This window comes from Salinimicrobium profundisediminis (assembly GCF_026241755.1).
Lineage (GTDB): Bacteria > Bacteroidota > Bacteroidia > Flavobacteriales > Flavobacteriaceae > Salinimicrobium > Salinimicrobium profundisediminis.
Genome location: NZ_JAPJDA010000013.1, coordinates 56792 through 114462, shown reverse-complemented (window position 1 = coordinate 114462; position 57671 = coordinate 56792). Strand labels below are relative to the sequence as shown.

The window sequence follows — 57671 nt, the reverse complement described above, 5'->3', positions numbered from 1 at the left end:
GTTACTGTGATATTGGCCATTCTCCTTGCTGTTTTTAGCATAATTACCCTCCCGAGTCAAGTAGCCCTCTTCATCTATGTCACCAACCCGTTTTTGGTACTCTTGTCTCGTTTCTGAGAACTTATCCGGATAGATAAAGGAGTCGTTCCCGGTGTTATAAGGTGGGTCAATGTAAATCATCTTCACCTTTCCGAAATAGCTTTTTTGAAGGATTTTTAGAACCTCCAGGTTTTCCCCTTCTATGAAGATATTCTCAGTTTCAACAAAATTGACAGATTCTTCCTTGGCAGGAATTAAGGTTTTCGTAGTGGGGCTTTGCAACGCCTTAAAAGCATCGCTCTTCCCTGCCCAGTTCAGCACGTAACGTTCATTGCTAAAGTTGATATCTTCCCCCAGGGTAGCTTTTAATTTTTCCCAATCTATTTTTCCTTCACTAAAGGCTTCGGGTAATATCTTTTTTAATTGCTCAAGTTTTTCTTGGTGAGGGGTTTGGCTTGTGCCGTCCATAGAATTCAGGTAATTTATTATAGTAGGACAATTTAGGAAAAAGTTTGAAGGAGATAATCTTTAGGAAGGATGTTATTGTGTAGAAAGAGAAAGGATTTAAATTATGGAAAAACATTTAAAGAAGAATCTGTAGTTTTATTTTTTGTGAAGGTCATAATTTTCCTAGCTTTCCTCCTTTAAATAATATTTTTTAGAAATCATTTAGATTATAATTCCATATCAATAATATTATACTTGTTTAATAAAAATTTATTTATAGCAGATCTCTTATTTAAATTCATAAACTTCCATTTCTCCTCATCCGTGAATACAGGAATGCTGAAATTCTTCACATAGTTCTTAGCTAATGCAAAATATCCACTAGAATATGGTTTACTAGTGTACTTTATGTAATACCAAAAAACATCGGTCTCAAGTAGTTTTTTAATAAACAATAATTCTTCTTCGTTTTCTGAAACCAAAGCGTAGCCATTATAAAATAGCAAATCCTGATTATTGGTATAGACGAAATAAGGAGCATTGGAAATATAAGGGAAAAGTAATTTAAGACCATTAATATTTAGAGCCTGAGTACGTCCATACGCATACCAGATTTCGTATTCTCTTTTTCCCTTGTCTCTTTTTGATAATTCTTCTTTATAATTACTCAGGTACTTGTAAGCTTGAGGGAAATTCTCCTGGAAATAATTTTCCGGAATAAATTTCACCTTACGATTTTGCGAGTTTTGAAATAAATCAACATTCTTCTCGTCAATTATGGTGTAGGGAAAAATAATTTTTTCATTGAAAGTTTCCAAATCTACTTCATTCTTCAAAATGTTAGGTTTAATAGCATCTTTACAAATCTCCTTTTCTACCCTGTATTCTGTAGAATCTTTTTCAAAATAATACCAGTCATCATCTTCCCGAATAGGGGAGAATAAGTAAATTTTATTGCGAAGCGTTGCAAAGCCATTTCTAATACTCAATAAATCACCTAATTTTTTACCAGAATTTTCTAGCCTCTCTAAATTCAGTTTAGTCTTAGCATCATCTAATTTCCATCCAATGAAATCATTCAAATCAGAGTACTCAAACTTTATAAAATCACGTTCTGATAATTCATTAATATTTTCAGGCTTAGAACTCGTATAATTTAAATAACCTCCTCGTTTAGAAATTAGGCAAATACAAGTATAAGTTTGTCTTGATTTAAATACTTGTTCGCTACCAAAATCAATTAAATCAAACTGAAAGCATTTCTCGGAAAAGTAATTGCGCAATGCTCTACCATTTAAACTTCTGTAAAAGTTATTTACAGTGATATATCCTAAAGTACCACTTTCTTTAAGCCATTTAAGTCCAATTTCAAAAAATGGTATATACAAGTCCAATTTACCAGTTGAGGCTACAGACCAATTCTTCATCAGATTTTTAGTCTCCTCTTCTAAATTCGATGACCCGACATAGGGAGGGTTGCTGAAGATAAAGTCAAATCCTTCATTATCTGCGATAATTTGGGAATTTTCAAACCAATTAAATTCCAGAGAATCTCCTTTATATAAATTAAACTGGATTTCTTCCTGATCTTCTCCTTGTGAAAGAGCCAATAATATTAATAAAATTTTAGTCCGCTCAATACTATAGCCGGTAATATCAATTCCGTAAAGGTTTTGTTCAATTATCTGAATAAATTCTTTACCAGTTATTTGGTGAATTTTTAGTGCATATTGAAATAAAAATCCACCACAACCACAAGCAATATCGCACGCGGTTAAATCTTCTAAGTTCTCATAATTTGCAATCGACTCCGATACTATATAATCTCGAATATATTTTGGGGTATAAACTGCGCCATTTACTATTTTATCACTTGGAGATATAACAAACTCAAAAAATTCGATCAACTCTTCTAAAGTGAAAAGTTTATTTCTAAAGAGATCTAAGAATTTGTTTAATTCATCAATTTCTTCATCCTCATTTATGATATAGCCTTTAATTAGTTCATTAGAAATATTCTGAAAATCATTAACCTTCAGATATGAAGAAACTAAAAGTCTATTTATATCTCTAATGTTAGTAGAGTACTGACGTAAATATTTTAATACATGTTGATTCATATTAGCTCAAATACAGAGGGAAAATTTTATTGATTGTAAAATCTTCATGTGTATTGGTTGAATCAAAAGCTTTAAAATATGGGGTCCATAACCTTTTTTGAGCTCTTTTAATAATCTGTTGATAGTCAGAATCCGTTAGTAATGCATTTACAAAGGAAAATTGTTTGTTATTAAAGTAATTGGATATTATAAAATGGAACCCCAAAAATATATCCATTGGAGGATGAGGAATTCTCGGGCATGATAGAACAGACATATTTTCATCTATTAATTCTAATTTTTTACCACCATATTGAAAATGATAAGTGGGATGAGTATACTTCACATTTTCTGTATTAAAATGCCTGTCCAGGTGCCAACTACTAGTATAGGCTTTATTTGAAGAACTTTTATTTTTATAAACTGAAATATTAATATCCATAGAATAGCAATACAAAGGGTCGACATTCTCAGATAATTCATTTTTTACCATTAGCATATTATCCAATAAAACTTGACAAAAATTTAAGTTCTCTGGACGTGTTCCAGATATTCTGCCATTAATATAAAATGAAAGATTTTCGAGATTATATTCCACTAGATTTTTATCCTCAAGGTGATCTAGTAAAGTAGTGAATCCTGAGAAGTCACCAGTTACATTGTTATCTTCAATCAACTGAATGAAGATAGACAAGTCATTTCGGAAGGTTCTTAAACTCCAACTATCCATTGGTCCTTTCTTTTTCAACTATATCACGAATGGCCTTTTTGTCAATTTTGCTTATTAGCAGTTTATAGTCATCCATTTTTTCTAAGGCTGAATCAATAGATATATATTCTTTGTCTTTCCATGGTAGATAGGTCTTTAATAATTCTATACCATCAAATGGATCTAAGGGTTGCCCCGAATGTTTACAAATTGTCCAAAAACTTGAACTCAGGGAATGTTTTGTTTTAGTTAATGGGACTAATTCTTTCAAACCTGTTTTTGATTTCAACAATTCTACTCTTTCTTCAGCATTTAAGCTTCTTAAAGAAACACCAGGACTTATTTCATCATTCCACCATTTAATAATTTTATCCATCCACCAACGCGTAAGATATTCCGAAAAAACACCTTCGTAAATACTGGAGTCAATTATTTCCAATAACTTTTTCCAATCTCCGGATTCTTTAGAAACGCCAAGTCTTGCAGAAAGGACATCTTCGCCAATCATTATGCCTATAGGTCTAACTATATCATAATAAATGAAGCTGCTTAGTGTATATAGGTTTTTGCTAATTGCAGCTGCATCAGATTTAATCCTAGAGTGCAGTATATAATTATCATCAAAGCCAATAATTTTTTTTAGGTCAAACTTATATTTAACTATAGTTTCATATGAATTAATAAAAGCATCTAATTTTTCTCTGAATCTTTGCTTATCTCTTGAAAACTCTTCTTTTGTCAAAACAAAATCAAATAAATCCTGGCTTGTTAGATCCTTATCAAACTCTTGTACTTTGATTGTTTCATTAGACATTAAAATTAATGGAAAATCTTTTAAATCATTTTTATGCTTTGTTCTCAGTGTTTGCGCAATAGTAGGAGCATCAAAACAGGCATTATTTATTCCTTTAGTCAATCTGTAATCTAATACACAAGCTCTTGTATCTGTTTCTAATGCACCAAATAGATCAGTTAAGTCTGAAGTCGGATTGAAAAGGTCAGCCACATACCCCAAGTTACGAATGTCACTTAGGCGACTTTCTGTTTCCAAGTCATCTATATATAAAATTTTATATGCCATAGTCCTCTAATTCTTTATCTGTTGCTTTAGGTATATCTATCCTTATGCAGGTGCTAAAACCTTCTTTTGGGGATACAACTTGTATACTCCCTCTATAACTAGAAACAATATCTTTTACTATTTTTAATCCTAACCCTGTACCAGTAATTTCATTACTTGAATCGATTTCATTCAGAGAATTCGGTGAAGTAGTAGTAAAGAATTCATCAAATATTTTTTCTTCATTTTCTTCTGATATTCCATCTCCGGTATCAGAAAATTCTAAGAAGATATTGTTATTATCTAAACCACATTCAATTTTTATTTCACCTGCTTTTTCAGTTCTTTTAATTGCTTTTTTAGAATTGGTGTAAAAATTAAATAAGATAGAGGACCACTCCGATGGATGCATCGGGATAGTATATAAGTATGATCCATTTCGTTCTGGTATTTCGAACTTAATGTTGCTTTTTAACGCATCATTATGGATTGATTTCCAGAAATATTCAACTCTATTCTGGATTTCAATAGGCTTTAGTTCTCTAATTACATTCTGGGATATTACATTGTCGAAATATGAGGTATAACTCTTAAAAGTTGTAATGTTTCTATCCAAAATTAATAGTCTTTCAGTTAGAACAGTGTCTGAACGGAGTTTTTCCAGAAGAAATTTCACATCAGATTCCATATTAATTACATAGTCCCTAACTTCATGTATGAATTGTCCTATTGTTATACCAACACTACTCAAGACACGGAGCATAGATTTTTCCTTGAGCATTTTACTCGTTTCTTCTTTTTGTAGTTTAGCAACTTCTTTGATGTCTTTCTTGAGTTTCTTTAATCTTTTTTTTCTCCTATTTTTTACCTGAATGTTACCTTCCTCCTTTTCCAACTCCAAGTCTAACGATTCAAGAGTATGTGCTATATCTTTTATTCTTAGTTCAATTTTTTCATAAAGTTTACCATCCTTTTGTTGTCCAGAAACAATTTTAATATTTCTAGCCTCTGCTGTAATAAATACACTCTGCATCAAAGTTCTATAAACAAAATTCTGTAATTGAATAAGTGCCTCATTTTCCATTAGACCCTCTCTACTTGAAGTTTCATTAAATTCTCCTTCTTCATCTGTCAATTCTACAAAACCGAAAAAATTATTATTTCCATGTACCGGAAGAATAGATCTTCTTGTAACTGATTGATCTAATTTAAGCCAATCGTTACCTGGTTCACCATAGGGTAAAACTCTAAAGCCATTCCTATACAACCTTATTCCTCCAGAAGTTCTTGCCGCTTTTTTTATACTCGTTTCATGCATTTGTGGAATCAACCCCGAATTATATACAAAATAATAAGCCTTGAAACGGACCTTTTTAAGATGAGTAAAAGGTATAGTCATATCATCAGGATCACTACCTATTTCACCATATTTATCAATATCAAGTTTTTTACTTACAATAGAATAAATACCTAATCCATTATCATCTATCCAGCCATCAATTTCTGCTAATGCGTGATTATAAATCATTTTAGATTCATCGGCAATCACAATTGCCTTGTCACCTTCTATTTTTTTAAAAATAGTTTTAAATCCAGGGTCTAATATCTCAACTTGGCCATTTTTTTCTTCTATGACTTTTTCTTCCGATAATGGGAAGGGTTGAATAATTGCACTTACATATCTATAAATACGTTTAATTGCAGCTTGTGACCATCTATCTTTTAATCCTTCAATTTTTAAGGTTGTTCCTTCATCTTTTCTTTTAGGGATGGTTGTTATTTTATTGGTAATGTTACCTAGATCTACATCACCCTTATAATGTGACCAATCTATAGTTAATACTAAGGTGTGATCACCATTTAATGTTTGTGTAATTATTGTTAATTTTTTACCTAATCTTTGAACAGCAAATCTTCCGATCCCTTTTTGACCGGCTCTTTTACGATTATACCTTTCAGAAAGTGGGTGCCGTAATTTATCTGTAGAAGATATCCTCATAAATCCATTGATAAGCTGATCTTTAGTCATTCCTAAACCATCATCTTCAATAAATAAAGTTCCCCCAATGGATTCTGAATCTTCAAATTTTAAAACTACTTTTTTAGCATCAGCATCATAAGAGTTCTTTACTAACTCAGATACTGCAGTTTCTTGCCTTGCCACCAATTCGGTTCCTAATCTGTCAATTACTCCAGCATCTACGCTAAATCGTACATTATCTTGATCAAAACTGGCTAGTTTTGAGGACAGCTCTAATATCTTCGTGTAGTTTTTTGGTTCGTCCGCTAATATCTTAGCTAGTTCACTTCGAATTTTTCTTTCATCCATATTTTAGGTAAGTGAAAAAATATTAAAGGTAATTTTAAGTAGTATTGAATTTAGGCATTCGAATATTATTTAAAGTGTATTAAACAGCATAGAATCTGTAAGGTGAATTATAAAGGTAGCTGTTATCACCCTTTCAATTTTTATTGGTCTTCAAAGAAACTAAATATTTTAGAAAGAAAAATTATATATCGAAAGGTATTGATAGGTGCCACCGGAAATAGGATAGAAGGATTTTTGAAATATTTACTGTACAGTAGTGGACAGGTTATTCTTTCCACGATAATTTAATAGAATATCCGAAAAAAATTTCTCTTTAAATTAGCTCTTACCGAAACGGTAAATCAGCGGGATCCCTTCAAAAGGGTTTAAAGGTAATAAAATTTAGGGGGGAACGTATAACTTATGAATTGATGAGTGGGGGAAACTAATCCACATGAAACCTCACGCACAGTTCTTCTCCGGTCTCTGGTGACCGACGGTAGAGATCAATAATTTCTATTTTTTCCTGGTGGGGAATAATGATCGTAATCTTCTCCTCATTCCCGGTAAGGCAAAAGAAAAAAAGACCTTGCTCCAGAGAAGATATTTCCTGAATATCAAAAGATTCGAATTCCATACCTTCTGAGGTAACCGTTGTAATAGTAATGGAATGGCTGTCGAAATAAAGAATTCGATCTATTTCTTCAAATTGGGAAGGAAATACTTCCGGCGACGTTTGAGTAAGAGGGGATTGAAATATTAATTCTTGCGCACCGGCAGGTAGGGTAAATAGCAATAGAAGAAATATTACCTTTTTCATTTACTTAATGTAAAAATTATTCTTATATAAATCTATGTTTTAATATCAACGGATATTTCAGGAAAAATCAGAACAAGTTATGACCCTTTACGAATTTGAACTAAAATTCGATCATGAGCAATATAATCTTGTCTTCACCCAAGGCGACTTCATATTATATCATATTGAGGATTCCAGAAGAATTGGAGCAATAAATAGATTGGAAAAAGAAGCTTTGTTGAAGGAGATCTTCTAGATCGCTATGTGAGGAAAGGATACTAAACTATAGAGGCTCATCGAAAATCTATTGGAGAGCAACAAAGATTCTTTGCAATTCCGTTAAGATTGGATAATATATTTCGCTGTTTTAGAAGAACTCCTTCAATTCAATGTCAAAGAAATTAGCTAACGAAAAAAGGGTTATAATGGTTGGATTGCTTTCACCTCTTTCTATTCGTCCTATTTGATTTGCAGATTTTCCTACTTCTAAACCAAGTTCGAATTGAGACAGGTTTCTCATTTTACGATGTTTTTTAACGGTGGCACCTATTTTTTTCAGCAAAGGAATGCAATGAGAATTGTTCATACGCTAATTTTGCTGTTGCTGATAAATTTTTTCAACACATATATGTGTTATTAATTATTTTTTATATATTGCTCCCAGATTTAATGTATGCGAATCTTCTAAAGCACTAGAAGCATTTCGCTTTGATTCTCTACTTGAAAACTGGTAATTTAAAAGGAACGAGATGATAAGCAAGATGCTCACGACCCGGGCGTGGGCTCTCTTATCGTTCCAAGGTATACCAGTACCTCAAGTAGATAAGTTGAGTATCCACGCCTTTTTGTTTCCCTTCATTGGGGTGGCCCCTCGATACTCTTCTTTTCAAAGCCGCTGCTTCTTCTTTAGAGGTTTCTCAATACATAAGAACTTTTTGTTTTGCTCTATTTCTATTAGCCTATACTTCATATTGAAGAGCAAAGCGTTGTAGGGTGTCTAGTTTAGCCGTTAGTACCCGTGGGTCAACCATTACACAAATCCTACAACTTGTAATGGTGATGGGTGGGTGGGTGACATTTTGCCCTCAACTGAGGGATGAAACTTTTAAAGAACAAAAAGCGCATGCCAATGAAACAGTACTAAAATTTAACCCTGCAAATTTGCCAGCCCCCTGGCAAATGTGCAGCCCTACCCTTGTTCAAGGAACAAGTGAGAAACAAAAAAGCCTTCCAGTCACTTTTGGCGAAGCTCGCTGGAAGGCTAACATCAAATAAAACAATGTTTCATTTAACCATTACAAAATTATGAAAAATAATTACAGCCGGTTAGTAATAATCGCGCTTATCACCATAATCGTCTTCCTGTATGCCTTAACAATTAAAGGATATGCTGCAGGACTTCCTGCTGCTTTGCAGGAAACAGTCACCGGAGTGGTGACAGACGAACAGGGCATGCCCCTGCCGAGAGTAACTGTTACAGTCAAAGGCACAAGTAGGGGTACATCCACAAATTTAGACGGGGAATATGAAATAGCAGTTCCACCACAAGGGGTACTGCTATTTTCTTATATAGGATTTAAAGTTATGGAAATACCTGTTGACGGGCGACGGGAAATAAACGTGCAGTTGGTTGAAGATATTACTGCACTGGCTGAAGTAGAGATCAACGCCGGGTATTATAATACGACAAGAAGAGAGAGCACGGGAAACATCACCCGAGTTACCGCCGAAGAAATAGAACTTCAACCGGTGGTGAGTCCGCTGCAGGCCCTGCAAGGAAGAATGGCAGGGGTGGAGATCATACCTGGGGGGGACCGCCCAGGTGCGGCACCAACCATTAGAATCAGGGGAAGAAATAGTCTGAGAGAAGAGGGGAATTATCCACTGTATATTGTTGATGGGGTACCTGTGAATACTATACCTATAGAGAGTAACAGTCTTTTAGGAACAACTGGGATTGACCCATTAAGCACATTAAATCTTTCCAATATTCAAAGTATAGAGGTTTTAAAGGATGCAGATGCGACTGCAATATACGGTTCCCGTGGGGCTAATGGGGTCGTTCTGATCACCACCAAACAAGGAAATTATGCAGAGAAGGGTTTAAATGTTTCAGCCTACACTGGAGCTTCGTGGATGCCTGGAAGGGTTAATCTGTTAAATACAGAGCAGTATTTAGAGATAAGGCGTAAGGCTTTTGAAAATGATGATCTGGAACCCAGTGTATATGATGCCTACGATCTGGTGCTATGGGATCAAAACCGATTCACAGATTGGCAGGATTTCTTCTTTGGAGGTACATCTCAAGTGCGGGACGTAAATCTTTCTGCCAATGGCGGAGATAAGAATACTTACTTCAGGTTAAGTGGTTCCTTTCATAAACAAGGAACCATTTACCGGGGCGATAATGACTACCGTAAATTTACGGGAGGATTTAATTTAAATCACTACTCTCCCAACGACAAATTGCAGTTGGGGTTTTCAATGAATTACGGATTGGATAACAATTCTCTACAGGGAAACCGTGATTTGTCCACTGTTGTATTTGAATTGCCTCCAAATGCGCCGGAAGTATTTAATGAAGATGGAAGCTTAAACTGGGACGAATGGTCTGAAGCTGGAATAGACAATCCATTAGCCGGATACTTCAACAGCAGTAAAATTACCAGTCACAATCTCATTGCAGATCTAAGTGTAATATATAAAATTGTGTCGGGTCTCAAATTCAAAACTAATCTGGGATACAACTATTTTGAAGGTAAAGAATTGTTAAAAAGACCTAAAAGATCTTATGATCCTGCAACATGGGAATATATCAGTCATTCTTCGAGTCAACTTGAAAACAGTTTTAATTCCTGGATTATAGAACCCCAGTTAATTTACGATTCAAGCTTTGGAAAAGCAAGTTTGAATACAATTATAGGGGCGAGTGTTCAGGAAAAAAAATCCTTTCAATCGGGTGTTACTGGAGAAGGTTATGTTACTGAAACGATTATCGGGGATCTCTCTGCAGCTGACGAGCTCCTGTACGGCACCAGCGCTGAGTCTGAATACCATTATGCTGCACTTTTTGGAAGAATAGGATTAAACTGGGAAAAATTATTTTTAAATCTTACGGGAAGGAGGGACGGTTCTTCACGTTTTGGGCCAGGAAAGAGATTAGCGAATTTCTGGGCCATAGGTGGTGCCTGGATTTTTTCTGAGGAAGGATCTTCAGGTTTCAATGACTTCTTAAGCTTTGGGAAAATCAGAACTAGTTATGGTACAAGTGGTAGTGACCAAATAGGTGACTACATGTACATGGATGCATATAAAGCAACACTTGGTCCGGGAGGTGTGTATCCTACTCAACTATATAATCCCGATTATTCGTAGGAAGTCAATAAGAAATTTGAAGCTGCAATTGACCTAGGCTTCCTTAAGGATCGCATAAACTTAAGTTTTAGCTGGTACAGGAATAGGTCAAGTAACCAGTTGGTTGGTTTTCCACTTCCAGCAATTACAGGATTTAATTCGGTTCAGGCGAATTTGCCGGCTACCGTTGAGAATAAGGGATTTGAAGTAGAAGTTTCATCTACAAATCTCAGAACCAAAACTTTCTCATGGGAAACCTTCTTTAACTTGACAATTCCGAAGAATGAGCTTATAAGCTATCCGGGAATTGAACAATCTTCCTATGCAAATGTCTATAAAGTAGGTCATCCCTTGTCGATTTCACTGCTATACCAATATGAAGGTGTCGATCCTGAAACAGGGCTGTATACAGTGGCAGATGTAAATGATGACACAAGCTTAGATTACAACGACAGAATTGCTATACAGAATATGGGAAGGCAGTTCTATGGAGGGATTAGTAATAACCTTAGTTATAAGAAATTTTCTCTTCAGTTTTTAATGGACTTCACTAAACAAAAAGGTTATTTTGATCTATTCGAATATGGAGACTTAGGTAATCAGGCCTCTGTTGATTTCATAGAATTAGAAGAGAGTGGTGATTATCAACGAATATCTCAGTCGTATGAAGCATCAGAAGCATTTTCAAATGTCCTTTTTTCCAACTTACCCATAGTGGATGCTTCTTACGTAAGACTTAGAAGCCTCTCTTTTGCCTATGATTTTCCTTCTTCATTTATGGTGCCCATAGGTTTAAGTGACGCTAAAATTTTCCTGAACGGGCAAAACCTATACACGATTACCAAATTTAAAGGATTAGATCCTGAAGAGCCTAACGGAGGAAGATATTTTGCTGGGTTGAGAACCATAACCGGAGGAATTCAAATTCAATTTTAAAAATATAACAATGAAAGCCATATTAAAAAAAACAGCAGTTTTTATACTGCTGCTAGGGATAACATCCTGTGAAGATTACTTGGAATTAGATGCTCCCAAAGAAAAAATAGAGAGCTCAACCCTTTTCCAGAATGATGAAACTGCACACAGTGCTTTAGTCGGTTTGTACAATCAATTGGCATCGGTCAATTTTAGCGGGGGAGGTCCTTCCAGTCTAACAGTTTTAAATGCTCTTTCTGGTGATTTGCTTATGCCTATTTATACCAGGAATCAGGAATATATGCAATTCGAGCAACGTGAGTTACTACCCCTCAATTTTAGAAATGAAAATCTTTGGACAAGTGCTTATAATATTATTTACATAACAAATGCACTTCTCGAAGGAATTGAAGGTTCAGATAATCTTTCTGAAAAAGTTCGAGATAAAATTCAGGGTGAAGCAAGTTTTATTCGAGCTTTTACTTATTTCTATCTGGTCAACCTGTATGGAGATGTTCCACTAATTTTGACAACTGATTATCGAGAGAATTCCTTAGCCGAAAGAGTACCACAAGAGGAGGTGTACCAACAAATATTAACTGATCTTGAAACTGCGATAAGCATTTTGTCCCCAGATTATTCTAACGGAGACCGTACTGTAGTCAATCAAAACACTGCAGTTGCTATGATGGCAAGAGTTCAACTCTATCTTGAGAATTGGAATGATGCTGAGCTTTACAGTAGCCAGATCATAGACCAAGCAGTAACCTATGAATTACTCGAAGATCTTAATTCTGTTTTTCTGGCAAATAGCAGAGAAGCCATTTGGCAAATTTCTCCGAAGGCAAGGGGGTTTTCACTAACTAATACCCAGGAAGGGGGGCTTTTCATAATTCATCCTCTCTATTACTTTCTGGCTCAATTCAAGCTTACTCCATCATTTATAGATTCTTTTACTACTGAAGACAGAAGGCTGAGCGACTGGATTGGTTTTCATGAAAATACTTCGTTTTATTTTCCATTCAAGTATAAAATTCAAAATAGTACTGAAGATGCCACAGAATTTTCTATGGTTCTGCGTCTTGCGGAGCAATATTTAATTCGGGCAGAGGCAAGAGCAAGGCAAAATGATTTAGCGGGAGCTATTTCAGATCTTGATAAGATTAGGGAAAGAGCCGGTTTGATGACCATCTCTCAAGCTCATCCTGAAATAGGGCAGGAGGAAGTGCTTCAAATCATTTTTGAGGAGCGAAAGAAGGAGTTATTTACCGAATGGGGCCATCGATGGCTCGATCTTAACCGTACTGACAAAGCAGGGGACATCTTTGTTGAGAATTGGGAGAGTACTGATGTTTTTTATCCCATACCTGAAAACGAGAGATTGAAAAATCCTAACCTCACTCAAAATGAAGGATATTAAAAAAAGAAGAAGATACAAAAGAGGTCATAAGGTTCTAATTCCTTTAATCCTGTACTTTTTCATTTTTGCAGTCTACAACTCAACAGCTCAAAGCGTTCTTCCAGTTCCGTTGGATCCAGATATGAGATACGGCCAGCTTGCAAATGGTTTGACCTACTATATCAAAGCCTTACCGGGATCAAAAGAAGGAGTAAGCATGAGACTAGTTCATAAGGTCGGTTCGAATGATGAAAGAGAGGATGAGGGTGATTTTGCACATGCTATTGAACACCTAGCCTTTCAATCTACAAAGAGTTTTCCCTTAGGAATTGAAAATGATGAAAGATTTAATAGCTCAGGTTTTGGTAATTATAAGGTGAATGCCTCAAGTGGCCGTCGAAACACGACATACAAGTTCAACATAGGTGAACCCTCTCCGGAAGGGCTAAAATTAGGTTTTTTATGGTTCAAAGAAATTATCCAAAATCTTACGCTTACTAAAGAGGACATTGAAAGTACAAGAGGAGAGGTTAGAGAAGAATATTTGGGAAAGGTGGGAACGCAACTCGCTTATTCCATTGCCAGTTCCAAAATGTACAGTAGAATTTTTCCTTGTGAAGAAAGTGAAGAAGGGCTTCTTGATCACTACGATTATTTTTCACCGGAAAAAATCAGGAAGTTTTACGAGGCCTGGTATCATCCAAAATTAATGGCTTTGATAATTGTGGGTAATATACATGATCCGGTTGATGTAGAAAAACAGGTTAGATCAACCTTTTCTATAAAACCTTCTAAAGGACTTTCAGTACGACCCCAGAATTGTGACTCTCTATATTTTGAGAAGGCGCCTCAATTTGTAATAGTGGAGAGAAAAATAGATTCAAATAAACTCATCCAAGACAAGAGTGCAGAAGGACATCTTATTTTTCGTCTTCCTGAGTTTCAACCGCGGTTGGAGAGTATCGACAGAGCAACAAAAACTTTTTACCTAAAAATGATGCTCGATATTTTAAATGAGAGACTAAGGGAGGGGAGCGAAAAATATGAGATGAAAAGGCCATTAATTTATGACCTTTACACGCAGGATTTACCTTCGGCAATGGAGATAGTTTTTTCTTTTAAAAATGGGGCAGGAAAAGAAACAGTTAAAAAAATAGCAAAGGTTTATCATCAACTTCAGAAATATGGCATTTTAGAATCTGAATTCATAAAGGCTAAGGAAAAGCTACTCTTTAAGCTGGATTGGTTAAAGGAGGATCAGCCCGAGTATTGGTTGCAGGAAATCGATAGTCACTTTATTAGAGGTGAAGTTTTACCCGCCCAAAAAAAGCTAAACATCTTAAAGTATGTTGATGATCTCAAGATGAAAAATTTAAACAATTTTATCAAAGAACATCTAGTTAAAAGTCCTGAAGATATAGGATTCATAGCTCCCGCTGGTCATGAAGCGTTGTCGTTTAAAGAGGGAGAAGTTAGGTTCTGGTTCGTTGATGCTTTGGATGAAAATATTAAACCCTATAAAAACACGGAAGTAAAGACGTTGCTCAGCAACGAGGAAGTTAAAAGCTTAGAAGCTGTGAAATTTATAGATAAGGGAATCGAGGATTTTGGTGCTGAAAAAATTATATTAACTAACGGAGTAGAGGTAGTCATTCTTCCTACTTCCTCCAATGATCCGGTGAGTCAGCATCGGATTAACTTACATGGATTCAGGATTGGTGGAGCCAAATTTTTAACCGAAGATGATTATTGGTCGGCCCTAAATGCATCCCAGATAGTTTCAAATTCTGGAGTAAATGGCTTGACCAATTTTGAAGTAAATAGAATTTTACGTCACCAGAATATCTTGGCCGGAGCAGTTGCACCCTACATTGATAATGCAGAACATGGTATCTATGGAAGTGCAAAACCAGAAAATTTGGAAACCATTCTGCAATTGGTCTACCTGTTCTTCACCAGACCCAATATGAACAAGCTAGCTTTTGAAAACTGGAAAAGTGAAAAGATTGATTGGTATTTGAAATCTTCTGCTGATCTGTATGCAGCTGATTTTAATGAGGCTCGCAGACGTGACCTAGGTGACAAGAACCTTCAAAACAGTCATAACAGAAGACATTTGCCTGCAGGGACGTTAGGAATTCTGAGCCTTGAAGAAACAGATTATGAAAAATCTTTTAATATTTTTCGACGGTTTTTTGGCGATGCAGAAGGTTTTACATTTTTAATAACAGGAGATTTTGAGATTGATGAAATTTTGCCACTTGTCCTAAAGTATCTAGGAAATTTACCTGGTCCAAATCTCCATAAAATGCCGACAGAGAATAAGAACAGTACTTTCCCTGAAGGATCCACTTTCCAAGAACTTTCGAACAAAGGAAACCTCAACATGCCAAACATTAGTTACGGGACAAGCTTTATTATAAAACCTGAAGATTTCTATGACTGGAAGGAGCGTATGAAAATTGAAGTGCTGGGGGAGGTTGTGAGACAAAAAATGTGGGACTTAAGGTTTAAAAAGGGCTATGGCTTGTATGACGTAAGTGCAAGAGGACAAATGAATTATAATCTAAGGCGTTATGAAATACATACTTATTTATTTTGCCAACCAAAGGATTTTGAGCGGCTTCAAGAGGAAATCAGGCAGATTTATTCTGATATTATAATGGGTGAAATTTCTGAAGAAGAACTTTCTGGAGCTCGTGAAATGGTGGAATATTTTAATTTTTCCGAAAAAGCTATACGTCTAGGAACAAAAATTAATGGGCTTTATCATCATTATAGATTCAATTATCCATGGACCGATATTGGTAGAATGAGTTCTTTTACTAAAGAATTAAATCGAGAGGACATAGTAGAAGTGGCAAAGAAATATCTTGAAGGAGAAAATTTTCATGAATATGTTATAAAAGGAAATTAATTGTAAAAGCACACCGGTTCTAAAGCCGGTGTGCTATTTAAAGGCAACTATTAAAGCTGACGTTTCCTACCATCTCCTTTTTTTAATGTATTAGGATCTGGAGCATCATATACTTGATGAACCTCCCCATTGGGCAACTCAACTATACATGTCTTGTTTCCATCGCCACAGTCAATTTCTTGTCCCAAGGACATAAACACCCCACTTGAAGGTTGATAATAATCCTGTGTAGGATCTATTTCCACATTTTCAGTCGCAAAGGACATTCCAATGGCAAAAATCATTGCGATCATTGGTAAAAAAAAATTAGTTTTCATGATTTCTAATATTTAAAGATTGCCTACTCTATTTATCAGGTTTTCGGCTTCTCCTGCTTTTGTTGCAACAAAAATCTTTATGGTTTTACTTCAACCACATTGGTTGATGATTTACTTTTATATGTTTTCAGATCGTAGGAAAGAGCAATAGCCAAAAGGGCCAATAAGGAACAACCAGTGTTGAAAATCAAATGATCATTCCAGGAGAATGTACTTATCACGCCACCACAAGAACAGGGGATTGATTCTGCAAATAGAAGAACTGCGATTATATAGAGATTGAAAATGATGAGTAATATCAAGGAAGAATAAAAAGCCTGAAATCTAAAATTTGGCTTAAAGTAGAGGAAGGAAATAATGATTTGGACCGTCGGTAAAATAATGGCTAGAGAGACGGAAAAATCATTAATAAATGGGAACTGTTCCAGTTGAGTCTGAAAATTTTCAAATTCGATTAGTTTGCTTACTGCAGCATAGGTAAAGAGTATAATGAAAAAAAGAGAGATGACATCAACTGTCCACTTTTTCCAATGTGCAATGTTCTTTTCAAACTTTTTCATGATACTTTCGTTACATGATAAAATTCGGAAGATATATCTAACAGGCTAGTATAGATTTTTGCTGGTAGAGTATTTATTCCAGCTTTTGATTTCTGAGGTCACTGGGATTGTAACCGTATTTTGTTTTGAATATTTTGGAGAAATGAGGAAAACTTTTAAACCCGCAAATTTCTGCAATTCGACTGAGGGGAATATCTGTGTTTGATATGAAGCTATGAGCCCTTTGAAGCCTTTGGTCTTTTTGAAAACGAAACACTGAAGTGTTATAGAGTTGCCTGAAACCTATCTTTAGTTTAAATTCATTCGTGCCGTGTTCAAGAGCGAGTTCTTTTAGAGAAGGCAGAGGTTTTTCAAGATTATTGAGGATGTAATCATATATTTTCTGGATCTTTTTCTTATCTGCTTCCCGGTAAAGTGAATACTGCTGCTTTTTTTTGCTCTTTAAACCATTGGATTTAAGGTTTTGTAGTGCGAGTTGAATATTTTCCTCTTTTTCTTTGGATTGGATAATTGTCTGGAGTGCAGTTACCAGAAATAACTTTCGATCATCTTTTTTTAATACAAGAGACGAAATGGAGCAAAGAGCAGGAACCGTTAATGAATTACTAGAGGAGAAAAAGAGTCGAAGCGTTTGGTAATAAGGTGACTCATTAAGCTTTTTAATTTCTTCAATTTCTTTTTTCCATAGTTCGGCAGAGTCTATTGTTAAAAATTTTTCAAAGGGAGCTCCACTCAATTCTGAGAATGGTAGTCCCAGGAGCTGCTGGGCAGAGGAGTTAAAGTTACGAACACAAAACTGATCATCCAGAATGAATGTCATTTGAGCTATCTGCTTGTAAGTTTCGTGAGGATTGATAAGCGCGAAGTGATGAAAACTCTCCCGTATCTCTTCCGCCATCATATTTAGAAGCACTATTATTGTTTCCAGTTGGTCATTATGGCGGGAGCGTTCAATGCGGTAAGAAAAATTTCCACTGGCCACCTCAAGTATCATTTGACAGATCTTGGCAATCTTTTCTTTATCTGTTTTGGTGTACATCTACCAAATCAATTTAGCGAAAGGTTTTTAGGAACATGAGAGCATCGTATTTCTCGGTAAATATTTTAGTGGGAGTTATAGGTTTACTGGTGCGAACGTAGAAATCAATTATGGCCTGAGAGATGGGGGGATTTACAAGGAAAGCAACAGCTGAAGTAAGAATTGAACCTTCCCTTGCTAAATAGTCCCTTGCTGATTTGTCTGTATCTTTGACTCCACGGGTATCACAGAAAACTGGATAATACTTGTCTTCCTGGCATTTTAATCGATCAGTCACCACCTTTTCTGCAGCGAAAAGATCTACAACAACTTCTGGATGGTAGATAAAGTGAAGTATACCATCATCAATCCAAAAGGTCGCATATTCGTTGGAAAGCGATTTATTCATAATTAATCTAGTTTAGCCAACATTGAAGTTAAGGAAAAAATAATGTCATTTGCTTGACATTCAACATTTTTACCTAACCTGATGAATAAATTTAATAGAGTTAATTTGAAAGTAGTTGTAAATGAAGGAGTTTGATTTACTCTAAGAGTATTAAAAATAATTCGGCACCGCAAAGTAAGATTATTTTGCCTGTAAAGTATAAGTACTTGCCTATAAAGGATTCTGTTAATAGCTGAAAACTGAATGAGGTGTTTTGCTCAATTCAAATTACTTAGTTTCATCTAAATAATTTTAAACAGCTCCAAAATGGCAAAAATCAAACAGAATAATTTTCTAGACACGGTTGATGAAGTTTTTACCAGTGCAAAGAAAGCCGGCGTGCTACACCTTCATTCAGATGGTAATGTATTTTCCGGTAGGACCATCCAAATCAACGGCAAACAGCATTATCATTTTGGAACAACTGGATATCTGGGATTAGAACAGGACCCTCGGTTAAAAGAGGCAGCTATTGACGCTATCAGAAGGTATGGGACGCAGTTTCCTCTATCCAAAAGTTATATTTCTCATCCCCTTTACGCGACCCTTGAGGAAAAAGTAGGGCAAATGTATGGACAACCAGTGATTATTACTAAAAATAGTACACTTGGACATTTAGCTGTAATACCAACTGCAGTCCGAGATGAAGATGGGGTGATCCTGGATCATCAGGTACATTGGAGTGTGCAGAATGCTACACAACTTCTAAAGACCAGGGGCGTACCTGTAGAAATGATCAGACATAACAATCTGGATATGCTTGAAGACAAGATAAAGTCACTAATTGGAAAATGCAGTAAGATTTGGTATATGGCTGATGGGGTTTATTCTATGTACGGAGATTTTGCACCGATTGAACAACTGATGCAGTTGGCAAACAAATATCCTCAGTTACACTTTTATTTTGATGATGTGCATGGGATGAGCTGGAATGGAGAAAATGGTACAGGATATGTTTCAAGCATCTTAAATGAGCTGCCCAAAAATGTGTTACTGGTGGGAACGCTTAGTAAAACCTTTGGTGCCAGTGGGGCAGTTGCCGTTTGTTCAGACAAAAGATTACATAATAAGATAAAGACCTTTGGCGGTCCTCTTACATTTTCTGCGCAACTAGAACCTGCATCTGTGGGAGCTGCCATTGCTTCTGCTGATATCCATCTGTCTACTGAAATTTACTCTCTTCAGGCCGAGCTGCAGGCAAGAATTAATTATTTTAATCATCTTCTGGACCAAACGGAATTACCGCTTATAGACAGGAATAATTCGCCTGTTTTTTACATCGGGACAGGAATGCCCATCTCAGGATATAATTTTGTCCAACGCTTACTCAAGGAAGGTTTTTATGTAAACCTGGGAATTTATCCTGCTGTGCCCGTAAAAAATACCGGGGTAAGAATTACCATTTCACGTCACAATAAGGCCAGTGATATAAAAGGCCTGGTTGAAGCGATGGAATATCATTATACTGCAGCATTGGAAGAGACGGGTGCTTCACTTCTTAAAGTAAGAAAGGCTTTTAAAATGGCTACAGAAAAAATAAAGGAAGAAGAAAAGCAGTTAATACCTCATGACTTCAAAATTCTTATTGAAGATTCAATAGAAAAAATTGAAAAGAAGGAGTGGAACAGGATGTTTAAAGGAAAAGGGATTCTCGACTGGGATGGACAACTCTTTTTAGAGAATGTTTTTAGGGGTAACAGTAAAAAAGAACACAACTGGGATTTTAAGTATTTAATAATCAAAGATGAGCATGATGAGCCAATTTTGGCCAGCAGTTTAAGTCATGCACTCTGGAAAGACGATTTGTTGGCACCTGCTTCTACTTCTCTCAAAGTTGAAGAACAGAGAAAAACCATGGGAGCTTATTATCTGACATCTCAGATTCTAAGTACCGGTTCCATTTTTACTGAAGGCGATCATATTTATATTAACGAATCACATCCGAATCTTTTAAAAGTCTGGAAGGTTTTTATTGACATCCTGGAAAGCATAGATCACGAGCACTACAATAGTTCCATGATAATACTTCGGGATTTTTCATCGGATACTCCCTACAATGGAATTTTTCATGATCATGGCTTTGTAAAGGTGAATATGCCCGAATCCAGTGTGTATAAAAATTTTAATTGGGAGACACCTGAAGAGTTCCAGGCCACACTTTCACGACGGTCCAGAAGACACTTTGGGAAAGACATAGCTGCTTTTGAGGATAAGTTTGAATTGACGATATGTCAAAATGTTCAGCAGGATAAACTTCCAAAGTTGCAGGTGCTTTATGAAAACGTGAGGCAGAATAATCCGGGGCTAAACACTTTTTCTTTTCCCGAGAAGCTTTTCCGTAGCATGAATGAGGATCCAAATTGGGAGTTCCTCTTATTATATCTAAAGAAGGAGTGGACTGAAAATAATTCTATGGAACTTGTAGGGGTGATGTTTTGTTATAAAAATTTGGAGATGACTTATGTTCCGGAGTTCATTGGAATGGATTATCAATACGCCAGAGAATTTAATGTTTATAGGCAACTACTTTATCGCACAATTAAAAGAGCGAAAAATTTAGGTTATAAAAAGATCGATTTTGGTTTAACCGCTGCCTTTGAGAAACGTAAATTGGGGGCAGAAATAATACCAAAGGTTTGTTATGTTCAGGCGAAGGACAACTTCTCATTAGAACTTCTAGAAACGATGCAGAATAGTAGATAACCAAATTGGCATGCGTGAGCTCCCCCTTCCAGTTTTTCAATCCATCAAATTGATATGAAGAGATTTCATGGAGTAATGGAATCATTTGAACAGAAAATAACTGTCATTTTAGATTCTCCAGAACAGCAAATCAGGGTGACAAATAAGGGTATCGATCTCTGCAATAGGGTTCTTACCGAATTAAAAGATCTTATTGAAAAGGAGGATTTAGAATCGGTAGAAGAAGAGATCCACTTTTTCAAAGAAGTTAAGCCTTCTATTATGAGTTATTTAATTTATTTCACAGAAGTTCGCTCCTGTGAAATTAGAAAACCAAAAGCAGGGGTTAATTTCCAGGTCCGGTTTTTTGAGAAAGAAATAAAAAAGGTTAATAAATTTTTTTACAGGAATATTGATTTTTCTCACTACATGGAATTGGGTCACAATTATTTGGATCACCAGTTATTCACACGAAACTACCAGAACAATTTCCCTTTTACTCCACTGGTTAACTACTACCAGTTTCCCGAATTCTCAACCTCTCATGATATGTTGTGGTCTAAGATTAAGGCCATGCATCGATTTCTGCATTATATAAGAAAATGTCTGGGAGAACTACGCCCGGGTCGAAGTTTCATTTCTCCGGAAAGAAAGCATCCGGTTTTATTTTGGACTTCTTCAAAAACAGCTTTGACTGAGTTGATTTACGCCTTGTACTCTGATGGCGCATTAAATCATGGTGCTGCAGATCTTAATACGATTACTACCTCCTTTGAGGATTTTTTTAATGTTAAGCTGGATAACGTCTACAAGACTTACTCAGAAATAAAGGCTAGGAAAGGAAGTAAAACAAAATTCTTAGAGGAACTGATGCTTAATCTTCAACAGAAAATGAGTAAAGAAGATAGCCTTTAAAAGGAAATCTAATTGTCAAAAATAGCCTCCGTTGAAGGAAATCAATTTATTGTTGGAAACTGATGAGAACCATAAATCTTTCAATTCAAGCATCCATTTTTTTGTTTTATCATCTTATAATTCCGTCGGCTGCGGATAAAGGACACCAGCATTGGATCTGTGGTATCGTCAGGGGAAGGCGGTCAAGGCAATGCAAGCGAACATATCTCTAGAAAACAAACAGTTAATAGGAACTATTGGTTCACGGTTCAGACATTCCTCTGCCACTGTTAAAAAATGTTCAGCACCCCAAAAAGCACAACCGCCACATAAACGAGCAGAACACCTCCAAGTGTAGCAACCTGCCATCGCTTAAAACCATGTCCGCTTTTCTTGCTGCCCATATGAATGAAAGCAGCATAAAGAATACCTACCAGGCCTACGAAGCTCAAGACCGTCACGAATAAGGGAAAGTTGCTTACCGGAAGGCCAACTAAGGCCAGAGGAAAAAATGCTACGGTAAGTGTAACAGCATGATCTCCTATGACGCTGGTGACACCAGAAGTTATCTGGCCACTTTTAGCTACGCTCCAAGTGGCGAAAACTTCGGGCAAAGCAGCCATTGGAGCTGTAATAAATAATCCCCCAACTATTTTAGAAATTCCCAAGGCAGTAACAAGATTTTCTGTGGCGCGAACCGTAAAGTATGCACCTACACCCAAAGCGGCTAACCCTGCCAAGGCCAACCATATTTCTTTCTTTTTCCATTCTACTTTTTCATTTTCTTTTTTTCCTCTTAGGAGGGCCTGAGTGAGAAAAGCAACATACATTCCTAACATGATCCAACCATCTACAGGTTGTAGTCCTCTCCATGCAGAAGGAATAGTAAGCACAGCTACAACCGCTACAATGACCAGATAGGGGAGAGCCTGTACAGTTACCGCTGTAGGATCTACTTTCAGCAAGTGTTCAGTTTTGTGCTGCTGGTGACCTTTATCTTTATTCTTATCTTTTAAATGCCTGGTCGCAATGTAGGCTGTTATGACCATTAAAGGAATTGCGATCACATTAGAGCCAAACATGGTCCCCAGACCAATATCTCCCACGCCGGTTACTGCACTGGTGATATTTATTCCTATTTCAGGACTGGCAGCTGCCAAACCAATCAAGGCGCCACCGGCAGCTACCGAAAAACCCCACTGCCGTCGAAGCTTTTTTATGGCTGTGACAGGTGTTCAGCCCCCCAATGGGCTGCCCACACAGCTGCAATCAGAACCAAAGCCCATAACCATACACTCATAAAATGTTCTCTTTAGCTTTCTCACTAAAATAATAAAATAAAAAAATTCGCGAATTTGCACTAACAATGTCGGAGCTATTCTAAATGGTCAATTTACATTTAGCTCGATCCCAAGAATTGTGTATATAATCTCCTTCAGGAGACATAAACCGAACTTTAGAATTTTATTCTCTGCAGTCTCACTGCGTTCAAAATGGCTAAGAATGCCACTCCCACGTCAGCAAATACTGCTTCCCACAAACTTGCTACACCAAATGCCCCAAAAGTTAGAACAAGGGCTTTTACTCCAAAGGCGAGGCCTGTGTTCTGCCATACAATCTGTCGCGTCTTTTTGCCGATCTTAATGGCCGTGGCGATTTTCGCAGGCTGATCTGTTTGTATTACTACATCTGCGGTTTCTATTGCTGCGTCAGAGCCTAAGGCTCCTATTGCCATGCCTACATCGGCTAAAGTGATCACCGGAGCATCATTTATACCGTCTCCTACGAAGGCTACTTTTTTCCCCTGTTTCTTTAGTTCCTCGACCTTATCCACCTTGTCCTGAGGTAGTAGTCCCCCATAAGCTTTATCTATCTTTAACTGTTCCGCAACTTTTTGAACAATAGAATCTTTATCGCCTGAGAGCATAACAATATTATCAATACCATAATCCCGAAGTTGCTTTATAGCTAACGCCGCATCTTCCTTAATTTTATCGGCAATGGTTATGTAACCTTCATATTTGCCATCTACTGCTACCACAACAATCGTTTCCACTATTTCCTCTATCTCTGGGGCATAGGAGATGTTGAACTTCTGCAACAATTTCGCATTACCAATTAAAAGTTCCTGGCCATCTACCGTTCCTTTTAATCCGTGTCCGGCAATTTCTTCTACATCCTGCACTTTCAGCTGTTTATAAGCCTTGCCGGAGTGTTCTACAACTGCCGAAGCTATAGGATGAGTGGATTTATTCTCAAGTGCCGCTGTTAGCGCCAAAAACCGGTCCTTTTCCAGACTTCTGACCTTTACCTCCTGCACTTTAAAAACTCCCTCTGTGAGGGTTCCGGTTTTGTCCATTACTACTGTATCTACCTTTGTAATGAGGTCGAGAAAATTGGAACCTTTAAAAAGAAGACCGTTTCTTGAAGCGGCACCTATACCACCAAAATATCCAAGCGGAATAGAGATTACCAGCGCACAGGGACAGGAGATCACCAAAAAGACCAAGGCCCGGTACAGCCATTCATCAAAGACATAGGTGTCGACAAAGAAATAGGGGAGGAGCGCCAGACCTATGGCAAGGAAGACCACTATAGGAGTATAAATTTTCGCGAAGCGGGTGATGAATTTTTGGGTTTTTGCTTTCCTCCCACTTGCTTCTTCAACGAGTTTGAGAATTTTTGATAAAGCACTGTCTTCATACCCGGAAGTTACTTTTAGCTCAACCAGCCTATCCAGGTTTATCATCCCTGCAAGGACTGTCTCTCCTTTTTTCTTGGTATCAGGTTTTGATTCCCCTGTAAGGGCGGCAGTATTAAAGGAGGAGCTTTCGCTAAGCATTTCTCCATCAAGCGCAACTTTCTCACCCGGTTTTATCTGAATGATTTGCCCAATGTTCACCTTCTTCGGATTAACAATTGAAACCTGACCATTATTAAGAACACTTACCTCTTCAGGACGATTATCAATGAGGGCTTTTATTGAGCGACGGGAACGGGCAACGGCTGCCTCCTGAAAATGTTCTCCAATTACATAGAACAACATTACCGCCACCCCTTCTGCATATTCTCCAATGTAAAACGCACCCACGGTAGCAATGGTCATAAGGAAAAATTCATTGAAAATATTTCCTTTTCCTATGTTGGTCACAGCATGTTGTACAACTTTCCCACCAACCAAAACATAAGCAACACCAAAAACAATTAAGCGCAGATATCCTTTAAACCATTCCACATCAAAAAAGTCCAGCCCAATACCAAAAAGTAAAAGTATCAAGCTTACTATAGTCGGAATAAAGGAAGATCTTTCTTCCTCATCTTTATCTGCTCCCTTTTGCTGAGGGGTACAACAGGAATCTTCCCCTTTTTCAGGTTTTGGTCCGGGTTCTTCAGCCGTTCTGGGAGAAGTAATTTTTGGATCTTGTAATTCTGTGTCTTTATAATCCTTGTCTTTCGCCATAACTTCTTATTAAAGGTCTTTAAATAGAAAAAGCCAATACAATAAAACCGGTATTTCCCTAGCTAATTATGTCATTTTTAATTACAGGAACGAAATTAATCTATATAAACCTGCAATGGAAGTGCATTGTTTGGTGTAGACCTTTACTTTAGAAGAACAAGCTCGGAAAATTCTATTTTTTATTGCATTTGTCGCAGGTTCCCTTAACCACCAAACTGGCGTCAGTTGCTGTAAAACCCGGTGGAAGATTAATATGCGGAATCTTAGTTTCAGTTAAGCACTGGGTTTCTTTACAGGTTTCACAGTGAAAGTGGAGATGAAGATCGCTATCGAGCTCACAATTACAGCCCGCCTCACAAAGAGCATACTTGGCTACTCCACTCCCGTCTTCAATCAAGTGGACGATTCCACTTTCCTCAAAAGTTTTAATGGTACGATAAATAGTTGTTCTTTCACTTTTTTCAAAAGCCGTCTCGATGTCAGCCAAAGTTACAGCCATTTGCTTTTGAGCTAAAAACTTAAAAATGAGCATCCGCATTGCTGTAGGCCTCACCTGCTTTTCCTCTAAAATTTTTCTATTGCTTTCATAATTAATGCGCATGACCGCCTTCTCCTTTTTGCATTTCAGCCATAAGATAGTAGGCGTTGTTATAAGCAAATCTCGTCTCTTCCGGCAGGTCTTTTAATAGCTTTACTTCAACCCATTCACCTCCATTTGTACCGGTAATAACCTCTACAGGTCTAAAGCTCCATGCATCTCCTTCCTCTTCTGCCGTAAAAGCATAAAATTTACCCCCTTCTCTAACTATGGCAGATTCGGGTAGTGCTGTTGTTCGTTGATTGTCAACCGCAATTCGTCCTCGTACATACATTCCCGGAACCAGGTTTTCTGGCCGGTCGATGATTTCCGCATGTACATGAACAGCTTTAGGATCCTGCTCAAAGTTCTTGCTTACAGAAATGATTTCCGCAGTTAATTCAGTTCCGGGTAACGATTCGATTGTGAAAAATACTTTCTGTCCTTTCTCCACTTTTGCCACATCTTTTTCAAAGACCATAAGGTCCACATGAACATGTTTGATATTAATGATCTGGAACATTTCAGACTGCGCCTGTACAAATTGGCCTGTTTTGATATTGACCGATTGAACAGCACCATCTATAGGGCTTCTAACGGGAATCCTTTGCTGAATATTTCCATTTCGAATAGTTTCAGGATTAATATTTAGTTGTTGCAGTTGAGCCTTAAGTCCGGCAACCTGTCCTTGGAGGCTTTCCAATTCTGCCTCGGCACGTTGAAAGATTTGCCCTGAACCCACTCCGGCTTCGTACAATTTCTTTTGTCTTTGAAATTCTTTTTCCTGATAATTAAGACTATTCAAAGCATTCATATACTGCGTTTGTACTTCAATGATCTCCGGGTGTTCAATGTATGCCAATACATCTCCACGCTCAACTTCATCTCCTTCGATCACTGTTATTGACGATACGTTACCTCCAATTACAGGAGTAACTGTGGCTTCACTTTGAGGAGGGACTTCCAGCTCTCCATTTGCCTGTACATAGCCGCTAATTAACCTCGTTGTAAGGCTGTCAATTTTCATGTCAAGTACATCGAACTGCTGCTGTGAAAGCATAGCTTCCTTGACGGTTTCTGTTTTAGCAGGTTCACCGGCTTCTTCTTTCTGATTCTCCTCTTTTTCAGTATTTTCCCCGCAAGACAATAGAAGGAGAAACGGGAGCATATATATTGTTTGAAATTTCATTTTTTTAGTTTTTTCCTGTTAGGTAAAATTGTAATTCTGCAAGGGCTATCTGGTAACTTTCAAAAGCCTCGAGCGCTTTAATTTCTGACTCCATTGCATTGTCTAAATTCTGAATAAAAGCCACATATTCAATGGCACCTTCATTAAAGGCGAGTAACGATCCCTCCCGTTGTTCCTTCAGCAAGGGAAGGACTTCATCCCTGTAAAACAGCCAGGAGGATTTCCATCGCTTATAGTTTCTCAAGGCAATTTCATAATCAGATTTTATTTGGTCTGTCTTAAAACCGGCAGCTCTTTGTGCAATTTCCTTTTCTATTTTTGCCGCTTTAGCTTCGCCGTGGGCCGCCCCGGAGAGGATTGGAATAGATATACCCGCTTGATAATTATAAAAACCGGTTGCTCCATTTGCTTTTTGAAGTCCGTACTGAACACTGAAATCGGGTAGGAAATTTGCCTTTTCTGCAGCATAAGCAGCTTCTGCCACCGCAACCTTCTTTTCAGAAACTTCTAAAAGAGGGTGATCCTTAGGTAATTCTCCGGCAAGGAAAATTTCATCCTCCTGAATACCTTGAAAATCATCCGGGACATCATAGACTTCCTCATCTCCCAGCCACAGATTCAGCTTTTGCAGGGCTGTTAGGTAGTCCATCTCGGCCTGTTGCAAATCAATCGTAATCTGGCTGACCTTATTTTTGGCTGTCAACATTTCTAATCTGGAAATGGCCTCTACATGGTACCGTAGACTAACTGCCTGCTCTAATTTTTGGTACAGGGAATCCACTTCCTGAAATAACAGATACTGTTGCTTTGCGGAAAAGGCACGACTCCATGCAATTTTCACCTCCTGTGCCACCTGAAGTTGAGACAGCTCATATGCTTCTTCTGCAAGCCCAATCCTTTTATTGTAAAGCTTATTTTTAGAAGGTATTCCAAATAAATCGATCCCTTTCTGTTGAACTCCTATGGTGGTGTATATTCCACCTGCTTCTCCAAGCTCTTCTCCACCCGTAAATACTTCGGTTTCCCCGATATCCCAGGCAGACCTTTTCATTGCCTGCTCCTGTTTAATTCGGGACTTCTCATTCTTCAGAAGTGGGTAATTGTCCAGAGCTAAGGCTACTGCTTGTTCCTGCGTTACCTGCGGAGATAATTCAGTTGTCTGAGCTTTCAAACCGGCAGGTAAAAGGAACAGGACAAGAATTACTGCAAAAGAACCACCTGTTGCGGGTTTAAATTTCATTCTGCCCGACCTTGATTCCACCCATTTATACAGAATAGGCAGAATGAATAATGTGAGCAGGGTAGAAGTGATTAAGCCCCCTATAACTACAGTTGCCAGCGGCCGTTGCACTTCTGCTCCGGCAGAGCTGGAAATAGCCATAGGCAGGAATCCGAGTACGTCGGTAAGAGCCGTTAATAAAATGGGACGGATTCTGCTTCTTGTTCCAAGGGTGATCCTTTCATTTAGATTTTTCACACCTTCTTCTTTTAATTCATTGAAACTGCTTATGAGAACAAGACCATTTAAAACTGCCACTCCAAATAATACAATGAAGCCAACCCCGGCAGAAATGCTAAAGGGCATGTCCCGTAGCCATAAAGAAAATATTCCGCCAATAGCTGCAAGTGGAATAGCTATGTAGATCATGGTGGTTTGCTTGAAAGATTTAAGAGCAAAATAGATCAGGATGAAAATGAGGAGCAGGGCAATGGGAACTACAATTTGCAGTCTCTTGCTTGCTCTTTCAAAATTTTCGAAAGCTCCACCGTAGCGAATGTAATAACCCGGCGGAAGTTCAAACTCAGCGTCCAGTTTGGTCTGTATGTCCTCCACCACAGACTTTACATCACGATTCCTGATGTTTACTCCCACGTAAGTACGGCGGTTCGTGTTATCTCTACTGATCTGCATCGGGCCGGGCTGATAACTTATATCAGCCACTTCTTTCAGCGGGATCTGGCTACCTGAAGGCAGAGTTACGTATAGATTCCTAATATTCTCAATACTTTTTCTTTCTTCTTCCTGTAATCGCACTACCAGGTCGAACCGTCTTTCTCCTTCAAAAATAACTCCTGCGTCCCCGCCTGCAAAAGCCGACTGGATAAGGGAATTCAACTCCTTGATCTGTAAACCATATTGAGCAGTTTTATTCCTGTTATAGTTGACCGTGATTTGCGGTAATCCGGCTGTGGCCTCTACTTTTATATCGGCAACGCCTTCTACCGTAGCAATAATATTACCCATCTCCTGCGCCTTACTTGCCAGAACCTCCAGATCTTCCCCATAAAGTTTGACTGCAACATCTTCTCGAACACCTGTAAGAAGTTCGTTGAACCGCATTTCTACTGGCTGAGTAAATTCATAGCTAACGCCGGGAATAATCTCTATGGTTTCTTTGATCTTTGCAATAAGTTCATCCTTAGAATCGGCAGAAGTCCACTCATCTTTATCCTTCAGAATTATAAAACTGTCTCCAATGTCCATAGGCATAGGATCTGTGGGGACATCAGAAACTCCAAACCGGGTGACTACCTGTTCTATTTCGGGGTACTCGTCCAGAAGAAGCTGTTCTATTCTTGTGGAGGTTGCAATTCCCTCGTCAAGCGAACTTCCCGGTTTCAGGATAATGTGAAAAGCTATGTCCCCTTCGTCAAGCTGCGGAATAAATTCCCCTCCCATTTTGGTGAACATAAAAGCAGCCAAAGCGAAAAGGGCTATGGCGGTGCCAAGCATGATTTTTCCTCTTTTTAAGGATTTGTTTAATAGAGGCTCATATTTATTCTGAACCCAGCCGACAAATTTATCGCCATAGGATCTCTTTCGTTTCTTACTCTCCTTCAGAAAAAGAGCAGAGATCATCGGCACGTAGGTCAAACACAGGATCATTGCACCCAGCATAGCGAAGATAAAGGTGAGTGCCATGGGCTTGAACATCTTGCCTTCAACCCCTTCCAGGGCCAGGATTGGAAGAAAAACAATGAGGATTATAAGCTGCCCAAAAAAGGCAGAATTCATCATATTTTTAGCCGAAGAAGCGGCTATGGAATTTCTTTCAGATTTGTTCAATTCGCCTCTTTTCTTCATGCGCTGATGAATCGTAAAAACGGTACTTTCTACAATGATCACGGCTCCGTCGACTATGATCCCGAAGTCTATTGCTCCCAGGCTCATCAGGTTTGCCCAGACGTCAAAAAGGTTCATCAGAATGAAAGCAAACAGGAGGGAAAGCGGAATGGTGGAGGCGACTATTAATCCTCCCCGCCAGTTCCCCAGGAGCAGCACCAGGACAAAGATCACGATCAATCCTCCTTCGAGCAGGTTTTTCGTAACTGTGGAAGTAGTGTCACTAATAAGTTCACTTCTATCCAAAAATGGCTTTATGGACACTCCTTCAGGAAGGGATTTCCGGATCTGCTCGATCCGGTCTTTAACATTGTCTATTACCTCATTGGAATTGGCTCCTTTCAGCATCATGACCATTCCGCCAACGGCTTCTCCCTGTCCATTTTTTGTTAGTGCTCCATAACGTACGGCACTTCCAATTCGAACATCAGCCACATCTGAAACTGTTATAGGAACTCCGCCGGAAGTGGTGACGACAATCTTTGCCAGGTCCTCCACACTTCGGGCAAGGCCCTCGCCACGAATGAAGTTTGCCTGATGGTTCTTCTCAATATAAGCCCCACCGGTATTCTGATTGTTATTTTCAAGGGCGGTAAAAACATCAGAAATAGAAAGTCCAATAGCTTTTAATTCGTCCGGATCTACAGCAACTTCATATTGCTTTATCATTCCGCCAACACCGTTCACTTCAACAACACCCGGCACCATTGCCATTTGTCGTCGTACAATCCAGTCCTGAATTGTTCTCAGCTCAGTAGGGGAGTAGTCATCTTTGAATTCCTCTTCTATTTCGAGGGTGTACTGGTAAATTTCACCAAGTCCTGTAGAAATAGGCCCCATGGAAGGTTGACCAAATCCTTCGGGGATTTCATCTTTTACGGCATTTAGTTTTTCACCCACTAACTGCCTGGGGAGATAAGTACCCATGTCGTCTTCGAAAACAATAGTTACTACGGAAAGTCCGAACCTGGATACCGAGCGAATCTCTGTCACCCCGGGCAAATTACTCATGGCGATTTCCACGGGGTAGGTGACGAACTGCTCGATGTCTTCAGTTCCTAAATTGGGTGCCTGGGTGATCACCTGCACCTGATTATTTGTGATGTCTGGTTGGGCATCTACAGGCACCTGGAAAACGCTCCAGATCCCTGCACCAATTAGCACCACTGTTAAGAGACCAATAATAAATTTATTATTGATCGAAAAATCAATGATCTTATTAATCATATATGATAATTTAATTCAGTTTGTAATAAAATTCTCTGGCCGAAGCCATTGACAACAGGATATAGCTATCCTAAAACTGAATTAAACACGGGGAGGCTGAAAATGAGAAAAGACAATTTCCTTGCCTGCACTCTCGCCAAACAGAGGTGTCAAAAAAGGTATTTTTGGCTCAAATACTTCAAATGCACTTGTGTCAAATTTCACCACATGCACATGGCAGCAGTGACATTGGCAAAAAGGAGGACAGTCATCAGAAGTTCCATGCTGAGCTCCTTGCGGATCCTGCTCGACCTCCAAACTTACGGATACAGCATCCTGATTTTCAGATACCGCTATGTCATCACAGGGAATAAAGTTTAGCCCCAGGAAATAAATAGATAATATGACTGCGAAAAATTTCACAATGCAAAGGTATTAAAATATGGATGCACAGGAAGTGCAATTAATAGATAGATGAGCTAATGAAAGGTTACTTAACCTAAGTTTAAAAACGGTGGCAGGCTTGTACATATTAATGTTGTGCTTAAAATGGCAATTACGGGAGGGAGAAGGCTAATTTTGAAATTCCTTCAGTAATAAAGATTGCCCCATCTACGTTTTCCATCTAACCACTTTAGCGATGGTTTTCGGAAATTTCATTATTGAGTACTTTCTTGTACATCACAGTAACGGCATTGAGAATGGAATACAAAGGGATTTATATACCAGCCATTCAGAAAGATATTTTCTATCTCAATGGGAATTTATTCTACAGCCTATCCTATTTTTTATCATTAATTATCAGCGACAAAAATGATTCAGCGATTTTCTTTATTTTCTTTCCACCAGATAATTGATTAGTTGATTTAAAAATGATGCCATTTGTAAAGTAAAAAATAGTCCTACACCCTCGGATTTAGTAAATAGTTAGCCGGACAAAATATTTTATGTGTTTAAGTACTTGCTTAAATAATTTTTTACCTTTGGTTTATGGAAAACAATAGCTGCATACGGAAAGAGGCCGATTTGAATCAAATCAAACGGTGTAAAGAACAACTATCAGAAGTTGAAGAGGCAGTAGGTGCCTTAACTGATAAGCTCTCATTGGTAAGTAACAGCGTAAGATTAAAGATTCTTTATGTCCTTCAGGCAGAGGAAAGGTTATGTGTTTGTGATTTAAGTGATATTCTGAACATGACCATACCAGCAGTTTCGCAACACTTGCGAAAGTTGAAGGACAGGGATTTTGTAAAATCGGAAAAGGAAGGTCAAACAATCTTTTACTCGCTACGGGATGACCATCGGGAACTTCTTGCTCCTTTTTTTAATTTGTTGAATCGGCAACCTGAAGCCATATGAATGCTAAAAACAGTTTACTTGGAGTGGGAATTTTAACTGGTATCTCCAGTTCCCTTTGTTGCATAACTCCCTTACTTACTATAGTAGCAGGAACGGGAACCATGGCAGGTGCATTTGAATGGTTGGAGCCTTTTAGATGGCCTCTTGTCGTGATTTCCCTTTTTGCTTTGGCTGTTGCCTGGTATCTTAAGATTAAACCTGTCAAGGTTGAGGATTGCGGTTGCGACACAGAATCTCGAACATCATTCTTCCAATCCAGAACATTTTTGGGTGGAGTGACTGTTTTTGTTGCCTTGAGTTTAGCATTTCCTTACTACGCAGAAGCTTTTTATCCTTCCAATGAAAGAGAAGTTGTGTTCGTGCAGGAGAAAAACATTCAAACCATGGAATTCTTAGTGAGCGGTATGACCTGCGCAGGATGTGAGGGTCATGTAAAATCCGAAGTTAACAAGCTGAATGGTATTGTTTCCTGCAAAGTATCTTACGAAGATGGTAACACGGTTGTCGAATTCGATAATACACGTACTAATGTTCAAGAGGTAAAAACGGCTATTGCACGAACAGGATATAAAGTAACAGAAATTAGAAAACAATGAAACAATATGATGTTATAGTAATAGGTTCAGGTATGTCGGGTATGACCGTTGCGAACAAGTGTGCTTCCAAAGGATTAAAAGTAGCTGTGACAGATGAGCTACCCTATGGTGGAACTTGTGCTCTTCGTGGTTGTGACCCAAAAAAGATAATTATTGGTGCTACCGAAGTGAGAGACTTCGCTCAACGTCTGGTAGGAAAGGGTATTAATACGGTTCCTCAAGTAGAATGGAAGGACATTATGGCCTTTAAACAGGAATTTGTAGATGCAATGCCTGAAAAAATTGAAAAAGGATATAAACACAATGATATCGACACCTATCATGGTGCCGCTCGCTTCATCGGCAGTGATGCAGTCGAAATTGCATCGGAAGTTTTAAAGGGAAGCAAGATTGTTATTGCAACTGGAGCACGTCCACGCCAGTTGAAATTTGACGGTGGTCACCTTGCATTGACAAGTACAGATTTTTTAAATCTTCAGGAACTTCCTAACTCATTAATCTTTATAGGTGGTGGATACATTGCCTTTGAGTTTGCACATATAGCTAAGCGATGTGGAGCAGAAGTTACCATCATACATCGGGGACCTCAGCCTTTGGAGAATTTTGATAAGGATATAGTTCACCATTTGTCGGAGGCCACCAGAAAACTTGGAGTAAGATTGATGCTCGAAACAAACGTCACGGGAATCAAGCAAGATGCAAAAGGTTATACGGTAATTGGTGAAACAAATGGTTCCGAAACAGAGTTTACAGCTGAAGCTGTTTTCAACAGTGCGGGAAGAGTACCCCATATTGATGACTTGAACTTGAAGAAGGCTTCTGTAAATTATAACAAGAAAGGAATTGAGGTCAATAAGTACTTACAAAGTACCTCCAATCCATCCATATATGCTGCTGGTGACGCTGCCGATACTGATGGGCTTCCATTAACCCCGGTAGCTGTTTATGAAGGTAATATCATTGCTTCCAACATATTAAAGGGTAAAAATAAGAAACCGGAATATCCACCTATGCCGTCAGTTGTCTTTACCCTACCACCTATGGCTTCGGTAGGTCTGACTGAAGTGGAAGCGGAGAAAGCTGGGTTAAATATCAAAGTGAACACCAAGGCAGTTCCAGGGTGGTTCAATGCTAAACGTCTTAACGTTCAGGAATATGCTTATAAAACCATAATAGACACTGATAAAAGTACTTTGGTGGGAGCTCATCTCATTGGTCCGGGGGTAGAAGAAACGATTAACTTTTTCTCACTTGCGATGTACAAAGAGGTGCCAGTACGAGACTTAAAGAAAATGATTTATGCCTATCCGACAATGGGCTCGGATATCACATCAATGTTATAAACATACCTATGGAAACTATTTTAAAATCTGTTTTGACGTGTTCTAATTGCGGCCACTCCAAGCAAGAAGAAATGCCAACAGATGCCTGCCAGTTTTTTTATCAATGTGAGCAATGTAAAGAGGTTTTAAGGCCCAAAGAGGGTGATTGTTGTGTGTTCTGTTCATTTGGAAGTATTCCCTGTCCTCCTATTCAGGAGAATAAAAGTTGCTGTTAAATTCCCTTTTATAATTTGATTTCCACCCGGGGATATGTTTTTAAAATTAATAGTCTCCGGTAAAAAATCAAGATCGTTCCGCCAAAGGCAAAACGGCAAGAGAGAGGAAGTAAGACTAGGTTTTAATTATCTGATAAACAGATGGTTATAGCGTAAATATTTTTTACAACAGGCTAATTATCAGCAGAATTTATAATGCTTTAAAAGCAAGCTGTATAATTGAAAATACTCTTCAATGCCTCATTCATCAGGGATTTTAGCTGTTACCCAAAAAAACCCGGCTACAGAGCATTAATATAGTTCTTAAGAGGGAGAAGAATTGTCGTAGTCTTGACGGTATATTGAGGTTCGCCGAGATGCCGCTCAAAAGAGTTTTATATAATGAAATTAAGAAAGCTTATTTCGCTTAGCCAATTAGTACAACATTTTTCCATAATAGTATAACACTAGCTGCTATTTTATATTTAATTTCGCTTTTTAAGCGAAAAAATTAGGAGATCATTCTATTATGGGAATGTTTTCTCCATTGACGATGAAAAGTACATTGCGTAATATTGTCTCTATTTTGATGGCACTTGTGGTGTTGTTGTCTACTTTATCTTTTACTGTAGAAAAACATTTCTGTGGAGGTCTTTTAATGGATCTGGCTGTCTTTTCTGAAGCTAAAAGTTGCGTAATGGGAATTCATGATCATTACAATATGGCCACTTCCATGAAGAAGGATCATTGTTGTAGTAATGAAAAAATTTTAGTTGAAGGTCAGGACGAGTTGAAAAATTCGTTTTTATCGCTGGATTTTAAACAACAGGTGTTTTTAGGTGCTTTTGCGAATTCCTATGTGTCTCTATTTAATTATATACCTCGGCAGGTGCCGGCTTACACATTTTATTCTCCTCCTTTGCTGATCCATAGTATTTATCTTCGGGATCAGGTGTTTCTTATTTGATTTAATATTTTTGTCAATACCAGTTACTTACTACTGGTAAGGTATATCTGTTTTAGGAGTGAATTAAAATATTCATTGAGATTATACTTTATTTGAAATAGCCACTACAAATGACTTCATGTTCAAATATTAATTAAATTAATAGGAAATGGAAAAACATCTTTTTGCAGTATTATTAATAGTTGTATCAATAAATCTTACTAATGCCCAACAAACCCCCTCATTAGAAGGGAATGTGGATAATTTACCTGTACGGGAGTACCATTTAACCCTAGATGAAGAAATGGTCCATATTGCAGGAGAGGAAAGCATGGGCATGACGATTAACGGCAGCATTCCCGGTCCAACTTTAAACTTTAAAGAGGGGGAATATGCCGTTATATACGTTAAGAATGAAATGGAAGAGGAAACTTCAATTCATTGGCACGGCCTCCTGCTACCCAATTTTTACGACGGAGTGCCTTACCTCACTACACCACCCATAGAGCCCGGTAAGATACAGAAGTATGAATTTCCCCTCATTCAGGCTGGGACTTACTGGTATCACTCTCACACCATGCTGCAGGAACAAAGTGGCGTATACGGTTCAATTGTCATAGAACCACAAATACCATCGGCCGCTTATAATTATGATCACGACGAAGTACTGGTTCTATCGGATTGGACTTTTGAGAAACCGCGGAATGTCCTGCGGAACCTAAAGCGCGGCAACGAATGGTACAGCATTAAAAAAGGAACTGCGACTCCCTTGAACCGTGTAATTGCCAGGGGCGCTTTGGGTGCCCAGCTGGATTTCTGGCGTCAGCGCATGGAAGGTGCAGATATCGCGGACATATATTATCCTGCTTTTTTGACTAACGGGGATACAGTACAACATTACACCAAATATGAAGCCGGGGATAAGGTAAGGCTACGCATTATAAATGCAGCCGCATCAACGCAATTTTGGCTTACCTTCGGAGGCACTCCGCCTCTTTTAGTTTCGGCCGATGGCCTGGATGTGGTCCCGGTGAACAAAGAAAAACTTTTTATTTCCATCGCAGAAACCTATGACCTAATCATTACCATTCCTGAAAACGGACAGATTGAAATGCGGGCCGTAGCCCAGGATGGTTCAGGGGCTACACATGCCTATTTCGGAAGTGGAGACATACTACCGGCAGAGGTGCTGCCAAGGCCGGATAAAATAGGTATGATGATGCAGATGGCAGAAATGGACATGCGTATGGGAGCTCCCGCCATGAAATTCAATCCGGGCAAAGTCGAGCCCTACGAGTTTATGAAAGAATGGGGAATGGACATGGAACATGGTGAAAAAATGGAGGGGGATATGGGTATGGACCACGATAAAAAAATGGGGAATATGGACAGGCAGAGAATGCCCGAGATGGATCATGACGCACATGAACCGATGACTGACAGCCTTCGGGCAGAGCGTTCCTCTTCAGAGAAGACCCAAACTTCAGAAAAAGGACAGCAGAGGGGGGGATCCAATATGTCAAAAATGGGAATGTTTGCAGATTATAATTATGATTTTCTACAGGCTCCTGTCCCTACTACTATTGATGAGACGAAATCCGAAAGAGAGATTTTGCTGAACCTTACCGGCAATATGTGGCGCTACATCTGGAGTATGAATGGAGTACCCCTGGCCGAAGCCGATATGATTAAAATTGAAAAAGGTGAAAAAGTGCGAATAATATTCAACAACCTCACCATGATGCACCACCCCATGCATTTTCACGGCCATTTCTTTCGTGTTCTTAATAAGCATGGAGCCTATTCTCCGCTCAAGCACACAGTGAATGTAGCACCTATGCAAAAGACCATCATTGAATTTGAGGCCAATGAGGACAGTGATTGGTTTTTACACTGCCATGTGCTGTATCACATGGTTGGGGGCATGGCCAGGGCAGTAACCTACCAGACCGAGCGCAATCCACTAATGAAAGAACATCCCAGAGAAATTCTCTTTCAGGAAGGGAATCACTTTTTTACCTGGGGCTTAGCAGATGTAGCCTCTCACATGACCGAAGTGAATGTGGTTTCCAGCAATATCAGGAACCAGTTCAATTTAATTGCAGAATACGGCTGGAACGAAAATTTAGAAGCTGAGTTTTCTTACGAATATTACCTGAACGACTGGTTTCGGGTATTTGGTGGGGTGAACGTGGAAAATGAAATGAAAGATAACCTGGATGAACTAAGTACTACTGCCGTTGCCGGGGTACGCTATTTTACGCCATATATGTTCAACCTGGATGTACGGTTGGACCATAAGCTAAGACCGCAAATAAGTTTAAGCCGGGAAATTATGTTATTTCCAAGATTCGTCATATTCGGGGAATATGAGTTCCAGGCCGATTTTGGCTGGGTAAATGAATTGCCCCAAGGCACTGACTTTGAAAAAGAACAAGTGTACAATGTGGGTGCCGAATACTTCCTTTCCAGGAATTTTTCTGTAATGGGAAGTTATGACAACCGGTTTGGTGCGGGGGGTGGACTTAGCATAAGATTTTAGTGAAGTATCAATATCAATTAATATCAGTTTAAACAATTCAAAAATGAAAAATCTAAAAGTTAACTTAGGAATTGCAATGCTAGTAATTGTGAGCTTAACAGCAGTATCCTGTAAAAACAACAATGAAGAAGGAAACGTTGACCGTTCAGGAATGGACCATGAAAATATGAGCGAAGGTTCAGAAATGATGGAAGGTGGGGAACAAACTTCCGAAAATATGTCTGGCAGTGAAAACCAGGATTCACAGACGGGAATTATCGTTAATGATTATATGGAACTAAAAAATGCCCTGGTAGCCGATAATTCCGAAGGGGCTGCGCAAGCCGGTGAAAGCCTCGTAGCAGCTTTTGAAAACTTTAATATGAGCGGTTATGAAGCTGCCGAACGGCAGGAACTGACCGAAATTATTGAAAGTGCCAAGGAACACGCCGATCATATTTCCTATAGCGATATGGCACACCAAAGGGAACATTTTGAACTAATGAGCATTGATATGGTTGATATGCTGGCTATTACCGGTTCCCCCGAAAGGCTTTATCAGCAGTTTTGCCCTATGTACAACAACAAGAAAGGCGCGATTTGGCTAAGCACCAGTGAGGAAATAAGGAACCCTTACTTTGGACAAAATATGCTTAGCTGTGGAGAAGTCCAGAAGGAAATTTAAGGAATGAAGTTCCTAAAGATCATCGGTCTGATTTTATTGGTTGCCTTTGTGGGGATACAGTTTATCCCCACAAACCGCAATCATAGTGATTATATTCCTAAATCAGATTTTACGGAGATTTACGAGGTGCCCGAAAACATCAATACCATCCTGCAAACCTCTTGTTATGACTGCCATAGCAATAATACCAATTATCCATGGTATAATAAGATCCAGCCGTTTACCTGGTATTTGAACGACCATATTGAAAAAGGCAAGGCAGATTTGAATTTTAGTGAATTTGGGGAATATTCCTCCCGGCGGCAAAGAAGTAAGTTGCGCTCTATAAGCAGCCAGGTGAAAGATGGGGAAATGCCTTTGCAATCATATACCCTGGTGCATTGGGATGCGAAACTTTCTGACAAGGAGAAGGAAGAATTCACAGTTTGGATGGATTCTTTGGCCATGGAAGTAAGGTAAAAGAAAATAATCCCCCGGCCCTGTGCCTGGAAATTGTCTGTTTAATTAGTTAACACTTCAGGTGCAGGGTCTTTATAAAAAGTTTTCAGCAACAAATAAAAATTATAATTATTGGTCAAAAGAAAAACAGGGGTAAAATTGAGGAAAGCCCATCGTTATCTGGGACTTTTCATAGGGATCGAATTTAAGTACTTTAAAATGGGAGAAATCAAAATGAACACCTTTCACAAAAATACAGTTCTAACTGCTATACTGGTTTCAGTATTATCGCTGTCTTGTGGCACTTCCGAAAAAAAATCAGAAGGTGAGAAAATTATAGAGAAAAGTATTGAGGCCTCCGGTGGAGAAAACTATGTAAATGCTGAAATCGATTTCACTTTTAGGAACAGGAGATATAAGAGTAAACGCAATGGGGACATCTTCCGGTTGGAGCGTATTGTAAAGGATTCCGCCGGTAACACCACACATGATGTTCTAAGCAATGAGGGTCTGAAACGTTTTGTAAACAGCAAAGCTGCTACTGTTCCAGATTCGATGGTCACCCGGATAAGTGATGGGGTAAATTCTGTTCATTATTTTGTCCAGGTGCCTTTTGTGCTCAATTCGCCTGCGGCCAACAAAGAACTGTTGGGGGAAGATGAGGTGGAAGGGGAGACCTATTACGAAGTTAAAGTTACCTTTCGTGAGGAAGGTGGAGGGACAGATTTTGAGGATGAGTTCTTATACTGGATCCACAAGGAAAATTTCACGGTAGATTATTTAGCTTATAGGTTTTTTACCAATGACGGGGGAATAAGGTTCAGGAAAGCGTTGAATCCCAGGGTGGTAGAAGGAATCAGGTTCGTAGATTACCAAAACTATAAAGCCAAAGAGTTTTCCACACCGTTACGTGATTTGGACTCCCTATATGAAGCAGGAAAACTGGAATTTTTCTCTGATATCCAAACTGAAAATATTAGCGTAAGCATTAATAAAAACAATTAATTAAACACAACATTTTCCATGAAAACCACAAAATATATTATTTACGTGCTGCTTGTATTATTTTCCACAAGTGGGATGCAGGCGCAACACGAAAACCACCAGGCCGAAAAGGTGACAACACAAAACAAAGAGGTGTTAAGTCCGCATACCAGTACCATGGCCATAATTGATGGGGCTCATATTCATATAGATTATTCTTCACCACGCGTGCGTGACAGGATAATTTTTGGCGGACTGGTAGGCTACAACACAGTTTGGCAGGCCGGAGCTCATAAAGCGACCTGGATAGAAACCAATAAGGATTTGGTAATTGGTGATGAAATATTGCCTGCCGGGAAGTATGCTTTTTTTACAGTTCCCGGTAAAGAAAATTGGAAAGTCATGTTCAATTCCCGTTGGGATCAGCATGGAAAGGATGAATATGATGAAAAAGAAAATGTAGTTGTTTTGGAAGTTCATTCTGAGACGCTGGAGAATGTCCAGGAGGCACTGACTTATGAAGTTCAAAAAATAGAAAATGATGAAGGAGTAATTTCTCTCACTTGGGAAAGAAAGAAAATTAGTATTCCTTTTCAAGTCAGTGCAGATGAACAAAGGATGAATGACTAAGTATAAAACCTAAAGAACTAACCAACCATCAACCATGAAAAAGGAAATTTTAATTGACAGGAATTCTATGAATATTGAAAATCATAGAGTTATTCAGATTAAAAATGTAGTTTGCCAGCGATGCAAAAGGAGCGTAAGAGAAATACTGACTACATTAAAAATTCCTTTCAAAAGAGTGTCTTTGGGAGAGGCAGAGTTGGAAAGGAGTCTCTCAGATTTTGAGTTCACATTGTTTCAGGAAGAGTTACGTAAAGTGGGATTTGAGCTCATTTTCGAAAAAAATGAACGCCTGGTGAACCAGATAAAATCAATAATCATTGCGCGGGTTTACAAGGAGGAAGATTTTGGGAAACAGAAGATTTCAGATCTGTTGACCAGCCGTCTACACTACGACTATAGCCATCTTACCCATATTTTTACAAAACTTGAAGGGAAAAATATTCAGAAGTTTTATAGTGAAGTAAAGATAGAAAGAATAAAGGAGTTATTGGAGTATAACGAGCTAACTGTTTTAGAGATTGCTCATGAAACGGGGTACAGCAGTGCTACCTACCTATCAACCCACTTTAAAAAAGCTACTGGTGTAACTCCTTCGGATTATAAAAATAAAGAAGAAAAACGTAAAACAGATCTCAATAGGTTCTGAGATAGTAAGGAATTGATCTTTTGTGAAAAGAAACATTACAATAAGTTTTTTGTTGAAAGCCATGGGAAAATAGAAGGTTTGGCCGCCTATATTGTCTCAATTTTTAGATACTGGTAATTTAGGTAAAGTAAATATTCTCTTTTCTAAACGTCATATGATTCTTCTATATTTTATAATCTTTTCATGACCATTTTTCGTAGTCTTTACTGTTAAATAATTACAAACCCTTAATAGTGAATGTTTTTTCTGTTATATTAAAAGTGCTTTTGAACCTTTTGAGCTATCTTTATTCTGGATAAGGAAAATGCGTCCTATGTTTAGAATTCTGAGAGAAAAGGGAAAATATGACTTTGATCATATTTGAAAAAAGAGCAATTAATTATTTTTGTTATTGAATTATTAAAATGCTCCAAATATAATTTCAACCTTATTTCAGTGATAATTAGCTAATGAATAGAGGAAATTAGAAGAGTGTTATGAAAGCCTTCCTATTAAAAATATCATCTTTGGTCCTGGCATTTTTAATGTTCCTATCGACAATGTCCTTTACTGTGAATAAACACTTTTGCGGTGATTTTCTTGTGGACCAATCAGTCTTTTTTGAAGCTGATACCTGCGGAATGGAACATGATTCCGGAGTAGCTGATGAGAAAGGTTGTTCTGACGATTCTATAGCTATTGATGGTCAGAAAGATTTGAAGATATCCTTTTATGATCTCAACTTTGATCAGCAAGTATTTCTTGTAAGTTTTGCTTATTCATTTAACGGGCTTTTTGAAGAACTGCCTGCGAAAGATATTCCTTTTATCAAGTATATACCTCCCTTAATCGTTCAGGAAATCCACATATTGAACGAGACCTTCTTAATTTGATTCTGAATTAATATTTAGGCTCTGGTGCTTTACCGCCGGAGCAGAGTTTTTTTGATGTTGCAAACGTGCAGCTTCAAAAGAGTATTAATTCAGAATTAAAACCAAATGCTTAATAAAACTATAAAGTTCTTTTTAGAGAACAAATTGGTGACCGCTTTACTTACGGTTGCCTTAATGGCCTGGGGAGTAGCTACAGCACCGTTTAACTGGGACTTAGACTGGATGCCAAGGGATCCCGTGCCAGTGGATGCCATACCAGACATTGGTGAAAACCAACAAATCGTCTATACCGAATGGATGGGGAAATCTCCTCAGGACATCGAGGACCAAATAACCTATCCCCTTACTACTTCACTCTTGGGAGTGCCAGGCGTAAAAACTATTCGAAGTAGTTCCCTTTTTGGTCTTTCAAGCATCTATATAATTTTTGAAGAGGATGTGGAATTTTACTGGAGCCGCTCGAGAATTCTTGAGAAGTTAAATTCTCTGCCCGCCGGAACACTCCCAGCAGACGTCCAGCCCGCCCTGGGTCCTGATGCTACAGCATTGGGACAGGTGTTTTGGTACACTCTGGAGGGAAGAGACCCAAAAACCGGTGAGCCAACCGGGGGGTGGGATCCTCAGGAGCTTCGTACTATTCAGGATTTTTATATCAAGTACTCTTTATCTGCTGCCGAAGGTGTATCTGAAGTAGCTTCAATAGGAGGATTTGTCAAGGAGTATCAGGTGGAAATTGATCCTACCGCGATGAAAAGCTACGGCGTAAATGTCAAACAAATAATGGAGGCTGTGCGGGAGAGCAATCTGGATGTAGGAGCACGCACCATTGAGTTTAACCGGGCAGAATATCTGGTTCGTGGATTGGGCTATATAGAAAGCCTGGAGGATCTCGAAGAAGCTGTTGTTGCTGTCAATGAGAATACTCCTATTCGCCTCAAAGATGTGGCCAGGATACAGATGGGGCCAGCTACCAGGCGCGGTGGGCTGGACAAAGGGGGCGCAGAGGCAACAGGAGCGGTGGTTGTCGCAAGATATGGCTCGAACCCTCTCGCAGTTATTGATAATGTAAAAAAGGAAATAGAGAATATTGCTCCCGGATTGCCAAGTAAGACACTGGCAGACGGAACTGTCTCCAAAGTTACAATCGTGCCTTTCTACGATCGCTCCGGATTAATTTATGAGACTTTAGGAACCCTGGAGGAAGCACTTATTCTGGAGATCTTGATTAGCATTATAGTGGTCATAGTACTCGTTCTAAATTTAAGGGCAGCTATTATGATTTCAGGTCTACTTCCTATTGGGGTACTCATGACGTTTATAGTCATGCAGTACGCAGGAGTAGATGCCAATATCGTAGCTCTTTCCGGGATTGCCATTGCTATTGGAGTCATGCTTGACGTTGGGGTGATCTTCACAGAGAACATACTGCGACATCTTGAATTACCTGATAATAAAGGTCGTCCTATATTGCCCGTCATCTACGAAGGAACGGTTGAAATTGCCTCAGCCGTATTAACTGCACTGGCAACAACGGTCATTAGTTTTATTCCCGTTTTTGCTATGACAGGACAGGAAGGAAAGTTATTTGGACCACTTGCCTTCACAAAAACCTTTGCCCTTATTGCTGCGATGTTTGTGGGACTCGTTGTGATCCCCGCCTTGGCGCATGGACTCTTTTCCATGAACTTTGGGAAAAAGAAAACCCGGAGAATTTGGAATTTTGCCCTTATTGCATTAGGAATTTTACTATTGTTTAAGGTAGCCTGGGTAGGATTAATGTTTATAGCACTGGGAGTTAACAATCTTCTGGAGCCGCGATGGCCTGAAGAAAAGCGTAAATATCCAACCTATCTAAACATTGGAATTGTATTAGTTGGGGTCCTGTTTTTCTTAAACAGAGAATGGTTGCCACTTGGTGCAGATCAATCTGAATTTACCAATCTCATTTTTGTAGGAGGGATTATAGTCATAGTGCTGGGATTATTAATGGCGATGGTAAAATATTACCAACCCATCCTTAGGTGGGCTTTAGAAAATAAATGGAAATTTTTGTCGCTTCCCATTTTGATAATTCTCTTCGGGCTTTTTACCTGGCAGGGTTTTGATAAGATCTTTAGTCCTGTTGCTACAGGCTTTGATAAACTTGGATATAACGTAAGGCAAACTGAGGTTTGGCTGGGTATAAGTGAAACCTTTCCTGGTGCAGGTGAAGAGTTCATGCCTCCGTTAGAAGAAGGATCATTCTTATTAATGCCCACCACAATGCCCCACTCCGGTGTAGAGGAAAATATTGAAACAATTCGAATCCTGGACAAGAGAGTAACTGCAATTCCAGAGGTTGACATGACGGTAGGTAAATGGGGACGGGCAGCGACAGCTTTGGATCCAGCCCCAATATCGATGTACGAGAATGTTATAAACTACAGGTCGGAATATGTTCTTGACCAGAACGGCCGTCGCATGCGATTTGAAGTGAACGATGAAGAGCAGTATGTTTTGCAGAACGGGGAAGTTTTTGATCCTGAGACGATGCAGCGACAAGATCTTGATGTGTCTCTATTGGTTCCCGACGCAGGCGGTGAATATTTCCGTCAATGGAGGGATCACATCAAATCACCAGACGATATTTGGGATGAGATAGTTAGCACTACCAGCTTACCGGGAGTCACCTCTGCACCAAAGCTGCAGCCCATAGCCACGAGATTAATAATGCTCTCCACAGGAATGCGAGCCCCCATGGGTATGAAAATATTTGGCCCCGATCTGGAAACGATTGAAGAGGTTGGGCTACAAATGGAAGCAATCCTACAAGAAGTGCCGGGTATAAAAGCACCGTCTGTTTTTGCCGACCGGGTAGTAGGTAAACCTTATCTGGAACTTGATATAAACCGACAGGCGATCGCGCGATACGGTTTATCTATTGGTGATGTGCAACGTATAATAAGTGCTGCCGTGGGAGGTATGTCTATGACTACCACCGTAGAAGGTCGGGAAAGGTATGGGGTTAGGCTGAGGTATGCCCGTGAGTTCAGGGATAATCCTGAAGATGTCAAAAGCATACTGGTACCTACCCCTACCGGAGTCCAAATTCCTTTGGGAGATTTGGCGGAGGTCCAGTATGTACAAGGACCTCAGGTCATAAAGAGTGAGGATACTTTCTTGCTCTCCTATGTAATTTTTGATAAGGAAGCTGATGTTGCAGAGGTAGATGTAGTAGAAAATGCACAAGCTCTGATCAATGAGAAAATTGAATCAGGAGAATTTGTAGTACCTCCCGGAGTGAGCTACAAGTTTGCAGGGAACTACGAAAATCAATTAAGGGCTGCAAAAACTTTGTCTATTGTTATTCCTATCAGCTTGTTAGCTATTTTTCTGCTGCTTTACTTCCAGTTTGGCAATTTTCAGACCACATTAATGGCCTTTTCAGGTGTCTTCGTGGCATTGTCGGGAGGGTTTATCCTGCTCTGGTTGTATAACCAGACGTGGTTCCTGGATTTCAATCTTCTTGGAGAAAATATGCGGGAGGTCTTTCAAATAGGGCCTATAAACTTAAGTGTTGCGGTCTGGGTAGGTTTTATTGCCCTTTTTGGGGTGGCAACAGACGACGGCGTACTTATGGGAACCTATCTCAAGCAGGTTTTTGCTGAAGAAAGAACGACAGACAAAGCTTCCATTAGAAGAGCTGTAGTAATGGCAGGAAGTAAAAGGGTAAGGCCCGCTGTCATGACCACTGCAACTACGTTAATTGCGCTAATGCCTATCCTCACTTCTACAGGTAAAGGTTCAGATATTATGATCCCAATGGCGATACCTACCTTTGGAGGAATGCTGTTCCAAACCATAACGATGTTTGTGGTTCCTGTACTGTATAGCATGTGGCAGGAGAGAAAATGGTCAAACCCCAAGTTACAGGAGCAACATAAAAAAGAATTAAATCAGTAATGAGAAAGAAAATCATAAATACAGGCGTTTTGATAATGCTATTTGTAGGAATATCTACAACGGCATCCTACGCCCAGGAAGAAGAATTCGAAAGCAGGTATTTGAATAAATATCTTGTATTGGCAGCCGAAGAAAATCCTGAATTAAGATCCCTTTTCAATGAATATCTCGCTGTTTTGGAGGAGGTAACCCAAGAAGGAACATTGCCCGATCCCCAGGCTAGTTTTGGTTACTTCATCCAACCAGTAGAAACCCGGGTAGGGGCGCAACAGGCTATGGCTTCCTTTAGCCAGATGTTTCCCTGGTTTGGGACTCTTGGAGCTCAGGAGCGGGTTGCGGCTGAAAGGGCTCAGGCCAGGTTACAGGTTTTTGAAGATGCTAAACTTGAGCTTTACAGGGATATAAAAATAACCTACACCGAGTTGTATTACCTTGAAACAGCTATCGAGGTTATGGAAGAAAACCTGGAACTGCTTAGCTCTTTTAAGGCCATTGCTGAGGTGCAGTTCGAGAGCGGGAGTACAGGTTTTTCCTCTGTACTGCAGGTTGAACTGGAAGAGGAAGAATTGGAAAGCAGGCTCGCATACCTGCGGGACAGCAGGCTTCCCCTGGTGACGGAGTTTGAAGAGTTGTTAAATTCAGAACTCCAGGAACCCCTTGAGTTTCCCGACAATCTTTGGGAGGAAGAACTTATAATTGAGAAGAGGGCTCTGCTGGAGATGATCTTAGCCAGAAATCCGCGCCTTGAACAGCTCGACCATGAGGCGAGGAGTTTCGGGGAGCAGCTTACGGTGGCTAAAAAAATGGGTTTACCTTCATTTACGTTAGGTGCAAGCTATACGAATATTGCCCCAAGAACCGATTTAGAACCCGGAATGGCACTTCCCGACAATGGACAGGATGTTTTCATTTTTCCACAGGTGGGGATTCGGATACCTCTTTACAGAAAAAAATACAAGTCCATGCGGCAGGAAGCCATCCTGCAGCAAGAGGCAGTGGAATTGAGAAGGGAAAACCTGGAGAATGAACTGGAAACCGAGTTGGAACGCTTATATCGCGACTACATTGACGCACGACGGAATGTTGAGCTTTATGGCCGTTTAACAACAATTGCCCGACAATCCCTGGAGCTGTTCCAGACTGAACTTTCCACAGGCCGAAATAATGTCCTGGAGATCATTCGTATGGAACGACAGCTTTTAAACTACGGCCTTGAACTGGCAAGGGCAAGAACAGAACAAAATAACAACGTATACAGGATCAATTATTTAATTGGAGAAAATTATGAATAAGATAGATAAGAAATCAATTTATATCGGCCTCGGCTTTTTATTTGGAGGGCTCCTATTGGGGTGGCTTTTTTTTGGTGGAACATCAGAAAGTTCAGCCACCAACGAAAATCAGCTGGAGGAAGCCCATGCTCATGAGGAAGGAGAATCAGAAATATGGACTTGTGCAATGCATCCACAGATCAGACAGGAGGAACCGGGAAATTGTCCCATATGCGGCATGGAATTAATACCCGTAAAAGCGTCTGCAGCTGTCAATGACTCTGAGATACAAATGAGTGAAGCCGCAGCCAGAATTGCCGATATTCAAACCGTGACTGTAAAGGCAGGGTCACCTACTAAAGAGATATATCTTACGGGGAGGGTAACCGCAGATGAGCGCAATGTTTCGGCTGTGACTGCACGTTTTCCGGGACGTATTGAGAAATTATTTGTGAACTTCACGGGACAGGAAGTGAGGAGAGGAGAAAGATTGGCTTCTATTTATTCCCCAGAACTGGTACAGGCGCAAAAGGAGCTATTGGAAGCTGTCAGGTTTAAAGAGACAAACCCTTCCTTTTATGAAGCCGCGGTAAGGAAACTGAAGCAGTGGGATTTGACAGATGTTCAAATTCAGAATATTCAGGAGAACGGGCAAGTGCAATACAATTTTGATATCTATTCAACACAGTCGGGAACCGTTACCAGTAGAAATATAAGTGAAGGGGATTATGTGGGTGAAGGTCAGCCGCTTTTTGATATTGCTAATTTGAACAAGGTGTGGGTTCTTTATGACGCCTATGAAAGCGATCTTGCCTGGATTAAAGAAGGAGATAAAGTTACTTTTTCTGTACCCTCGATGCCGGGTCAAACCTTTTCAAGTACTGTTACTTTTATTGATCCGGTTATTAACCCCCAAACCCGGGTCGCTTTGGTGCGAACAGAAGTAGATAATCCTAAAGGCCAGCTAAAGCCAGACATGTTCGCCCAGGGGGTCATTAATAGCAAACTGGAAAATATGGAAAATGCACTGGTAATACCCAAGTCTTCTGTCCTGTGGACCGGGAAAAGAGCTGTGGTCTATGTAAAGAGCCCGGAGTTTGAAGAGCCTACCTTTGAGTTCAGGGAAGTGGTCTTAGGGCCCGAGGCAGGGGACTTGTATGTGGTTACAGAAGGTCTGGAAGCGGGAGATGAGGTGGTAGCCAATGGAGTATTCAAGGTGGATGCTGCAGCACAATTACAAGGCAAACGAAGTATGATGAGCCCGGAAGGTGGTCCTGCCATGACAGGACACAATCACGGTGGAATGGAAATGGAAGAGGGGAACGACATGCCGGAGCAAACAAAAACTTCAAAATTTGTTCAGGAAGATGTGATGGATATGAGCAAAGATGTCCCTAAAGCTTTCAAAAACCAACTTAATAAAGTAATCGAAGCCTATCTGGAACTTAAAGAAGGACTGGTTAGGGCTAATATAGAGGAGACACAGGAATCGAGTACAGAACTGTTGTCTGCTCTTGATAAACTTGATGGAAATTCCCTGTCTGGTCATGCTAAGGATTTCTGGGAAGAAAAAAAGGCCTTCTTGTTCAAACACACAAAGTTGTGTAAGGAGGCTAATACAATAGAAGGGAAACGCGAAAACTTTATTTTCCTTTCACAGCCTTTAATAAAAATCGTAGAGGCTTTTGGAGCTAACCAGAAGTTGTATGTGAACTTTTGCCCCATGGCCAATAATAACAAAGGTGCCTACTGGCTAAGTAACAGCAAAGAAATCAGGAACCCGTTTTTTGGAGAAGCCATGCTTACCTGCGGTGAAGTGAGATCGACAATAAACTAAAAACTGAAAGATAAATTAAATACTAATATCTAAAATCAAAACTATGAAGATTTTAAAAGTAAAAATTGCAGCAGTATTACTTATGACGGTAAGCCTGGGTTACAGCCAGGAGAAAAAAATGATGCACCAGGACCATCATAAAATGGAGAAAGGTGAGATGAAAATGATGGACAGTAAAATCCCAAAATTTAATAACGAAAAAATAACTACAGCTTATGAAGACTATTTAACCCTTAAAGCCGCAATACTCAAGTCTGATCAAGAACTGGCGAAGGAGGAAGCAGAGCAACTTCTAGGCGCTCTCGGAGAGTTTGAAGGGACTGGTCAATTAAAGAAAATTGTAACAAAGGTGACTACCAGTCCCAATCTGGAAGCACAAAAAGGAGCATTTTCTGAGTTCAGCAATGCATTTGCAAGTTTTCTTGAGGGAAAAATTGCTGACAACCAATTATATCTTGCCCGCTGTCCAATGGCTAATAATAACTCAGGAGGTTTTTGGCTAAGCCACGAAGAGGCAATTCAAAATCCATTTTTCGGAGGAAAAATGCTGAAGTGTGGTAGTATACAAGAAACTATAAAATAAAAAAGACCTGCGTAAGTGGACCGGTGGTTTCCCCTACTATCCCCTCAAGACTTATCCGGTCCATAAAGCAGGCGCAAGAAATATGAAAGCTAAAATAAAAATTTTCGCATTAGCGATAATAGGTACAATGTTTTTGTCCGGTTGTAATTCGCAAGAGAAAGAAAAAGTGCAAACAACGCAAACGGAGGTTAATCAAGTAGCAGAAAGTACTGTGAAAGCAGAGCACAATTATAAAATTGGAGATCAGATCCCAAATAATTTAGTATGTATGGTCAACGATGCATATATGGCCAAAATTCAGATTCCAATAGGTGTAAATGGTAAGATCTACTATGGCTGTTGTAACATGTGCGTTGACACCCTTAACGAAAAAGAAACGGCCCGCGTGGCTGTTGATCCTGTAACCGGCGAGGCCGTGGACAAATCTGAAGCTTTTATTGTCCTGCTAAACAAAAAGGGCGAAGTAGCCTACTACAAATCGGAAGCTACATACAAAAAAGCTTTGAAAACAGGAAAAATTGGAAGTTAGATAATATTAAGGCCTGCATAAATGGGCCGGAGGTTTTTCCCATTCCCCCACATCGGTTACCGGCCCATTGGCAGGCACAATGTATGAACAACAGCACTTTTTGAATAAAGTTTTCGAAAAAGGATCAGGAAGATTTTGAACTAATTAGAGATAATAAGTACCATAAAATTCTATCATGAGATCTTACAGGGAACAAAGGAGAAAATCAAGAAAGAAAAAGAAAAAGAAAGAGCGGTATCGTTCCAAGGCCAAAAAGAGTGATAAATTTCTGGCAATATGTGCTTTCGTAATACTCTTTCTTCTAGCTCTATCCATGGCATTTTTGAGAGACTGGTACTTATAGTGGTGGAATAAAAAAATAGTAAAAATAAAAAGATGAAATCGATTTTTGCGAGCACCCTCAGAAAAAGAAATTTTCTAATCATACTCTTGATTTGGATTACCGCCCTGCTCACCTTCACCTCTTGTAGCAGCAGCCGTATAGATTTAGCTCAAGGTCAACACGTGGATCCTGTATGTGGGGTAGTCGTTAGCGAGAAAAGTGCTATAAACTTTAAATACATGGAAAACACGCACTATTTTGATTCTGAACAATGTCTGACAGTTTTTAGAAAGAATCCAGAAAAGTTTCATAAATCCCAACAAAAAAGAAGGTCTACAAACTGGATGCACATGGGCCTGGCTCCAGTCGGCGGCATCGTAATGGTTTTAGGAATGACGGCAGCTATGATTATTGGAGTAAGTCATTAAGAGAAAAAGATTACCTATTAAATATTGGAAACAATTGGAATATGAACTTTAGAGGTATTAACTGTAAGGAGAATTAATGGTATTATAAACATGATCAGAATGTTATGTAGGTGATGGCGGCCTCTAGAAACTTAGATCGTCAGAAAGTTAAAAAAAATAGAAGCTATGCAAAACTGGAAGCTGAAATATGACGGTTTAAGAAAAGAACAAGAGGGTCTCCGGGAAGCTCTATGTACCCTTGGCAATGGCTATTTCGCCACCAGGGGAGCAGCAGAAGAATCAAAAGCTGATGGCACTCATTACCCGGGCATTTACCTGGCAGGTGGTTACAACAGGCTTAAATCACAAATAGCAGGAAAGACCATTGAAAATGAAGATCTGGTTAATTGGCCTAACTGGCTGCACTTAAGCTTCAGGCTGGAAGGAGATAAGAATTGGTTTCAGTTAGAAAAAAAACAGGTCTTAAATTATGTTCAGGAACTTGATATCTCTGCAGGTATCCTGAGAAGGGAGATGCACTTCATCGATGAACAACAGCGGGAAACAAGGATTATCAGTACAAGACTGGTAAGTATGGATAATCCTCACCTTGCCGCCATAAAATGGGATTTTGTGCTGGTAAACTGGTCCGGAATGGTAGAAGTACGCTCTACCCTTGACGGATCAACAAAAAATGAGGGCGTAAAACGATATAAACCTTTAAAGAATCAGCATCTAAAAATAATTAAAAAAGGAGAAGCAGAAAATGCCATTTACATTCTGGTTCAAACGAATCAATCCCTCCTCTATATGGCTCAGGCAGCCAAATGCGTTATTTTTTCTAAAACTCAAAAGCTGGATGTAATACGAAAGTTTTTTCGGGAAAAAGAGGTAATTGGTGAAATATTCACTTTTCACGTGACTCTGGGAGAACAAGTTTCTATAGAAAAAACGGTGTCCCTTTTTACCTCCAAAGACGATGCAATAAGTGAACCGCTCAACGATGCTTTGAAGCAAGTAAATGGTCAGGCAGATTTTTCTGTTGTAAAAAGAAGACATTCTGAAGCCTGGAAAAGATTGTGGAACAAGTTTGATATTTTCGTCAATGCATCGGGAAACTCTCAGCTCCTCCTCAGATTACATATTTTTCATTTGCTTCAAACGGCTTCTAAACTTACCATTGGTCGGGATGTTGGATTACCGGCGCGAGGTTGGCATGGAGAGGCTTATCGTGGCCATATTTTCTGGGATGAGTTATTCATATTCCCAATTCTTAATTACCGCCTACCTGACCTTACCCGTTCCCTGCTCCTCTATCGATATAAACGCTTAGAAGAAGCTAAAAAACTCGCTAAAAGGGAAGGTTATGATGGAGCTATGTTCCCCTGGCAAAGCGGAAGCAATGGACGGGAAGAAAGCCAGGTGGTTCATTTAAATCCGAAATCTGGACAATGGGTTCCAGACAATACATACCTCCAGCGTCATGTTAATCTCTCTATAGCTTATAATATCTGGCAATATTATGAAGTGACGGCAGATAAAAACTTCATGAAATTCTACGGTGCTGAGATGCTCATTGAAATCGCTCGTCTCTTTACCGGACTGGCCAGCTGGAGCGATTCAAAACAGCGTTACGAAATAAGAAAAGTAGTAGGCCCCGACGAATTCCATACCGCCTATCCTGGAAGTGACAGACCGGGAATAAATAACAATGCATACACCAATGTCATGGCTTCCTGGCTTTTCTCCCATTCTTTAAAAGCATTTGATTTAATTGGAATTACCCGTCGGGATGTTTTAAAACAAGAGCTGCAGTTGGATGACAGGGAGTTGGAAAAATGGAAAGAAATAGGAAGCAAATTATATATTCCGTTTATTGAAGAAGGAATTATCGCCCAGTTTGAGGGTTATGAACAGTTGGAGGATTTCGAATGGGAAGCCTATCGAAAGAAGTACAACGATATTCACCGGCTTGACAGAATATTAGATGCCGAGGGTGACTCTGTTAATCGCTACAAGGCTTCCAAGCAGGCAGATGTGCTTATGCTCTTTTACCTTTTTTCTTCTGAACAATTAGTACTGCTATTCAAAGGTTTAGGGTATGATTTCACTCCATCCAACATTCCTGATAACATTAAATACTACGGTACCCGCACCTCAGATGGTTCTACTCTTAGCCGTATAGTCCGGTCCTGGGTTGTGGCCAGATCCGATCGTAAATGTGCTTGGCATTGTTTCAGAGAGGCACTTGTTAGTGATTTTGAAGATGTGCAGGGCGGCACCACACCCGAGGGTATACATCTGGGCGCTATGGCAGGTACCATAGATATTGTACAAAGGTGTTTTACAGGTTTGGAGATCCGAAATGATGTGCTTTGGCTAAATCCCCAATTACCCAAAGAGATAAATTCCCTCAGTATGAAGATCAATTATAGAGGTGTATGGTTACAGTTAAACTTTTCGGCCAATAGTTGTCGAATAGAGCCTCTGGATGAAGTTGAATCCGACATAAAAATTCAATTTAAGAAACAATCTTTTACAATTTCCAATAAATCAACTAAAGTGATTCAATATCAACAAAACTAAAGATAAATAGATGAGAAAATAACCTATACAGTCAACAAAGAGTATTGAATGTTGGGCAGAATTGAGCAATATCATGTTTTTAAAACATCTTTTTTGTTAACTTATAATATACTCTATGAAGTAATTGTTTAATCATTAAAATAAATTAAAATGAAAAATCACTGGTTATGGATGATCATCGGATGTGTTTTACCTCTTTTGCTCATCTTTTTGGCCCCATCAATTGGATTGGGTGGTGATGTCTGGCTTTTCACATTTATCATCATAATGTTTGCCATACATCTAATGATGCCTATGCGGCATGGAGATCATACTCACGGGTTAACCGATGAGAATTTAAAGAAAAAAAGCAAAGATCAAGTAACAAACCAACATCAAAAAAAATAAAGACATGCACAATTATGATGGATTTTTTGGAATGCACCTCATCTGGTGGTTCATCTGGATAGTTTTTCTTATCTGGGTTTTCATGATACCAACACAATGGGGAAAAAAAACAAGAAGAGAAGAACCACTGGACATCCTAAGAAAGCGATTTGCACGTGGCGAAATTTCGAAGGAACAGTTCGAAGAACAAAAGAAGCTATTAGAATCGGATAAATAATTTTAAAATCTGAAAATATGTATCGATTAAACATAAAAAAATTTGGTTTGGCACTCGGTCTTACCGGAGCTCTCCTTTATGTGGGGTGTGTACTGGTGATGGCCACAGTGGGGCGGGAAGGAACAGTAAAGTTCTTTAACAGTCTTTTACACGGACTGGACACAAGTAGTATAATAAGAATGGATGTGCCTGTACTGGAGGTGTTCTTTGGAATTATCCAGGTTTTCATCTTAAGCTGGCTAATCGGTGCTTGTGTAGCGGCATTTTATAATGCTCAAGTAAAAGGTTAAAGGATACTGCTGCATTTAATGCTTTTGTAATTAAGGATCTACTTGAAATACACTTTTAATCGAGATAAGCCACTCGCCTGGTACATCCAAAGCATAATCAGGTTACTTTAAACACGAAAGTAATGTGAAACAAAGGAACAAGATCAAATTAAAAAATTGGAAGTCATGAAAAAAATAGCAGTAGTAGGTTATGGAGTCATCGGCAAAAGAGTTGCCGATGCCATTGACAAACAACATGATATGGAGTTAACCGGCATTTGTGATATCATAAGTGACTGGCGCATAGAAAATGCGGTAAGAAAAAACTACAATATTTACAGCGCGACACAAGAAGCAGAAAAGGAAATGAAAAACGCCGGATTCTCCGTTAAAGGCGGAATGACAGAGCTTTTAGATCAGGTGGACCTGGTTGTGGATTGCACCCCTAAAAAAGTTGCCGCAAAAAACGTAGAACGATACAAAAGTCAAGGTAAAAAATTTATTGTACAAGGAGGTGAAAAGCATGAAACTGCGGGCCATTCCTTCAGTGCCGAAAACAATTACCAAACCGCTCTAAACATAGATGCTACGCGGGTGGTTTCGTGCAACACCACCTCCATTTTAAGAACTCTTACGGCTCTAAAAAGGGCAAATCTGTTACAAAGTGCCCGCGGTACTCTTTTACGAAGAGCAACAGATCCCTGGGAAAGCCATATGGGGGGAATCATGAATACAATGGTTCCTGAAAAAGATATTCCCAGTCATCAGGGTCCCGATGCTCAAAGTGTAGATCCCGAACTGGATGTTATTACTGCTGCAGTAAAAGTACCTGAAACCCTGAGCCATATGCACTACTGGAATGTGCGACTGACAAAAAAGGCCTCAAAAGATGAAGTTTTAAATGCTTTTAAAACGTCGACAAGAATTAAGATGATTCGGTACGAGCAGGGTTTGGTTTCAAACAATACTATAAAAGAAATGTTCCTGGATATGGGAAGACCCTGGGGGGACATGTACGAAGTTGCACTTTGGGAGGATATGTTGAAAGTACAGGGAGACGAACTCTTCTATGCCTATGTGGTAGACAACCAGGCTATTGTAATCCCCGAAACTATTGATGCGATAAGAGCACTCACAGGTATCATAGAAGATGAACACGTATCCATACTTAAAACCAACCGCACGTTAGGAATATGATTTATCAATAACAATAAATAAGAGGTTATGAAAGAAATAAAAGCATTCATACGGCCAAATAAAATTAAGGAGGTGATTTCTTCCTTGAGGAGAGAGGGCCATTGCTGTTTAACAGTCTTTGAGGGAGAAGGAACCGGCGATTACACAGATCCTGGAGAAGATTGGCCTTCCCTCAAACTACCATTCCTCCACAGCAAGATCTATAAACTGGAAATCGTCTGTGAGGACAGTAAAGTGGCGGCTATTTGTGACATCGTTCGTCAAAATGGCAGAACAGGAAAAAGTGGTGATGGTCTCATATATGTTTCTGATGTCCAGGATATATTTAAGATAAAAAATACCAAAAACGATAATGTGAAATAACTAATAATTTTAAATTATGAACAATATACTTGTACCTACCAATTTTTCTGAAAATTGTCAAAAAGCAGAGGAGCTGGGGCTCAAAATGGCTAAATTTTACAATTCGGAAATCCATTTCTTCCATTACGTAAAAACCCCGGTTGACTGGGTTCGACTGGACAAACAGAAGGAAGATCTATACCCCGAAACAAAATTAAAGATTGGCAGCGCGAAGGCAGATTTGAGAGAATTAGAAAAAAAAGCAGAGGGCCTTGGACTTAAATGCAGAACCTTTTTGGAATATAATGGTGAAATAAGCAACATCCTAAGCCACTGCGGTCATTTTGAACATGATTTTATAGTTACCGGTAGTAGTGGCACAAAAGGAGGAATTCGTGAATTACGGGGAAGCAATGTAGAAGAAATAGTGAGAAAAGCCGAGGTGCCTGTCATCGTAGTTAAAGATAAGGATGTTTCTTTTCCTTTTAAAGACATTTTGTTTGTCTCAGATTTTAAAGAAGATGTGACAGAAGAATTTCAACACGTAAAATCACTTGCTGAAAAATGTGATGCACGTATCCATTTATTAAAGGTGAATACTACAACAGATTATAATAGTATTGAAAAGAGTCTGCAACCTATAAAAGATTTCCTTGAAAATTTCCCAGGGCTCACAACTTACTCAATGAATGTCTATAACGAATCGGGTGTAGAGGAAGGAATAAATGATTTTTTGATCTACAAAAATGTGGATCTTATTGCCATGTGTACGCACGGGCGCACGGGATTTTTAAGTCTCTTCTCCAGTAGCACCGTTGAAAAGGTAACCAACCATTCTGAATTGCCCGTTATGACAATTAAAATGTGACTATGAAAAGATCAGTCCTGGTTAAAAAGTCTTCGGGTGAGTATGAGGATTTCCAAATTGAAAAACTCATCAATTCCCTTAGGCGGGCGGGAGCAAATGAGGTTATTGTTAAGGATATAGCTCATAAGGTGTATGAACAGCTTGAAGAAGGGATGACCACTAAAAGGATCTATGAGGCA

The 57671-nt window shown here is 39.1% G+C and carries 49 protein-coding genes and 1 pseudogene (2 of these 50 running past the window's edge); 33 read left to right on the top strand and 17 right to left on the bottom strand.

Annotated features, from left to right (window positions below):
* The 6 genes from OQ279_RS09480 to OQ279_RS09455 all read right to left on the bottom strand — a co-directional run.
* Positions 1-507, bottom strand: the 5' end (the start) of a protein-coding gene (locus OQ279_RS09480; RefSeq protein ID WP_266069639.1) for a site-specific DNA-methyltransferase. Its footprint begins 1386 nt before the window's first position; 507 of the gene's 1893 nt are visible here — the first part of the coding sequence; its start codon is at positions 505-507; its stop codon lies beyond the left edge, outside the window.
* A 206-nt stretch (positions 508-713) separates the two neighbouring features.
* Positions 714-2606, bottom strand: coding sequence for an HsdM family class I SAM-dependent methyltransferase (locus OQ279_RS09475; protein WP_266069637.1), 1893 nt, complete (start codon positions 2604-2606; stop codon positions 714-716).
* Position 2607: 1 nt separating this feature from the next.
* A complete protein-coding gene (locus OQ279_RS09470; RefSeq protein WP_266069636.1) occupies positions 2608-3315 on the bottom strand; it encodes a hypothetical protein in 708 nt (235 codons plus the stop codon).
* Positions 3308-4375, bottom strand: coding sequence for a hypothetical protein (locus OQ279_RS09465; protein ID WP_266069634.1), 1068 nt, complete (start codon positions 4373-4375; stop codon positions 3308-3310). Before OQ279_RS09465 ends, OQ279_RS09470 begins: the two co-directional genes overlap by 8 nt.
* Positions 4365-6683, bottom strand: a complete 2319-nt coding sequence (locus OQ279_RS09460; protein ID WP_266069633.1) for a sensor histidine kinase — start codon at positions 6681-6683, stop codon at positions 4365-4367. The genes OQ279_RS09465 and OQ279_RS09460 overlap by 11 nt, the downstream gene beginning before the upstream one ends.
* A 424-nt stretch (positions 6684-7107) precedes the next feature.
* Positions 7108-7482 carry a hypothetical protein gene (locus tag OQ279_RS09455; RefSeq protein ID WP_266069632.1) on the bottom strand — a complete coding sequence of 125 codons (375 nt, stop codon included), beginning with the start codon at positions 7480-7482 and terminating at the stop codon, positions 7108-7110.
* A 79-nt stretch (positions 7483-7561) separates the two neighbouring features.
* Here OQ279_RS09455 and OQ279_RS09450 point away from each other — a divergent pair, with 79 nt between their 5' ends.
* A complete protein-coding gene (locus tag OQ279_RS09450; RefSeq protein WP_266069631.1) occupies positions 7562-7717 on the top strand; it encodes a hypothetical protein in 156 nt (51 codons plus the stop codon).
* Positions 7718-7828: 111 nt separating this feature from the next.
* On the opposite strand, the gene OQ279_RS09445 is transcribed toward OQ279_RS09450, so the two are convergent.
* Positions 7829-8047 (bottom strand): helix-turn-helix domain-containing protein, encoded by a 219-nt coding sequence (locus tag OQ279_RS09445; RefSeq protein ID WP_266069630.1) that lies wholly within the window; start codon positions 8045-8047, stop codon positions 7829-7831.
* 719 nt (positions 8048-8766) lie between these two features.
* On the opposite strand from OQ279_RS09445, the gene OQ279_RS09440 reads away from it, so the two are divergent.
* The 4 genes and pseudogenes from OQ279_RS09440 (at position 8767) to OQ279_RS09425 (ending at position 16046) form a co-directional block, all read left to right on the top strand.
* Positions 8767-10836 carry a SusC/RagA family TonB-linked outer membrane protein gene (locus tag OQ279_RS09440; protein ID WP_266069629.1) on the top strand — a complete coding sequence of 690 codons (2070 nt, stop codon included), beginning with the start codon at positions 8767-8769 and terminating at the stop codon, positions 10834-10836.
* A gap of 12 nt (positions 10837-10848) precedes the next feature.
* Positions 10849-11751: pseudogene (locus tag OQ279_RS09435) on the top strand (SusC/RagA family TonB-linked outer membrane protein); the annotation flags it as partial.
* A 10-nt stretch (positions 11752-11761) separates the two neighbouring features.
* On the top strand, positions 11762-13150 hold the full coding sequence (locus OQ279_RS09430) for a RagB/SusD family nutrient uptake outer membrane protein (protein ID WP_266069627.1): 1389 nt from the start codon (positions 11762-11764) through the stop codon (positions 13148-13150).
* Positions 13137-16046 (top strand): M16 family metallopeptidase, encoded by a 2910-nt coding sequence (locus tag OQ279_RS09425; protein ID WP_266069626.1) that lies wholly within the window; start codon positions 13137-13139, stop codon positions 16044-16046. Before OQ279_RS09430 ends, OQ279_RS09425 begins: the two co-directional genes overlap by 14 nt.
* A gap of 50 nt (positions 16047-16096) precedes the next feature.
* On the opposite strand, the gene OQ279_RS09420 is transcribed toward OQ279_RS09425, so the two are convergent.
* From OQ279_RS09420 to OQ279_RS09405, 4 genes are all read right to left on the bottom strand, one after another.
* Positions 16097-16363, bottom strand: coding sequence for a DUF6520 family protein (locus tag OQ279_RS09420; protein WP_266069625.1), 267 nt, complete (start codon positions 16361-16363; stop codon positions 16097-16099).
* A 77-nt stretch (positions 16364-16440) separates the two neighbouring features.
* Entirely contained in the window at positions 16441-16923 is a 483-nt protein-coding gene (locus tag OQ279_RS09415; protein WP_266069624.1) for a MauE/DoxX family redox-associated membrane protein, read from the bottom strand.
* A 73-nt stretch (positions 16924-16996) separates the two neighbouring features.
* Positions 16997-17962 carry a helix-turn-helix domain-containing protein gene (locus tag OQ279_RS09410; protein WP_266069623.1) on the bottom strand — a complete coding sequence of 322 codons (966 nt, stop codon included), beginning with the start codon at positions 17960-17962 and terminating at the stop codon, positions 16997-16999.
* A gap of 13 nt (positions 17963-17975) precedes the next feature.
* A complete protein-coding gene (locus OQ279_RS09405) occupies positions 17976-18350 on the bottom strand; it encodes a DUF7793 family protein (protein WP_266069622.1) in 375 nt (124 codons plus the stop codon).
* 306 nt (positions 18351-18656) lie between these two features.
* Between OQ279_RS09405 and OQ279_RS09400 the strand changes: the two genes are divergently transcribed.
* Positions 18657-21092 carry an aminotransferase class I/II-fold pyridoxal phosphate-dependent enzyme gene (locus OQ279_RS09400; protein ID WP_266069621.1) on the top strand — a complete coding sequence of 812 codons (2436 nt, stop codon included), beginning with the start codon at positions 18657-18659 and terminating at the stop codon, positions 21090-21092.
* 54 nt (positions 21093-21146) lie between these two features.
* Positions 21147-21986 carry an RteC domain-containing protein gene (locus tag OQ279_RS09395; protein WP_266069620.1) on the top strand — a complete coding sequence of 280 codons (840 nt, stop codon included), beginning with the start codon at positions 21147-21149 and terminating at the stop codon, positions 21984-21986.
* Positions 21987-22255: 269 nt separating this feature from the next.
* Here OQ279_RS09395 and OQ279_RS09390 read toward each other — a convergent pair whose 3' ends face one another.
* From OQ279_RS09390 to OQ279_RS09365, 6 genes are all read right to left on the bottom strand, one after another.
* Positions 22256-23134, bottom strand: coding sequence for a sodium:calcium antiporter (locus OQ279_RS09390; RefSeq protein WP_266069619.1), 879 nt, complete (start codon positions 23132-23134; stop codon positions 22256-22258).
* Between the two features lie 287 nt (positions 23135-23421).
* Complete coding sequence (locus tag OQ279_RS09385; protein WP_266069618.1) at positions 23422-25425, bottom strand: heavy metal translocating P-type ATPase; 2004 nt, start codon at positions 25423-25425, stop codon at positions 23422-23424.
* Positions 25426-25597: 172 nt separating this feature from the next.
* Positions 25598-26026, bottom strand: a complete 429-nt coding sequence (locus OQ279_RS09380) for a Fur family transcriptional regulator (protein ID WP_266069617.1) — start codon at positions 26024-26026, stop codon at positions 25598-25600.
* Positions 26016-27191 carry an efflux RND transporter periplasmic adaptor subunit gene (locus OQ279_RS09375; protein ID WP_266069616.1) on the bottom strand — a complete coding sequence of 392 codons (1176 nt, stop codon included), beginning with the start codon at positions 27189-27191 and terminating at the stop codon, positions 26016-26018. The genes OQ279_RS09380 and OQ279_RS09375 overlap by 11 nt, the downstream gene beginning before the upstream one ends.
* A 4-nt stretch (positions 27192-27195) precedes the next feature.
* Positions 27196-31542, bottom strand: a complete 4347-nt coding sequence (locus OQ279_RS09370; RefSeq protein WP_266069615.1) for a CusA/CzcA family heavy metal efflux RND transporter — start codon at positions 31540-31542, stop codon at positions 27196-27198.
* Between the two features lie 81 nt (positions 31543-31623).
* The gene (locus tag OQ279_RS09365) at positions 31624-31944 is read right to left on the bottom strand and encodes a DUF6660 family protein (protein ID WP_266069614.1); all 321 of its coding nucleotides are present in this window, start codon (positions 31942-31944) and stop codon (positions 31624-31626) included.
* A 567-nt stretch (positions 31945-32511) separates the two neighbouring features.
* Here OQ279_RS09365 and OQ279_RS09360 point away from each other — a divergent pair.
* From OQ279_RS09360 to OQ279_RS09235, 26 genes are all read left to right on the top strand, one after another.
* Positions 32512-32880, top strand: coding sequence for an ArsR/SmtB family transcription factor (locus OQ279_RS09360; protein ID WP_266069613.1), 369 nt, complete (start codon positions 32512-32514; stop codon positions 32878-32880).
* Complete coding sequence (gene merTP / locus OQ279_RS09355) at positions 32877-33476, top strand: mercuric transport protein MerTP (protein WP_189602856.1); 600 nt, start codon at positions 32877-32879, stop codon at positions 33474-33476. The genes OQ279_RS09360 and merTP overlap by 4 nt, the downstream gene beginning before the upstream one ends.
* Positions 33473-34819, top strand: coding sequence for a dihydrolipoyl dehydrogenase family protein (locus OQ279_RS09350; RefSeq protein ID WP_266069612.1), 1347 nt, complete (start codon positions 33473-33475; stop codon positions 34817-34819). Before merTP ends, OQ279_RS09350 begins: the two co-directional genes overlap by 4 nt.
* A gap of 8 nt (positions 34820-34827) precedes the next feature.
* On the top strand, positions 34828-35034 hold the full coding sequence (locus tag OQ279_RS09345; RefSeq protein WP_229793613.1) for a GDCCVxC domain-containing (seleno)protein: 207 nt from the start codon (positions 34828-34830) through the stop codon (positions 35032-35034).
* Between the two features lie 532 nt (positions 35035-35566).
* Complete coding sequence (locus OQ279_RS09340) at positions 35567-35980, top strand: HYC_CC_PP family protein (protein ID WP_189602858.1); 414 nt, start codon at positions 35567-35569, stop codon at positions 35978-35980.
* Positions 35981-36128: 148 nt separating this feature from the next.
* Complete coding sequence (locus OQ279_RS09335) at positions 36129-38501, top strand: multicopper oxidase domain-containing protein (protein WP_266069611.1); 2373 nt, start codon at positions 36129-36131, stop codon at positions 38499-38501.
* Between the two features lie 43 nt (positions 38502-38544).
* A complete protein-coding gene (locus tag OQ279_RS09330) occupies positions 38545-39165 on the top strand; it encodes a DUF3347 domain-containing protein (RefSeq protein ID WP_265164202.1) in 621 nt (206 codons plus the stop codon).
* Between the two features lie 3 nt (positions 39166-39168).
* Positions 39169-39624, top strand: coding sequence for a heme-binding domain-containing protein (locus OQ279_RS09325; protein WP_189602861.1), 456 nt, complete (start codon positions 39169-39171; stop codon positions 39622-39624).
* A gap of 198 nt (positions 39625-39822) precedes the next feature.
* Positions 39823-40608 (top strand): DUF6503 family protein, encoded by a 786-nt coding sequence (locus OQ279_RS09320; protein WP_266069610.1) that lies wholly within the window; start codon positions 39823-39825, stop codon positions 40606-40608.
* 18 nt (positions 40609-40626) lie between these two features.
* Positions 40627-41217 (top strand): DUF2911 domain-containing protein, encoded by a 591-nt coding sequence (locus OQ279_RS09315; protein ID WP_189602862.1) that lies wholly within the window; start codon positions 40627-40629, stop codon positions 41215-41217.
* 34 nt (positions 41218-41251) lie between these two features.
* Complete coding sequence (locus tag OQ279_RS09310) at positions 41252-41863, top strand: helix-turn-helix domain-containing protein (RefSeq protein WP_265164200.1); 612 nt, start codon at positions 41252-41254, stop codon at positions 41861-41863.
* A 476-nt stretch (positions 41864-42339) separates the two neighbouring features.
* The gene (locus OQ279_RS09305; protein ID WP_266069609.1) at positions 42340-42735 is read left to right on the top strand and encodes an HYC_CC_PP family protein; all 396 of its coding nucleotides are present in this window, start codon (positions 42340-42342) and stop codon (positions 42733-42735) included.
* 105 nt (positions 42736-42840) lie between these two features.
* Positions 42841-46677, top strand: coding sequence for an efflux RND transporter permease subunit (locus OQ279_RS09300; protein ID WP_266069608.1), 3837 nt, complete (start codon positions 42841-42843; stop codon positions 46675-46677).
* The gene (locus OQ279_RS09295; RefSeq protein WP_266069607.1) at positions 46677-47969 is read left to right on the top strand and encodes a TolC family protein; all 1293 of its coding nucleotides are present in this window, start codon (positions 46677-46679) and stop codon (positions 47967-47969) included. The genes OQ279_RS09300 and OQ279_RS09295 overlap by 1 nt, the downstream gene beginning before the upstream one ends.
* Positions 47962-49785 carry an efflux RND transporter periplasmic adaptor subunit gene (locus OQ279_RS09290; protein WP_266069606.1) on the top strand — a complete coding sequence of 608 codons (1824 nt, stop codon included), beginning with the start codon at positions 47962-47964 and terminating at the stop codon, positions 49783-49785. The genes OQ279_RS09295 and OQ279_RS09290 overlap by 8 nt, the downstream gene beginning before the upstream one ends.
* Before the next feature lie 43 nt (positions 49786-49828).
* Positions 49829-50368: a DUF3347 domain-containing protein gene (locus tag OQ279_RS09285; RefSeq protein WP_266069605.1), complete on the top strand. Its 540-nt coding sequence runs from the start codon at positions 49829-49831 to the stop codon at positions 50366-50368.
* Between the two features lie 82 nt (positions 50369-50450).
* Positions 50451-50897, top strand: a complete 447-nt coding sequence (locus OQ279_RS09280; protein ID WP_266069604.1) for a hypothetical protein — start codon at positions 50451-50453, stop codon at positions 50895-50897.
* A 375-nt stretch (positions 50898-51272) separates the two neighbouring features.
* Positions 51273-51647, top strand: coding sequence for a YHS domain-containing protein (locus OQ279_RS09275; protein WP_266069603.1), 375 nt, complete (start codon positions 51273-51275; stop codon positions 51645-51647).
* A gap of 165 nt (positions 51648-51812) precedes the next feature.
* On the top strand, positions 51813-54212 hold the full coding sequence (locus tag OQ279_RS09270; protein ID WP_266069601.1) for a glycoside hydrolase family 65 protein: 2400 nt from the start codon (positions 51813-51815) through the stop codon (positions 54210-54212).
* Positions 54213-54362: 150 nt separating this feature from the next.
* Complete coding sequence (locus OQ279_RS09265) at positions 54363-54599, top strand: hypothetical protein (RefSeq protein ID WP_189602871.1); 237 nt, start codon at positions 54363-54365, stop codon at positions 54597-54599.
* Positions 54600-54603: 4 nt separating this feature from the next.
* A complete protein-coding gene (locus OQ279_RS09260; protein WP_189602872.1) occupies positions 54604-54816 on the top strand; it encodes an SHOCT domain-containing protein in 213 nt (70 codons plus the stop codon).
* Positions 54817-54833: 17 nt separating this feature from the next.
* Positions 54834-55106: a DUF5676 family membrane protein gene (locus OQ279_RS09255; RefSeq protein WP_189602873.1), complete on the top strand. Its 273-nt coding sequence runs from the start codon at positions 54834-54836 to the stop codon at positions 55104-55106.
* A gap of 165 nt (positions 55107-55271) precedes the next feature.
* On the top strand, positions 55272-56282 hold the full coding sequence (locus OQ279_RS09250; protein ID WP_266069600.1) for a type II glyceraldehyde-3-phosphate dehydrogenase: 1011 nt from the start codon (positions 55272-55274) through the stop codon (positions 56280-56282).
* A gap of 27 nt (positions 56283-56309) precedes the next feature.
* The gene (locus OQ279_RS09245) at positions 56310-56645 is read left to right on the top strand and encodes a P-II family nitrogen regulator (protein WP_266069599.1); all 336 of its coding nucleotides are present in this window, start codon (positions 56310-56312) and stop codon (positions 56643-56645) included.
* A gap of 16 nt (positions 56646-56661) precedes the next feature.
* Complete coding sequence (locus OQ279_RS09240; RefSeq protein WP_266069598.1) at positions 56662-57492, top strand: universal stress protein; 831 nt, start codon at positions 56662-56664, stop codon at positions 57490-57492.
* 2 nt (positions 57493-57494) lie between these two features.
* Positions 57495-57671, top strand: the 5' end (the start) of a protein-coding gene (locus OQ279_RS09235; RefSeq protein ID WP_189602877.1) for an ATP cone domain-containing protein. 663 nt of this gene lie beyond the right edge of the window; only the first 177 of its 840 coding nucleotides appear in the window; it begins with the start codon at positions 57495-57497; its stop codon lies beyond the right edge, outside the window.

Coding starts and splice junctions, on each gene's coding strand:
- OQ279_RS09475 (WP_266069637.1), bottom strand. CDS start 2,606: ATGAATCAACATGTATTAAAATATTTACGTCAGTACTCTACTAACATT.
- OQ279_RS09470 (WP_266069636.1), bottom strand. CDS start 3,315: ATGGATAGTTGGAGTTTAAGAACCTTCCGAAATGACTTGTCTATCTTC.
- OQ279_RS09465 (WP_266069634.1), bottom strand. CDS start 4,375: ATGGCATATAAAATTTTATATATAGATGACTTGGAAACAGAAAGTCGC.
- OQ279_RS09460 (WP_266069633.1), bottom strand. CDS start 6,683: ATGGATGAAAGAAAAATTCGAAGTGAACTAGCTAAGATATTAGCGGAC.
- OQ279_RS09455 (WP_266069632.1), bottom strand. CDS start 7,482: ATGAAAAAGGTAATATTTCTTCTATTGCTATTTACCCTACCTGCCGGT.
- OQ279_RS09450 (WP_266069631.1), top strand. CDS start 7,562: ATGACCCTTTACGAATTTGAACTAAAATTCGATCATGAGCAATATAAT.
- OQ279_RS09445 (WP_266069630.1), bottom strand. CDS start 8,047: ATGAACAATTCTCATTGCATTCCTTTGCTGAAAAAAATAGGTGCCACC.
- OQ279_RS09440 (WP_266069629.1), top strand. CDS start 8,767: ATGAAAAATAATTACAGCCGGTTAGTAATAATCGCGCTTATCACCATA.
- OQ279_RS09430 (WP_266069627.1), top strand. CDS start 11,762: ATGAAAGCCATATTAAAAAAAACAGCAGTTTTTATACTGCTGCTAGGG.
- OQ279_RS09425 (WP_266069626.1), top strand. CDS start 13,137: ATGAAGGATATTAAAAAAAGAAGAAGATACAAAAGAGGTCATAAGGTT.
- OQ279_RS09420 (WP_266069625.1), bottom strand. CDS start 16,363: ATGAAAACTAATTTTTTTTTACCAATGATCGCAATGATTTTTGCCATT.
- OQ279_RS09415 (WP_266069624.1), bottom strand. CDS start 16,923: ATGAAAAAGTTTGAAAAGAACATTGCACATTGGAAAAAGTGGACAGTT.
- OQ279_RS09410 (WP_266069623.1), bottom strand. CDS start 17,962: ATGTACACCAAAACAGATAAAGAAAAGATTGCCAAGATCTGTCAAATG.
- OQ279_RS09405 (WP_266069622.1), bottom strand. CDS start 18,350: ATGAATAAATCGCTTTCCAACGAATATGCGACCTTTTGGATTGATGAT.
- OQ279_RS09400 (WP_266069621.1), top strand. CDS start 18,657: ATGGCAAAAATCAAACAGAATAATTTTCTAGACACGGTTGATGAAGTT.
- OQ279_RS09395 (WP_266069620.1), top strand. CDS start 21,147: ATGAAGAGATTTCATGGAGTAATGGAATCATTTGAACAGAAAATAACT.
- OQ279_RS09385 (WP_266069618.1), bottom strand. CDS start 25,425: ATGGCGAAAGACAAGGATTATAAAGACACAGAATTACAAGATCCAAAA.
- OQ279_RS09380 (WP_266069617.1), bottom strand. CDS start 26,026: ATGCGCATTAATTATGAAAGCAATAGAAAAATTTTAGAGGAAAAGCAG.
- OQ279_RS09375 (WP_266069616.1), bottom strand. CDS start 27,191: ATGAAATTTCAAACAATATATATGCTCCCGTTTCTCCTTCTATTGTCT.
- OQ279_RS09370 (WP_266069615.1), bottom strand. CDS start 31,542: ATGATTAATAAGATCATTGATTTTTCGATCAATAATAAATTTATTATT.
- OQ279_RS09360 (WP_266069613.1), top strand. CDS start 32,512: ATGGAAAACAATAGCTGCATACGGAAAGAGGCCGATTTGAATCAAATC.
- merTP (WP_189602856.1), top strand. CDS start 32,877: ATGAATGCTAAAAACAGTTTACTTGGAGTGGGAATTTTAACTGGTATC.
- OQ279_RS09350 (WP_266069612.1), top strand. CDS start 33,473: ATGAAACAATATGATGTTATAGTAATAGGTTCAGGTATGTCGGGTATG.
- OQ279_RS09345 (WP_229793613.1), top strand. CDS start 34,828: ATGGAAACTATTTTAAAATCTGTTTTGACGTGTTCTAATTGCGGCCAC.
- OQ279_RS09340 (WP_189602858.1), top strand. CDS start 35,567: ATGAAAAGTACATTGCGTAATATTGTCTCTATTTTGATGGCACTTGTG.
- OQ279_RS09335 (WP_266069611.1), top strand. CDS start 36,129: ATGGAAAAACATCTTTTTGCAGTATTATTAATAGTTGTATCAATAAAT.
- OQ279_RS09330 (WP_265164202.1), top strand. CDS start 38,545: ATGAAAAATCTAAAAGTTAACTTAGGAATTGCAATGCTAGTAATTGTG.
- OQ279_RS09325 (WP_189602861.1), top strand. CDS start 39,169: ATGAAGTTCCTAAAGATCATCGGTCTGATTTTATTGGTTGCCTTTGTG.
- OQ279_RS09320 (WP_266069610.1), top strand. CDS start 39,823: ATGGGAGAAATCAAAATGAACACCTTTCACAAAAATACAGTTCTAACT.
- OQ279_RS09315 (WP_189602862.1), top strand. CDS start 40,627: ATGAAAACCACAAAATATATTATTTACGTGCTGCTTGTATTATTTTCC.
- OQ279_RS09310 (WP_265164200.1), top strand. CDS start 41,252: ATGAAAAAGGAAATTTTAATTGACAGGAATTCTATGAATATTGAAAAT.
- OQ279_RS09305 (WP_266069609.1), top strand. CDS start 42,340: ATGAAAGCCTTCCTATTAAAAATATCATCTTTGGTCCTGGCATTTTTA.
- OQ279_RS09300 (WP_266069608.1), top strand. CDS start 42,841: ATGCTTAATAAAACTATAAAGTTCTTTTTAGAGAACAAATTGGTGACC.
- OQ279_RS09295 (WP_266069607.1), top strand. CDS start 46,677: ATGAGAAAGAAAATCATAAATACAGGCGTTTTGATAATGCTATTTGTA.
- OQ279_RS09290 (WP_266069606.1), top strand. CDS start 47,962: ATGAATAAGATAGATAAGAAATCAATTTATATCGGCCTCGGCTTTTTA.
- OQ279_RS09285 (WP_266069605.1), top strand. CDS start 49,829: ATGAAGATTTTAAAAGTAAAAATTGCAGCAGTATTACTTATGACGGTA.
- OQ279_RS09280 (WP_266069604.1), top strand. CDS start 50,451: ATGAAAGCTAAAATAAAAATTTTCGCATTAGCGATAATAGGTACAATG.
- OQ279_RS09275 (WP_266069603.1), top strand. CDS start 51,273: ATGAAATCGATTTTTGCGAGCACCCTCAGAAAAAGAAATTTTCTAATC.
- OQ279_RS09270 (WP_266069601.1), top strand. CDS start 51,813: ATGCAAAACTGGAAGCTGAAATATGACGGTTTAAGAAAAGAACAAGAG.
- OQ279_RS09265 (WP_189602871.1), top strand. CDS start 54,363: ATGAAAAATCACTGGTTATGGATGATCATCGGATGTGTTTTACCTCTT.
- OQ279_RS09260 (WP_189602872.1), top strand. CDS start 54,604: ATGCACAATTATGATGGATTTTTTGGAATGCACCTCATCTGGTGGTTC.
- OQ279_RS09255 (WP_189602873.1), top strand. CDS start 54,834: ATGTATCGATTAAACATAAAAAAATTTGGTTTGGCACTCGGTCTTACC.
- OQ279_RS09250 (WP_266069600.1), top strand. CDS start 55,272: ATGAAAAAAATAGCAGTAGTAGGTTATGGAGTCATCGGCAAAAGAGTT.
- OQ279_RS09245 (WP_266069599.1), top strand. CDS start 56,310: ATGAAAGAAATAAAAGCATTCATACGGCCAAATAAAATTAAGGAGGTG.
- OQ279_RS09240 (WP_266069598.1), top strand. CDS start 56,662: ATGAACAATATACTTGTACCTACCAATTTTTCTGAAAATTGTCAAAAA.